We start from the raw sequence: 43,299 nt of genomic DNA, 5'->3' as shown, positions 1-43,299 counted from the left end.
TAAAATAACTTCCAATTTTAATTGTGATTGTGGGATGGGCGTCCCGCCCGTCCTTTTGGGACGGGCGGGACGCCCATCCCACAATCTTGTGGAAGTTATTTAATTCTCATTCCTTACAAAAATTGTGCTGTCACATCCGAATTTACCAAAGTATTCGCGCACAAAATACCCGATGCTGCGACGGCGGGCACGCCAATTCCCGGCATGGTGCTGTCTCCCACCCGATACAAGCCTTTGACTGGTGTTTGCGGCCCGGGAAATGTGCCTTTTCCGGCGGCGATTGCAGGCCCGTAAGTTCCTTGATATCGGCGTAAAAATCGGGCGTGGGTTAGCGGTGTGCCGATCGACTCTACGACTATTCGCGATCGCAAATCCGGTATAATTCTTTCTAAAGCTTGAAACAGAGAGTGCGATCGCTCTTGCTTTTTCTTCTGATACAATTCGCCATATTCCCAACCTTCGTAAGGTTCCAAGGTATAAGCGTGAACGGTGTGATGCCCGGGCGGCGCCAGAGTTGCATCCCACACTGTAGGAATCGAAATCATGCAAGTATTTCCGGGTACTGTAATGTCAATCTTGCTGTCGTGAACGACGACGTGGTGGCCGGTCAAACCTTCGAGTCCTTCGGCTTTAATTCCTAAATGGAGGTGCATGAAACTGTCTACTGCAGGCATCGACAAAGCGCTTTTTCGGTAGCTTTCCGGCAAATCTTCAGGGCGCAGCAACTTTGTATAAGTATCCCAGACGGTGGCATTGGAAATAACAATTGGGGCGCGGATAATTTCGCCATTTTGCAAGCGAACGCCGGTGGTGAGGCCGGATTCAACTAAAATTTGCTCCACGGGAGTTCCCAGGCGCAACTTTCCTCCCCAGCGCTGCAAACCTCTGACTAAAGCATCGACGATCGCACCGCTGCCGCCGACAGGATATTCGATCGCACAGCGCGCACGTTCGCCAATCATAAAAGCTATTTCCGGCGCGACAGTTCCGTGCGCTTTCAAACCAGACAGTAAAAAGCACTCCAAATCGATCAAACGCCGCACCCAAGGATCGCGCACATCGCGATCCATCAAGGAACCTGCCGAACCCGCGATCGCACCTACTAGCGGTAACAGCTTCAGCAAAGCAGGCGAGTACCGAGACAGCAAAACAGGTATCAACTGCCAGTCGGACCTCAGCGCCAAAGCCGGGATGCCGCGCAAAGCTTCATACAAAACTAATAAATTTTGTTGAAATTGCTGCAATTCTACAGCACCTTGCGGTGCGAATTTAGCTACAGCATCTAAATAACTTCTGGCATCAGCATAAATCGGCAAACTTCCCTCGGGAAAATGGTAATGCCCCAGCGGATCGTAGGAAATTGCTGCGATCGATTCCTCCAAAACATCAAAAACTTGCCGCAAAGGATTGAACGACCGGGGGTCAGTCAAACCGCAATAAAAAGAAGGCCCCGAATCAAAGTGAAATCCCCGGCGCCAAAAGCTGTGAGCTGCCCCGCCCGCTATTGTGTGGCTCTCGCAGACGAGAACCCGCTTGCCGTAGCGAGCTAGCATCGAGCCGGCGACTAAGCCGCCAATACCGCTGCCAATTACGATCGCATCAAAGTCTTGCATTTATCCAATGTGGTATAATCTTATTATTTCTTGCTGAGTGGTCACAGGGGATTTTTATGGGAGGAAAACTATGAAAGCTTTATCTATTTTAGATGAAGTTGTTCGCGAATTAGAACAAGACGTCAATCTCTCGCGCATTAAAAAAATAATATTTTTTGCTTGTAAAGACTTTTGGGAAAACGATCCGGCCCAACTCGCCAGCGCAGATCTAGGAATTTTAATCGAAGAACTGTGCGCCAAATACAGCAGGTTAGAAGATATTGAAGCAGTTTTAAATAGTATAGTTTCTAAGGTCAATAAAAAAACCGACTATGCTTTAGTAGCCGACCTCATAGTCTGTCAACTTAGCAGGCTGTATGAATATGAAGATTTCACCAAATTAGAAACAAACATATCTAGTTTTGGCGGTCAGGAAGCTCCCGCATTTGACGATCACTTTAGTTTGGAAGTATCAAGCGACGAAGAAAGGGCAAGAGACCCCGGGAATTTATTTGATGTCAGACAAAATATTTTGCAGCAAACAAATCCGCTGAGGGCTAAAATCCTAATTTTTTCTAGTCTTTATCACGAGTTTAGTTTTAGCGAGCGCGACTGGCTGCTGCTGAAAACTCAAGAACTTGACAATCTGCTGCGACAACTGTTTAATGTCTGCGGCAGCCTAGCCCAACTCGAATCTCAGTTGTACACAACTGCTAGCAATCTCGACAACAGAGAGGAAAACGACCAAGCTGCGAGCGTAATCATCCAAGCGATGAATCCTTGTTACGCAAAAATGCAACAGGAAGAACGCCATGAGCCCGAATATTCGGCTACCGAAGATTGCGATCAGACACATTTAAACAACATTGTTTATCAAGAGAGCGAGCTGGTTGACAGGCGCAGCGATTATTTTGATGGAGGCGATATTACTCACCTCATTCAAGCGGCTCCAGCTCACTATCATTATGACCCCCATAATAGTTACTTAGTGCCGGGCACTGCCGAAAATGTACAGTTTAAAGAACCCGAAACCAGCATCAATAATTCTGCTGTCGATTTCAGACAAGAACTGGTAGAAACATTCCCAGTTGCAGAAATGCAGACAAGTATCGACATTTTCGAGCCGGCCGATCCTGTTATTGTAAATATTAGCGATTCCATCAAACGCAAGTTGGGATTGGAAGAAGAAATGACAGGATTAGTCAGTCAAAGTGCTAACTCCGCAACGGCGCAAATAGAAAATATATTCACCGAGTTAGAAGCTGCTTTGAACGAAAAAATTTCTCCGGGAACTGCTGAGGAGCGTTTGTACTGGAAATATAAAAATCTCAGAGAGTATGTAGGAAAAGTTCAGAATTTTACAGATAAATTAATGGAAATTTTGAGCGAATTGGAGTCAAAAGAAAGCGGCAAATATTCTTCTGAAACCCCGGCGGAAAACCAGGCAAAAAATATTTCAGAAACACCGCAGGAAAACTCTAGCCAGAAAGTAACTCAGTATCAGCTTCTGGAAATGGCAAGACAAGGCAAACCAAAGGCGATCGCCCAATTGATCAATCAATTGCTACAGCCTAAGGGAATTGCTGCTACAGTGGGATTTAAAGACGGTTGGTTCCACGTCATTCTGGAGTCTGCTGAAGTACCAAACCAACAGGCTACAGCTACATACATTCACAAAAAACTGGGTACTTTAAAATCAAAATATCTTACTCAGGTGAAAATTCACGGGCGACAGTTAGGCAGCAAAACAGTCTCTTGGACTCAAGAATTTGTCAATTAAACTCATTAAATCCCCAGACTCAAGTCTGGGGCTACACAAACTAAGTCCGCCTGCGTAAACTGAAATTTAAGAAGTCTATAAATAGCAGATTGTACTTAATTAGCCACAAAAAAAATATGAATTCCAGCGAAATTTTAAGGCGATATACATCAGGAGAACTAGATTTTCAAGGTATGAATCTGAGAGGCGTATACCTGAGCGGTGCGGATTTAATTGGCGTCAATTTAAGCAGTGCTGACCTCTGGGGTGCAAACTTAGCGCTGTCTTACCTGAGCAGAATTAACCTTCAGCGCGCAAATTTAACTAATGCAAAGTTGTGCGGTGCTAACTTAAATCAGGCAAACTTGAGCGGAGCAAATTTGTCCGATGCAGACTTCCACGGAGCGACTTTGCAAGGTGCAGACTTTCGCAGAGCCAATATCTCTTTGGCAGTTTTTATCGATGCGAATTTGACCGGTGCAGATATGCGAGGTGCCAATTTGCAAGGTGCAGATTTGCGCGGTGCGTGCTTGCGGGGTGCCAATTTGCGCAAGGAGCAGCGGATTTTTGAGGGTGCAAATTTGCGGGGTACAAATTTGCAAGGTGCAGATTTGCGGGGCGTCAATTTGCAAGGTGCAGATTTGACTAAAGCTAATCTCAGTCACGCGAATTTGACAGAAGCATCTCTGGTGGAAGCAAATCTGACTCAGGCGAATTTGAGCGAAGCTATTTTACATGGCATATTTTTGACAGAAGCAACTTTGGTAGAAACAAATTTTTCCTGGGCTGTAATGACAAATGCTAAGTTGGAAAGAGCTGTGTTAATTGATGCTGAATTTGCTGGCGCTAACTTGCGGGGTGCATTTCTTCCTGATGTTAAGTTGAGCAATGCTAATTTAGTTATGGCTGACTTGAGTCGAGCTAATTTGGTGAGGGCTGATTTGAGTCGAGCTAATTTTAATCAGGCAAATTTGAGTGAAGCGGATCTGACTGATGCCTACCTGGCTAGAACAGATTTGCGCGAGGCAATTTTGCACCGCACAATTTTGATTAGGGCAGATTTGAGCACTGCTAATTTAGGGGGAGCTCAATTGCGCGGTACAATCATGCCAAATGGAGAAATGCACGGGTAATTACTTCTATAGCCTTTCTCAGTAACATGAGGTGCTCTCGCGGGCTGACGGGCTGACGGGCATCGGGCATCGGGCATCGGGCATCGGGCATGGGCATAGGACTTGCCCCCATACCTCACCACGCTTGAGAACCGCTATAGTAGCAATTTAAATATCTCAGCAAAATAGTTAATTTAATAGTTAAGGCAATTTCGTATATAAAAAAAAAGAGGGCTATGCTGTGTTAGAGCCAGGAAAAATTTTACAAGAACGTTATCAATTGCAACAGCGTTTAGGACGCACAGCGGCCGGTCATCAAACTTGGCTAGCAGTAGATTTAGAGTCTCAAGAACAGGTGACGCTGAAAATGTTAGCTTTTAGCCCGGAAATGCAGTGGGAAGAACTCAAGCTTTTTGAAAGAGAAGCACAAGTTTTGCAGGCGCTAAATCATCCCCGCATTCCTTGCTATCGAGATTATTTTTCCCTGGAGCGGGAAGCCGGAGCAGGATTGCCTTGGTTTGGGTTAGTGCAAGATTATATTCCGGGATTTTCACTTCAGGAATTATTAGAAAAGGGTCAGGATTTTTCAGAAAAAAAAGTACGAAAAATTGCCACTGAAGTGCTGGAAATTTTAATTTATTTGCATGAATTAAGCCCCCCAGTTTTGCACCGAGATATTAAGCCGAGTAATTTAATTTGGGGGGAAGATCAGCAGGTTTATCTAGTAGATTTTGGTGCGGTACAAGCTCAAGCGGCGGTGACAGGCGTAACGTTTACAGTGGTAGGAACGAGTGGTTATGCACCCTTAGAACAGTTTTGGGGCCGGGCGGTTACGGCTTCGGATTTGTATGCTTTGGGAGCTACTTTAATTCATTTGTTAACGGGGGTAACTCCTGCGGATTTGCCACAGAAAGATTCTCGGATTCAGTTTAGCGATCGCGTGAGTGTGAGTCCTAGTTTGGTAAGCTGGATTGAGAAGATGACGGAAATTGGGTTAGAAAAGCGTTTCAGCGAGGCTAGAGAGGCTTTAGCAGCTTTGAAATCGGGAAACATACAAGGGGCTAATCTTCAAATTGGGGCTGTTCGGAAAATTGCTAAACCGCGTCACAGTCGCATTCAAGTTAGCAAATCAGCTACGGAGTTAAACATTAAAATTCCGTCTACTTTAGTCAGAAGGCCTTTTTTAGGTGCTTTTATAGGAATATTAATTCTACTATTATTTGGGTCAATAATTTTATTATTTTGGGAAGCAAATTTCCGTATTGCATTAGGATTGTTTACGATTATAGCAAGTATCTTAGTTAAGATGTTTGGCAATGGTAATAAAATTACATTTAACCGGAATTACTTTAAACTGGAACATCAGATATTTGGTTGGAGTTATTTACGACAAAGGGGGGAAATTTCTGAGATTTTGGGTGCTTTTCTATACAATACTGTTGGGGGAAGAAATCAAATTAGGATTCGTTCGGGTAACGCTACGGGAACTTACTTTTATATTTTAGCAAAAAGTTTGAAAGAGGTTGAGGCGGCTTGGTTAGCGCAAGAAATTCAAGATTGGTTAAATTTAAGATAAGTAAATTTAGTAAAAAACTGCGATCGCTCAATGATGAGAATACCTGAGGCACTCAAATTAGATTATGGCAAATTATAGGGTTGTTTTTTGGCTCAATACTTTAGCTGTCCTGCTGGTAGGGGTGGTAAGTTTGGCCCTAAATGGGTTTGGTTCTTCGGTAAAAGGGTTATTTTTTCCGCCTTGTCTTGCGACATATCCGGGGGCGGGTTTCTTTTTTCTGATGTTCCAAATGTTGTTTTATTTTTCGGTTATGGTGTGTGTTTTTAGCTTTGGTTTGCTAAGAACTACTCAACCGAACCGTCCTGAAAATCAGTTTATTTTAGGTTCAGCGATAGTTACGGGATTTTTCCTATTTAATGAAGTTTTTCGCACTCATGTTCACCTCGGACGCGCTGGATTCCCTAAAGTTACAATAGTTATTATCTACGCTGTTGCTGCGGCAGTTTATGGATTAACTTTTAGGAGGCAAATAAAATCAACGCCATACTTTTTGTTAGTAAGTGGCGTTGGTTTATTATTTTTGGCATTTTTTGCGGAAGCATTGCCCTGGAAACATGAGGCAATTTCCAGCTTGTTTGAGGGTATCCCCAAGTTGTTAAGTGCGGTGAATATTGCGCTTTATTTTTGGTTTGTTTGTAAGGGTTCAATACTGCGATCGCTCAATTTTTCTAACAACAAATCCCATCCCGAATTAAGTAAGTTTAATTAGATCGGGGCGGGTTTATGAGTTCGTTAGTTTTAGAAATAGACAGTTGCTAAAAACCCCCCTTACATGATTGTACAATCGGTTAAAACAAAAAGTACCGCTGCGCCATTGGCAAAACAGTTGCGGGTTCGCAAGTTAACAATTCCCCATCCGCCCTCACTTCATAAGTTTCTGGATCGACTTCCATGTGTGGCAAATAATCGTTGAGTTTCATATCTCTTTTACTAATTTGCCGCGTCCCGGAAACTGCTACAGTTGGCTTTTGCAAACCTAGCTGTGCGGCAATACCTCGATCGCGCGCAGCTTGGGAAACGAACGTCAGACAAGTCGCCGCAATCGCACCGCCAAAACTGCCAAACATCGGCCTCATATGCATCGGTTGCGGCGTGGGAATGCTGGCGTTAGCATCTCCCATCTGCCCGTAGGCGATCGCCCCTCCTTTAATTACCATTTCCGGCTTCACCCCAAAAAAAGCCGATCGCCACAAACACAAATCCGCCAATTTCCCCTCTTCCACCGAACCAACATACTGACTAATTCCGTGAGTAATAGCCGGATTAATTGTATATTTCGCAATGTACCGCTTTACCCGAAAATTGTCATTTCCCCCCCCTGTGGAACGGGCATCTTGCCCGTCAAAACCCCCTGTAGAACGGGCATCTTGCCCGTCAAAACCCCCTGTGGAACGGGCATCTTGCCCGTCAAAACCCCCTGTGGAACGGGCATCTTGCCCGTTCAAAATCCCCCTTTGAACCTTCATTTTATGAGCCGTTTGCCAAGTCCGAATAATCACCTCTCCAACTCTTCCCATCGCCTGCGAGTCAGAAGAAATCATACTAAACGCACCTAAATCGTGCAAAATATCCTCAGCAGCAATAGTTTCCCTTCTAATTCTAGACTCAGCAAAAGCCACATCTTCAGGAATACTTCGATCCAAATGGTGACACACCATCAACATATCTAAATGTTCTTCCAAAGTATTGACAGTGTAAGGGCGAGTCGGGTTAGTTGACGAAGGCAAAACATTAGCTTGGCCACAGACTTTAATAATATCCGGCGCGTGTCCGCCCCCTGCACCTTCGGTGTGGTAAGTGTGAATAGCGCGATTTTTAAATGCGGCAATTGTAGATTCCACAAATCCCGCTTCGTTGAGAGTATCAGTGTGAATTGCAACTTGCACGTCGTACTCGTCAGCGACACTCAAACAAGTGTCAATTGTTGCTGGCGTAGTTCCCCAATCTTCGTGGAGTTTCAAACCCATTGCACCGGCAAAAATTTGTTCGACTAATCCTTGAGGTTGACTGCTATTCCCTTTACCTAAAAATCCTAGATTTACCGGGAAAGCGTCGGCTGCTTGCAGCATTCTGTACATATGCCAAGGCCCGGGAGTGCAGGTGGTGGCGTTTGTACCCGTTGCAGGGCCTGTGCCGCCGCCGATCATAGTAGTGATGCCGGAGGCGATCGCCACTTCTATTTGTTGCGGGCAAATAAAGTGAATGTGAGAGTCAATTCCCCCCGCAGTGAGAATCATTCCTTCACCAGCAATTACTTCTGTACCGGGTCCGATAATAATATCTACCCTATCTTGAATGTAAGGATTTCCGGCTTTACCAATTTTGTCAATTTTCCCGTCTTTAATCCCAACATCTGCTTTAACAATTCCCCACCAATCCAATATTAAAGCATTAGTAATTACGGTGTCAACTGCACCGTCTGCATTAGAAATAGGCGACTGTCCCATGCCGTCGCGAATGACTTTGCCGCCGCCAAATTTAACCTCATCCCCGTAGGTTGTGAAGTCTTTTTCAACTTCTATGAATAATTCTGTATCGGCTAAACGCACGCGATCGCCCGTTGTCGGCCCGAAAGTTTCCGCGTAAGCGCGGCGATCCATTCTGTAACTCATTTTAATGCACTCCTCATCAGATTTTCTAGAATTTTTGTCATTGCCCCAATGCTTGAGTATACATTAATTTATGCTAAAAATTTTCCGTTTGTATACCTTCTATAAACTCAACAAATGGTTTGAAACATTGAGGACATTTATCAGTAATTTCTTGATACGAAGTATCCCGTAGTATCAATTGTGGATCCACCCTTTTATCGTATTTTTTGCCAGAATCTCGGAAAAGTTGCTCTACAATTTTCGAGGGGGGGCGATCGTGATTTTGGTCTTCTACTGGTATTGTCCAGGTGACATCTAGATCAGTAACTCCTAGTTTACCTCGTAATCCAGATTCAGCCGCCAAAATCAAAGCTTCCATTTCATATTTAAAACAAAAAACTTTGAAACGTTCTTTGAGACGTTCATCCTGAATACCTTTCCTTTGTAATGCTTGAGAAAAATTATTCATAATTCCCGCTTCTAGCTGTTGAAAAGTCTCATGGGGAAACTCTTTATTCCTAGGATATAAGTCTGGTAAAAGAATTACAATTGAATTCGGATCATTAAGAGTATCAACAGCTTTTATTGGAGCCTTCAGCAGCAAATCTCTTTTAGCGTCACCTCCCCTATCATTATTAGGTCCTTTGATTGCAAAAAACTTTATACTGACACCTTCTTCAGATTTTTGGTCAATCAAATTTACTAACAATGCTTCCATTGCATTTTTATCTGATGGCCCTTCTACATAGATAATTACCCTCATGGTAGAAGCTCCAATTCATCACTGCGGTGGAGTTTTTCAATTTCCTCTGTCCCAAAGTCATCAAGCATATCTGTTAAAACTTTGGAATTACCAGGTTTAATAAACTTTGATTCTCCATTCTCCTTTCGCATCACAGCAATTTGGGAAATATCAAATTGGGTTAAAAAATAAGAAGAATGAGTAGCCAAAAGAACCTGAGTGCGTTCAGCAGCTTTTTCAAACAATCCTGCTAAAAGAGGGAGTGTCCGAGGATGAACACCTTGATCCGGTTCATCAATACAAATTAGAGAGGGTGGTTTCGGGTGCAAACAAAGACAAATCCAACAAATTAATCTTAGAATACCATCGGATAAATCCGCAAGACTTAAATCCTGGTTAATCCCCTTTTCCTGCCAAAATGCGATAACTTCCCCAGGCCCGCCGCGAGCTTTTACAGTCAATTTTTTGAATCCTGGAATAACTGATTGTAAATGTTGTTGCAGGTCATCAAAAACGGCGCTATGTTCAGTCATTAAATAGTGTAATACTGAACTCAAATTGCCTGCATCTTCATCCAACACTGGTTCTTGTTCAATGAGAACAGATTTGCGAATTTTGTAATTAGCAATGTTAAATGAACTGTAAAATTTCCAACCCCCGATATACTCTCGTAGTTTATAGAGAGTTGCTAAAATTGGATTTGTTATTGTCCTGAGTGCGAGTTGATTGCGTTTGGGAAATACGCGATTTGTATGTGCCACTCCTGGTTCGCGATAAAAACCTTCAGTACCTTTAATATCCATGAACAAATGTTGAGATGACTCAACTCGCTCGAAAGAAATTTGCGGATTGCTTCTCGGCCCCATGAGTTCTCCTTGATAGGAGATATTAGACTCACCTGTATCAATTTTAAGATCCCATTCAAACTTTTCTGAGCCGGGAAGATGGAAAATCTGTTGACCGATAGAACCCTTAATAATTTCGTTAGGAATCTCGCTTTCCATACTGTCGGTCAAAAATTTTAGAAACTCAAACAGGCTTGATTTCCCAGAACCATTAGCTCCGACAATAATTTCTAGTGGTTCCAATGGAGCAGTAAAATCTCGGAAGGGTCTATAACCCTGAATTTTGATTGAGGTTATTCGGGGGTACGGTGTCATTTCGCTACCTGTCGTTTTAGTAATATTGTTGATAATACAGGACTTACGCACGGCTGCCAAAAACCAGGTTTCTCTGTCCATATCTCTCGCATAGATGCACGATTTGTCTCAGAAACCGGGTTTTTCGCGTCAGACCTATAATAGTCTAATTGTCTCTCATCCATCTAACTCACCATTCACTTTTCCATTAAATCCGTAGACTTGACGAGTACCAACAAACGGTACTAATTGCACTTCCCTTTCATCTCCCGGTTCAAATCTAACTGCTGTTCCCGCCGGAATATCCAATCGCATTCCTTTTGCTTGTTCTCGATTAAATTCTAAGGCTTCGTTGGCCTCATAAAAGTGATAGTGGGAACCGATTTGAATTGGTCTATCGCCCGTATTGCCTACCAGCAGCCGCACCGTTGGGCGATCGGCATTTAATTCTATTTCACCTGCTGAAACAATCATTTCTCCCGGAATCATGTCTATCTCCTGCGAGTCTCTGCGGTTAAATATTTAACGAATCGGGTCGTGCACTGTCACCAACTTAGTTCCGTCGGGAAAAGTCGCCTCAACTTGCACTTCATGCACCATTTCCGGTATCCCTTCCATCACATCTTCCCGCCTCAGGATAGTTGTTCCGTAGCTCATTAAATCTGCGACGGTGAGGCCATCTCTTGCTCCTTCTAAAATCGCGGCGGAAATATAGGCTAGTGCTTCTGGATAGTTTAATTTTAAACCTCTTTGTTTGCGGCGCTCTGCTAACAGGGCGGCGGTGAAAATCAGCAGCTTGTCTTTTTCTTGGGGGGTGAGTTGCATTTTTATTCTGGTAAGGGCGATCGCATTATTTGTGAGAGTTCAATTATCAGTGGCGGTAGCTTTTCAAGGCGAGTTTTTTATACTATCATACATTTGAAACTCAAAGATAATCCTATTTTATCCAAACTCTAGGCAAACAGCAAGGGCGTTCTGAAAAAGACAAGCGCAGCAAGTGCCAAATGCCGACAAACCACTCTCTAGCTGCAGCGGTGGATGAACCGCGATATCGGCACAGCAAACCGTTAGGGAGGCGAGTAACGCCGGTGGTTGAATTAACAGGATAAATTGTTGCCTCGCATTGCAAAGCACGCACTTTTTCCACGAGTTCTGCTGTGACGGGTTCGCCTACCCAAGCGAGGGTAGCAACTACGGGTTTTCCTGCTAAGCCGTGAGGACTTTCGAGCATTTTTTCGCCGCCTTTGAGCCATTGTCTGTCAATCCACAGAGGGCTGTTTTGCTGCCAAATTTCGGTGTGCGATCGCCATTCTCCAGACAAGAACTTTTCGCCTCTAGCAGTGCGTCCAAAGCGCGTAATTTCCCACAGCAAAATACTGGATTCCGGTGCTAATTCTACCCGCAAATCTTGCCGATACATGGCGCCATCGAAAACGATTGTTTCCTGCGGAAGCCATTCTAAATGGACGCCGGAATCTACTTGCATGTCAATATTTTGTTGTGCTAACTGTCCGCTGCTGCGATAAATTTTACTAGCGGCGGCGGTGGTGATTAAAGCTTTGGCGTTTGCTTGGAGGTGGAAATTGAGCGAAAGTCGATCGCCCCCGACAACTCCCCCAGCCGTGTGTAAAATGACGCTGTGGCAAACCTCTTTCCCTTCAGGATAAAACGGACGCTGCACCTTGAGGGGCGCTTGCATTTGATTGTGAATGATTTGAGTTGCGCCGCTGCGGTTGGCGTAGACTAAATTGAGGTGGCCGTGCCATCCATTTTGAACCTTATCTGTATGTTGTGCGATCGAACTTTCAGCCACTAATTTTTTAATTTAAAAACATTCACTATCAAAAACATACCACGGCTGCGGCGCTGCCCAGCAATTAGTTAAATAATGATAATCGTTATCTAATATATTTTTGGGTTCTGCACTTATTAGTATAATAATTTACATTTATCAACTATCAGATCGGCGAAGATGCGCGTACCATGTAAAAATTAGTAACTAGAGGAGTGCAGAATATGCCTCAAGTTCTCTTCAAAGTTGATTTGACCAAACCGATGTCAGAACAGGAATTAGTCGGTCACAACCGCTGGCATCCAGATATTCCAGCAGTAGTTTCCGTCAATCCCGGAGATGTATTTCGCATCGAGTGCAAAGACTGGACAGACGGACAAATTAAAAATGACGACAGTCCCGACGACATTCGCGATGTAGACTTAACAGTAGTTCACGTTTTGAGCGGGCCAATTTACGTTAACGGCGCGCAGCCAGGAGATATTCTAGTAGTCGATATCCTCGACATCGGGGCTTTGCAAGGGGACGAATGGGGTTTTACGGGAATTTTTGCTAAAGAAAACGGCGGCGGTTTCTTGACAGAACATTTTCCGACTGCTGCTAAAGCAATTTGGGATTTTCAGGGAATTTATACCGCTTCCCGACATATACCAAAGGTCAGGTTTGCTGGGATTACTCATCCGGGTTTAATCGGCTGCGCTCCTTCTGTTGAATTGTTGAATAAATGGAACAAACGGGAAGCGGAATTGGTAGCAACAAATCCCGATCGAGTGCCGCCTTTAGCAGCACTGCCCAACCCCAAAAATGCTGTTTTGGGGTCGCTGCAAGGGGCAGAATTCGAGCGAGTGGCGGCGGAAGCGGCGCGCACTGTCCCTCCCCGCGAACACGGTGGCAATTGCGATATTAAAAACCTGTCGCGCGGTTCGAGAATTTACTTCCCGGTTTATGTCGAAGGCGCGAAACTTTCGATGGGAGATATTCACTTTTCTCAAGGAGACGGGGAGATTTCATTCTGCGGGGCAATTGAAATGTCGGGGTACATCGACCTCCACGTTGATATTATCAAAGGCGGCATGGATAAATACGCGATGGTCAACCCGATTTTCAAACCCGGGCCGGTGGAGCCCCGTTATTCTGAGTACCTGGTTTTTGAAGGGATTTCTGTTGATGAATTTACTGGTCAGCAGTATTATATGGATGCTCACGTTGCTTATCGCCGAGCTTGTTTGAATGCGATCGAATATTTGAAAAAGTTTGGTTTTACCGGAGAACAAGCGTATTTGCTGTTAAGCTGTGCTCCGGTTGAAGGTCGCATCAGCGGCATTGTGGATATTCCCAATGCTTGCTGCACTATTGCTATACCGACAGAAATTTTTGAGATGGATATTCTGCCGTCTTAATTACAGGATTTACGCACCGACTCTAGTTGTAGGGTCAGCAATGCCCACCTTACCCCCACAAATAGTGTAAGAATTGCTTTCTTGCGTAAGTCCTAAATTAGTAGGGCGGGCGCTGGCCTGGGCCTACTCCTTGCATCCAAATCTACCATCAAAAATTGATATGCCTCTTTACGATTTTAAGTGTGAAACTTGCGGCATTTTTGATAAGTGGCGCCCTCTTGCAGAATCAGATACACCGGTGCTTTGCCCGAGTTGCGAAACTGTTGCTAAACGCATCTTTTCGCCGCCGATGATTCTAACTGGAAAGCTGCGGTTGAAAGGTCAAGAAAATCGGGAACCGCAGGTAATTAAGCGTTCTGAGGAACCATTACCGCAGCGGAATCGGGAACACCGAGGGGGACGACCTTGGATGATCGGTCACTGATGCAATCCGACCGTCCGGCAGGGCTTTCAACCCCTGCCTCGCAGCTCGCATTCGTCTAAAAAATCAGCAAAAAAGGTTCAAAGCTATCTCACAAAATTTTAACTATTTTGTACTTATTTTTTTCCTAATATCACATAATCATCAAGTGTATAATTTAAGTCATAGGGGAACTTAAAGTGCTGGCGGAAAAGTGGACTGATAAATTTCTGAACAGGTAAGTTTTCTCTAGCAAACTTTCCAAAGTTAGGATGGGATGTCCTGCTATTAGTTGAATGTAAATATTTATACCAAACCAAGCTTAAACCCAGCTCATCAACAAATTGTTGTACGACACTTAGCTCCTGTTGGCAATCATCAACTCGACGAATATTGTATGGTATCAGCAACTTCTTTTCTTGAATAATTAGCAAAGCGTAACCCGAATCATTCAGGCTGTTTGTAAATATATCCTTGTAAATCTGAAGGGATTTTTCTCTTCTCTCCTCATCGTTAAAAAAACAGTGAGAAATCACAATAAAATCAAAGAACTGTTTGGGCAGTCTTTGAGATTGGTTGTCGCTATCAAAGATACTAGAAGTGTCAAACCGAAAGTAAGCATTCATCGCCTGGGGTTCCATATATTGCCGCCAAAACTGGAGTCCGCGATATTGAAAAGCTTTTTGGTGTTCCAGAGAGTAGTAGGATATGTGCATTGGCGGCATTGAAAAAAAGTCGCGACTGCTTTGCAGCAACAAAGCTAGTCCGTAAGCAACTGTACCCGGCCCAGCCGCAATGTCAAGGATATTGACTTTAGTTGGTAATAACCCTGCCTTGTAAATGAAAAACCAAGCTAGATATGTACAATAGACGTTTTCTAGGAAATACCTCATTAAATAGATGTGGGGACTGAGTTCAAAACTGTATTGCGGATCTTGCCCTTCTTTCAGTTTTTGTATATCGTCAATAGCTTGCTCAAGTAAAGAATCAACATTAGTTTTTTGACGGCTCAAGTTATTAAGCTCGTTTTTGATGAAGCCAGCCAAATGTTTTTCAAACTCATTAAATACCTTCTCATCAATACCAGTGCATTGAATCATACTTGCATCGCATTCTGTCATTTTGAAAGAATTTTTAATATATTCAATAAACTGGGTGTCGGGAAACAAGGTTAATTGATCGATCCGCGCCAGCGAATCGTCAAGTTGTCCGAAGCCCAGTTGCAGTTCTAATTCTTCTAAACGCCGATCGCCTTCTTTGATGCGGTCATTTTTTTGCTGCAATAATTTTTCAAGCTGTAGGCGCTCTTTAAATAGCTTCTGCTGCCATGAGAGTTTTGCCCCGGAATTTTGTATTTCTTTTAACAGTTGTTTGGCAAGTCGATTATTTTGACTCTTAACGGCTTCGTTAAACTTTTGGGAACGCCACCAGTTAGCTAGCGGGTTATTCATAGCCAAATCCCTCTTTACCTTCCCTAATTTCAACCCCCGGGAGCATCGCTTTTAGTTTATTTTTAAACTTTCGATAACTCTGCTGTTCGCTATTGTACCACCAAGCGTACTTTTGTTTAAGAGGTAATGCTTCTGAGCGCGTTGATGCTACTAGCGATCGTGCGTTGCTGGCATGAAAATCCTGAATCACCACCCGATCGGCAACTTCCAGCTTGTTAATAAAATCAGCTTCATCTTCCGGTAAGGTAGGGAGTAGTGGCGTTACAGTTATCGAAAATCTGACTTCGCAATTTTCTCGGTAAGGAAAGCTGTATCTCAGTTTGGCAATAGCTTTGAGTCTCGCAGGAATACTCGGCGATTTTGGTTCAAAATCTTTCCTCACTTTTTCGCTACCAGTGGGAATGCTCATGTTAATTCGCAACCGCTGAAATTCCTGTAAAATATCAACATCTCTAGTTATCATAGGACTGCGAGTTTGGATAACCAGCGTCGGTTGATAGGAAACCATCACTTCTAACAAGTGCCTAGTTAGTTGTTCTTTAGATTCAATTGGCTGATACGGATCGGTGACACTACTCATGTAAATGCTAGGCGGTCGATCTGGGTTTTTCTTATGCCAACTTTCCAACTCTCTCTTTAAGATTTCCGCTGCATTTTGCTTGATAATTACCCAATTTCCCCAATCCTGCCGCATCTGTGCATTCGGGCTAAAAGCAGCAGCATAACAATAGCTGCATCCGTACTGACAGCCGCGATAAGGATTCAGCGTGAAATCGTAAGCACTGATAAATCCAGTAGCTTTGTTAAGCACTGACTGTGCATTTTGTGCATACACTTTGGCACTTCCAAAGTTTTCTTGGAGTAAAACGGTGTGTTTTCCGGCGGAATATCCCTCATACTGAGACTTTACCATGATTGAACCTGCTACCCTATTAAAATGGCAAACGTTTAGGAATGAGAAAGGCGAGGCCGCTTCGATCTTACTACTTCACTGTACTGCACTTAACAAATGTTAACAAAACAGATGGAAATTACTCAACTTTACAATAAGTTTTTTGAAGAACCAACAAGTTAGCTCTTTAAACTCCACGCTCAACTCGATCGACAAGTAATGCAAGCTTACGGATTTATTGACAGCGACGATATTTTAGCAAAAGTGCTAGAATTAAACCGAGAACTGGCAGAAAAAGAAAAGCGGGGAGAACCATTAATTGGACCTTGTGTCCCAACTTACTACAAATACTAATCGCTGTATCATAATTTTTGTAAATCTGCGTATAATCACATAGATTGTTGATATAGATCACAAACCCTCTAGTCTAAAAACAGAGATACTAGGGGAAGTGTTGAGTTGTGAGTTGTGAGCTGTGAGTTGTGAGTTAAAGATTTCAAAAGTCAAAATTAAACACTCAAAACAGCTTTCTGCCTTCATCATAAGTGCATTCTGCTTTTCTTCGCTCAATTACTTCTAGTTCGTTTGGGAGGAACTTCTAATGTTATTATTTAACAACACTCAGCCCCAAGATAGCAAAGTAGAGCAATAGCACTCTGCTAAAAAAACCTTGTTACAACATTCAACCATTAATCTAAGCGGGCTAAAAGGACGATTCAACCATTTGCGGATCGGCCAAAAAATTAGCTACGGTTATGCTTTAGCTATCGGCATAGCGATTTTTGGAACTGCTGCGGGACAGAGATTGGGAGACTACTTTCGCAAGCAAGCTTTAGTTCAGGTAAATGTTGCCCAACAGCAGCAGCAACTGCTGCAAAACTTGCAAAATACCGTATTTGAAGCCCGATCGCACGCGGCGAGATTGCCGACCGTTTTGGGAAACACTGTGTGGCTGCAATACGAGCACGATCGGTTTTTATGGCAAATCAATCAGGCGAAAATCCTGATTTCAGAAATTGAATCTTTCGCACGACAAAATCCCGATAAATTAGCAACAGAAGAGGCAGAATTTCAGGCTAGATTGCAGAAATCTGCCAGCGTCATTGATTACTACGGTCAGCTAATTAAATTGCAGTTAAAAGAAGCGGAAGTTTGGAATTTGCAGCCCAACAGCATCGAGTCCGCACAGCTACAAATGTTGAGGAATAGCAGCGGCCAAGAGGCGATCGTACTAGATCACTTTGCTCAGAGTTTAACCGAGCTAATTTCTGCCGTAGAAATTCATAAGCAGCAAGGGGCCGAAGCATTAGAAGAAGCAGAAGGTTTGCGTAACCGAATTATTATCGGGAGTATGCTAATTTCAGCACTAATCGCCGTCGTACTGGCGGACAAAACCAGCCGCGCGATCGCCCAACCCCTCGAAACCGTCACTAATGTCGCTCAGCAAGTCGCTCGCGAATCGAATTTTAACCTGCAAGTACCAGTCACAACCCAAGACGAAATCGGAGTTTTAGCGGTCTCTTTCAATCAATTGATTCAGCGAGTTAGGGAGTATACACAAGAACTCAAACAAACTCAATCCCAATTAATTCAGACCGAAAAAATGTCGTCTCTCGGTCAAATGGTTGCAGGGATAGCCCACGAAATCAACAATCCCGTCAACTTCATCGGCGGCAACATTGACTATGCCAACCAATATATCCAAGATTTGACAGATCTGGTAACTCTCTATCAAGAATACTATCCAAACCCACCAGATGCCATTCTAGAACGCATCGAAGACATTGAACTCGAATTTCTCAGAGAAGATTTGCCAAAAACCCTCTCTTCGATGAAAATGGGAGCCGATCGCATTCATGAAATTGTCGTATCCATGCGCAATTTTTCGCGATCGGACGACGGAAATATGAAATCAGCCGACATTCACGAAGGAATAGACAGCACCCTCGTAATTCTCAATCACCGGCTCAAACAAGGTATTCAAGTTATTAAACAATACGGCAAGTTGCCTGAGGTTGAGTGCTCTCCAGCGCAACTAAATCAAGTATTTATGAACGTGATAGGCAATGCAATAGATGCGTTGGAGGAGGTGAAAAAGGGAGACAAAGGGTATTCGCCAACCATTTGGATTAGCACGGAAGCTACGGCAGACAATACTGTCACCGTCAAGATTCGGGATAACGGGCCGGGAATTGCCGCAGCCTGTGCCCAACAGATATTTGACCCATTTTTTACTACAAAGTCGATCGGCAAAGGCACTGGATTAGGATTAGCTATTTCCTATCAAATCGTTGCCAAGCATCACGGCAAAATTGAGGTGAATTCTCAAATAGGACAGGGCACGGAATTTGTGATTACTTTGCCAGTTGCTGCGTAATATCACGCCGGGCGACTTCGTTTTTGTTTGTCTGGAGTCAAGGTCGTGAAGTCTCGATTGGGGCGGGTTTACAGGATCTATAACTTATATTACAGATATTGTTGAACCCGCCCCTACAAACATCGCGGTTTTTTTTACCGGACATGAGATGGCGATTAGACAAGGGAAAACAGCATTCTCACCTGAATTTTGATGGGGGCGGAGGGACTTGAACCCACACGACCGTTTCGGGTCAACGGATTTTAAGTCCGTAGCGTCTACCATTCCGCCACGCCCCCCTAGTGAAGCTGCTGTGGATTTGAGCCACTAACAACAACAGCCTTTTATTCTACAGCCAAAACCCCAATTTACGCAACCCCCAATCACAAAATTCCCAAAAGTCGCGCTGTATCTCCCCAAGCGGTACAATAGTTAACCAGCTAGCGGAGGGTCTCAACCGACTTACCCGTGTTATTATTCCCATAAAGCAAATCAATGTATATTACCTTACTGCTTTACGCCGTCTTGGCAGGAGCCTACCTCCTGGTAGTACCCGCGGCCACCTACGCTTACCTGAACAGCCGCTGGTACGTGGCCACCTCTTTTGAGCGCGGCTTCATGTACTTCTTGATGTTCTTCTTCTTCCCAGGTATGTTTCTCCTAGCTCCGTTTTTGAATTTTCGGCCCAAACGGCGGCAGATAGAAGCCTAAATGCGACGTATTGACGTAATTGGAATCAGTATCGGCTTTTTTGTAGCAGGTGGGTTTGTCTACTTGCTACTGCAATTCGCCGGACTCGACAGTATGAATGCAGGGATTTGGAGTCAGTTGTTTTTGGTCGCCGGCTTGATTGGCTGGCTGGTGACTTATTTATTTCGAGCACTTACTCAAAATATGACCTACAGTCAGCAACTGCAAGATTATAAAGAAGCTGTCTTGCAGAAGCGGCTGGATGAGCTCACTCCTGAAGAATTAGCGAAACTTCAAGCCGAAGTTGAGCAGGAAAAAGATAATTAGTTATTAGTCATTAGTCATTAGTCATTAGTTATTAGTTATTAGCAATAAACGGTGAAATAATGACTGCGGACTAAAAGCTAAGGAACATGAATATAGACCGCCAAGTAATGACTAATGACTAATGACTAATGACTAATGACTAATGACTAATGACTAATGACTAATGACTAATGACTAATGACCAATGACTAATGACTGATGACCAATGACTAATGACTGATGACCAATGACTGATGACTAATAACTAATGACTATTTCTAATTGTTTTGAAACGTTGCGCAAGAGCCACCAATGTGCATTGATTCCTTTTATTACTGCTGGCGACCCAGACTTGGAGACAACGGCTAAAGCACTGCAAATTTTGGATGATAACGGTGCAGATGCGATCGAGCTTGGCGTTCCCTATTCTGACCCGCTAGCTGACGGACCGGTGATTCAAGCCGCCGCTTCTCGTGCTCTGCAGCGGGGAACGCGGTTAGATTCGGTGCTGGAAATGGTAGAGAAAGTTAGTCCGAATTTGCGATCGCCCATCATTCTCTTCGCATACTACAACCCGATTTTGTACCGAGGTATAGAAACCTTTTTGCAGCAAATCAAAAGTGCCGGAGTTCAGGGATTGGTTGTACCAGACTTGCCCTTAGAAGAAGCCGACAGTCTCATCCAACCTGCCAACAAGTTAGGGATTGAACTAACATTATTAGTTGCTCCGACAAGTCCCAAAAGTCGCATAGAAGCGATCGCTCGGGAGTCTCAAGGATTTATTTACTTGGTCAGCGTGACGGGGGTTACGGGAGTGCGCGAAGGCTTAGAAATACGAGCAAAAGAGTTGCTGCAAGAACTCCGCAGCATCACTGACAAACCCATTGGCGTCGGGTTTGGTATATCGAAACCCGAACACGCTCGCCAAGTGAAAGAATGGGGTGCAGACGCTGCGATTGTTGGCAGTGCTTTTGTGAAACGCTTGGCCCAAGGAACTCCAGAACAGGGTTTAGAGGCGATAGGCGAATTCTGCAAGAGTCTAAAAACAGCGATTCAAAATGTTTAGCAACTGTGCAGATACTTTCAGCCATTAGACAGATGTGTGCGATCGGGATATGTCGCCACAATTGCGATTAAAGACCTTGTTGTACTTGAGATCATACATCCACTGCCTTCTGGTTCCTGACCGGAAGGTTTTTTTTGAGCTTAAAATGCAAAACATCTCAAGGTAGTGCGCGCACAGAGAACCAAACGCGCAGCAAAGTAGGGCAACGGCATTGCCTTTCATCGTGTCAACTTAAGGTTAAATGTAGGAGCAGTATACTGTTTAATGATTATGCCCGCCCCTCCCCCCTGATTCTTGCCCCTACTCCCCCTTCTGAAGGGGAGTAGGGGGTGGGACATGAGTGTTGTTTCGTCCGCCTTCTTAAGGGGGATTTAGCGGGCTCTAGACTCGGTTATAAACGATAGATACAAAGGTTTTTAGGCGATTGTGGACACGATGAAAGGCATTGCCGTGTCCGGCGCGGGGTGTGGGGACTTTTAATAATTGCTACAAGATGGAGGATTGTCGATTCCTTCTTCCTTTTTCCTTCTTCCTTTTTCCTTCTTCCTTCTTCCTTATTCCTTATTCCTTCTTCCTTCTTCCTTCCACTATAACTTGAGGAATGTAACTTGGGATAGATGAAAAGCTCCTGTTTCTATTCCTATACTTAAAAAAGTGTTTAAGTGCCTAATTTTGTAAGGGTAGCCATCTACAGTACCACCAGGCATTTGAGCATATCACAATAGAAAGGAGCATTTTTATGAAGAGACTAACTGCATTTCTGAAAAAAATTCGAGCTGTACAAATTTTAACAGTGTTTCTGGCTGGCATTTTAGTATTAGTGAGTACGGCCTGCAGCCGCCCTGATGTGACGGCAGGAAAAACTGATGTGACGGTAGAAAAAACTGATGTGATGGCCGCAAAAACTGCCGACCAAATTAGAGAAGAAGTGCCTTCAGGGGCTGTAACTTCCGAATACAAAGGCGGCATGAACGACTACAGCGATGTAGATCCCAGAAACCAAAAGGTTACAGCAGCAGAAGCAAAAGCTCAGCTTCTCAAAGAGCAAGCGCAGCACCGCATCGATACCAAATCTAGCAACAATGTAGGCGAAAACGTGCGGCGGGTAGGGGACGACGCGCCTGACAAACTCAACCAAGTTGGTGAAAAGGTGAAGGACGATGCTCGCACGGCTCAGAGCAAAGCTGAGGACTTTGGCGACAAAACCAAACAAGGCTTTGCTAATCTTAAAGAAAACACTCGCGAAGGCTTGAAGGGAGCAAAAAATATTGTTAAAGAAGCCACCGAGGGAGCAAAAGAAAGAGTATCAGAGGGTACTGAGTCTCTGAGATATAATACGAGCGGCGGCCAAGAAAATATCAATGATGCAGCGCGAGATGCAAGATAGAACGCTGAAGATGCCTCGGACAATATTTGCTAGAAAGTGAATCGAGATCTTGACACCACTCAACGAGCGCCAGAAAGAGCGACAGACGCGATTGACTAACCTCAAATAACGCTGTTTCCTTCTCTGGAAGCTACATTCCGACAGGGGTTAAAACCCCTGTCGGAATGTAGCTAAAGTCCTCTAAAGACGACTGCATATTACTGCATATTACTATTTGATTCGGTTTTAACCCGGCGAGGGCTATTAGCCCGGAAGTCTAGTCCACGGCGGGTTTCAGCAGAAGGAGACGACCCTGTGCTTTTATAGGGGGGACGGGAGAGCTACTCATTTCAGGACAGAATCTTTATTATTTATAAAGATTCTATTTTGAGTTTTTAAGGTAAAAATTTTTCCATATAGTAGCGTCCATTGGGGCGATCGACCTATATTAAATTTAATTTATTACACATTGTATTTTTCGAGACAGAATACTGTCGTGTTCCTACTGTATTTCGCCTTTATTTAACCGCATTGGAGATTAACCGCAGAAACTTATACGTAAGTAAAAGGCTTTAATCCCGATCGCCAAAGTATAAAATGTTGTTCATTAACAGATAATAGAAGTTAGCGATCGAGAAATTGAAAATTATGCTGTTTATGCCCTAAGATAGATACACTAAGTTTTGTCAAGTTAATGTCGGAGTTGAGGTCAGCCGATATGGACGCAACAGTAGATGTAGTAGATTTGAGTGCGCTAATGCCTGAATCTCGCCCGATCGCGCAATTGTACACGGATTCTGGAACGGCTGTCGATCGGGGCGCGGGCCATCTTGAGCGGCAACCCGGCTGTAGCAAAATCTTGCAGTTTCGCAACAGGGGCGCGACGGTCAGAAATCTCGATATTCCGGGCACAATTGCTGCGCGCAGTATAAAACCCTAGGCCCGCCGTTACCTCATTGTCGCGGAAATTTTCTGCAACGCGGTACTCCGAGAATACGATCGAGTAAAGCAGCCGTCGTTAATTGCATCGCTCCAAATAGTCCTCAAGCCAACAGACATTCTCGACGAACTCGAACAAAGCCCAGTTATTTACAAATATATGAAGCGTCCTAATATTTGAATTAATCTCGGCTGTTATCGACCAGATTTAGGGGGGGTAAAATCGAGCAAAAATAGGCGACGGATTCGGGATATATTCGATCCGTAATCCCAAGCCAATCGACAGGGTAAATGTATGTAAACCTTATCTGGGGAATTGTAGATCGATGCTAGTAACGATGATGCACGACTTTTACGATGCGCTGGCATATTTGGCAATTTATGCAAGTGCGGCACCGACGGAGCGCCAACAAATCCTTAAGCGCGTTGGGGCTAGTCAGAAAAAACTCAAAGCATTGGCGCACCATACCCCGCTCAATTACCAACACAAGTTCGATCTGGTTGAGGCAGAATGGCTCCGCGTTTTGGGGCAAACAGCAGAAGCCATGGAAATGTACGATCGAGCTATTACCGGAGCTAAAGCTAACGAATATTGGAATGAAGAAGCTCTTGCTTGCGAACTCGCTGCTAAGTTTTACGTCTCCTTGGGAAGAGAAAAAATTGCGCGAGTCTACATGATAGATGCCTATGATTGCTATGTGCGCTGGGGAGATAGAGCCAAAATTGACGACTTAGAAAAACGCTACCCTCAATTGTTGAAACCGATTGTGGAGCCAGCAAAACTCGCTGCAAATCCATTAGCAACTTTCGCAACACCTGCCAAGCACAATCAATCGCTCAATCCATCCATTCATCCGTCTGTGTCGGCGAGCGTCTCAGATTTCGGGAATTTTTCAACTCTGCTAAAAGCTTGTCAAGCACTCTCTAGTGAAAGAGAGCTCGATCGACTGATTGCCAAACTGATACAACTGGCGATGAAAAATACAGCAGCTGACAAAGCAGCGCTGATTTTGCCAAACGGCAATCAATGGGAAATCGCTGCTACAAGCGCTCTTGACAATTCAGGAGTCGAGCGGGCGATCGACTTATCATCCGCAACACTGGATGAAAACAGCGAGATTTTGCCCCTCAAAATTGTTGACTGCGTTAAAAACTTGTTGAAACCTGTAATTGTTCGGGACATCGCTCAAAAAGATGATTGGCATTCCGACTCCTACATCCTCAAATACGAACCGCAGAGCGTGTTGTGTTGGCCGATTCTTGATGGAGGCAACTTAGTCGGCATTTTGTATCTGGAAAATCGCTTAACCGCAAGAGTTTTTACCCGCGAGCGCCTACAACTTCTCAATCTCCTGTGTTCCCAGGCAGCCATCTGTTTGCAAAATGCTCTGCTCTATAAAAAATATCAGGATTACAACCAACAATTAGAACGATCGCTAGTAAAAATTAGCCGAACCGAAGCTCAGCTTGCCGATCAGAAACAAATGCTGCAAGCGATTCTTGATGTCGCTCCGATTTGGATTTGGATGGTTAATCCCAGTGGTAAAGTACAGTTTGTGAACAAAACCTTTTGTCAAGATGTGGGCGCGCCTCTGAGCGCTTTCCTAGCTGTCGATCATTACAAAGATCTACTGGGAGAGGATGCAGCGGGCTGTCTGGTTTCAGATGCCGCCTGCCTTGCCCAAGATTTGCCGCATTACTCCAGCGAAATTCTCAGATTTGTTGACGGCAAACAACACTGTTTAGAAGTCACGAAAGTGCAGTTAAAAAATTCCCAGGGCGAGACGATCGGGATTATTGGTTTGGGTGTTGATGCCACCGATCGCAAGCAAGCAGCGGAACTTTTGCAAGAGCAAAATCAACAGCTCGAACAAACTTTAAAAAATTTACAGCAAGCGCAACTGCAAATCGTGCAAAGCGAGAAAATGTCGGCTTTGGGTAATTTAGTCGCCGGAGTCGCCCACGAAATCAACAATCCGATTGGGTTTATTTCTGGCAATTTAAGCGAAGCTAAAAGGAGTTTGGAAGATGTTATAGAACACTTAGAATTCTATCGCTCGGATGCACCGAAATCGGAAATTGCCGACCACGCCCAAGAAATAGACCTCGATTATCTCTTGGAAGATTTACCCAAGATGATTGATTCAATGGAAGTCGGGTGCGATCGCATTTGCAGCATCAGCACGAGTTTGCGTACCTTCTCCCGAGGCGACAAAGACTACAAAGTTCCTTTTAATATTCACGAAGGTATTGATAGCGCTATTTTAATTTTGAAACACCGCCTCAAAGCAAACGACCACCGTCCGCAGATCGAAGTGATGGCTAAATACGGCGATCTACCTAAAATCGAGTGTTTTCCCGGTCAATTAAATCAAGTTTTCATGAATTTGTTTGCCAATGCGATCGATGCCTTAGAAGAGTCAAATGTAGGACGCACTTTTAGCGAAATTGCCGCCAATCCCAACCGCATCACGATTTGCACTGAGGTACTCGAAGGGCATATTAAAATTAAAATTGCTGATAACGGTACCGGGATGAAAGACGAAGTGAAACAGCACATATTCGACCATTTGTTCACGACGAAAGGTGTCGGAAAAGGAACAGGATTGGGGTTGGCAATTGTCCATCAGATTGCGGTAGAAAAACATGGGGGAAGCATTGAGGTGAATGCTGAGCCAGGTATTGGCACTGAGTTTGCGATTGTTTTGCCTGTGAAGGGATAAATTTTAATTAAAATTAAATTGTTTTTGGGCGATCGCGTGATAAAATCTAGTTTTACAAGTCTTTTTTATTAGAGAGTTTTTAAAATGCCCTACAGCCAATTTAGGCTCGAACAAATCAAGTCAGAATTTGGAGTAACTCTCTTGGAACAATTCGGACTTTTTGCAGAGATTCCCGAGGCTACCTACAGCCAGTTTTTATCAGAAACCCTAGAGTACAATATTCCGTTAGCTCTGGCAATTAACTCGGAAAAATCAAGATCGGAAATGATCGTAGCGCCAATTTTGATTGAACTCAGAAAACAATTCAACAATCGAATAGGTTTATTTTCAGGTAAAGATTTTACGGTAGATAGCCTGAGAGGTTTAAATGGATTTTGCGATTTCCTGATTAGCAAATCCCCTGAACAGCTAATTATCGAAGCGCCGGTTATTGCTTTAGTCGAAGCCAAAAATGATAATATAGAATCGGGTTTGGCTCAATGTATGGCTGAAACGATCGCAGCTCAGTTGTTTAACCAACAAAAAGGCAATGAAATTAAGAAAGTTTACGGAGTGGTGACGACTGGCAGCCTCTGGAAATTTATGCAGCTAGAAGACCAGACTATCTCGCTCGATCTAAATGAGTATTTTGTCGGTAATCTGGGAAAAATAATCGGTATTTTGAGAAGCTTCATAGAATAAGTCGCTGGGGCGGGTTTATAAATATTGTAGATGTGAATGAAAGATTGTTCGTAAAACCCGCCCCTACAAATATTGCGGTTAATTTACCCCACACCATCTAATTTAATCACTCGGTAAACTCAATTTTAATACCTGTCCAACAGATACCTCGTGCTTGTGCGTCGCTACTACCACCGCACCTTCTAATCGCGGATCGTAACATCCAACCCAAGCCGCAGGATGACATTCGTGCACTAAATACCCGTACAACCAAATTGCTCCTCTACCTTCAATGACAACTCCTTGACTGAATTGAACATCTTGAGGAAGTTTCAAACCTTGTAAATCATCGGGTGTGATGATACCGTCTTGAGTTTTAATTCGCAAGCGCAAATGTTGGTAAGCTAAACCGTCTTGAGTTTGATTGGGGATTATTTTTAATTCAATAGGGTTCATGGGATGCACAAATGTTGAATGCTGCGATAAAATCATATACCTTTTAGGGTAAATTGGGAATCCGATCGCCAACTTTGAGTCCCAATTGGGCCGCCCTTCCGCCTCTGAGTTCAATAACTCCGTCAACGGGAACATCCGGGCCGTAGTTGGGGCAGGTTTCGCTCAAACACGGCGGTACGTTAGGAATTATCGCCTGCACTACGCCTTCCCGCAGAAAAACCATATCGAGCTCAATCAACACGTTTTTCATCCAAAAACGCACGTTTCGCGCGGGTTCGATCGGGAAAAACATTCCCCTGTCATCGGGTAATTCTGTCCGAAACATTAAACCTGTGGCTTGTTCTTGAGGAGTTTTCGCCACTTCCAGTCCGATCGCGCGCTCGGCTACGATCGTGTTAACAGAAATTGGCAAAAGCTGACCCATATCTATTCCGCCCAACAGCGACATAAAGTTGGATTCAGTCAGATTAGAGTTTCTCAAAACAACTCCTAAATATTTGCCCGAATTTTTATCTTTCATAACAGTTTGGTTGTCGGCAACAGAAAGCTCTAAATCGCTAAACTTCATGCCTTCTGTCAATACAATTTTATCATTGCCGTTGCCAAAATCTGTAATTAGATCGGCTTCAGTAATAGTAGATGCGCTCGAGGTTCTTTCAATTATAAATAAATCCTCCCCCGCGCCTCCTGTCAAGATATCCCTGCCTTCGCCGCCTATTAGCAAATCGTGACCCCGATCGCCAAAAATCCCATCTTCACCTTGTCCTCCATAGATTGTATCGCTTCCTTGCCCGCCAGACACCGTATCAGCGCCTTCATCTCCAGCGAGCAAGTCATTTTCCCGATCGCCAAAAATACGGTCATTTCCCCCCAAACCTTGAATAGTGTCATTACCCGCAAACCCTCTCATCGTATCGTTGCTGAGAGTTCCCAGGAGAAAATCCAAGCCGAAAGTACCGTCGATGTTAACCATTTTGCTTTTAATAAGAGGAAACTTTGGCGATCGGCATCCGCCAACCGGTACCAAAAGCTCGATCGCTAATTTTCAAACCCGGGGCTGCTTGCCGCCGTTTAAACTCCGCTTGCGTCACTAATTTTACTACACGTTTAACCACCGCTGCATCGTGTCCCGCAGCGATAATTTGTTGGGCAGATTCATGATGTTCTATAAACCGCTGCAATATGTCATCCAAAACATCGTAAGCCGGCAAAGAATCTTGGTCTGTTTGCCCCGGTTTCAGTTCAGCACTCGGGGCTTTATTAATAATATTAACCGGAATAATTTCTTTTCCCAACAGAGCATCATCTTTCCCCTGCTCAAACTCAGAATTAAGCCACCGACAAAGCGAATAAACGCGAGTTTTCGGCACATCAGAAATCACCGCCAATCCCCCATTCATATCGCCGTAGAGAGTGCAGTAACCAACCGACATTTCCGACTTATTGCCAGTTGAAAGCAGCAAATGTCCGAACTTATTAGAAATTGCCATCAACAAATTGCCTCGAATCCGCGATTGAATATTTTCCTCAGCAATCCCGAAAGTTGTATTGACAAACAAATCGGCGAGAGTGCGATCGTAAGTTTTCATCAAATCGCCGATCGGCAATAGTTCGATCGCGATACCCAGATTTCGGGCTAATTCCAAAGCATCATTAACCGAATGATCCGAACTGTAAGGAGAAGGCATCAACACCCCTAGAACATTTTCCGGCCCGATCGCGCAACTGGCGATCGCAGCCACCAAAGCCGAATCTATCCCGCCGCTCAAACCGAGTACAACCTTGGAAAAACCGCACTTGCGGACATAATCTCGCACTCCCAAAACCAAAGCCGCCCAAATTTCTGCATCTCCAACCGCCGGATAAAAACTCAACGGCGCCGCCTCAACTCCTGCTGCACTTTGCTGATTGCTGCCCACTAAATCTTGTTTAGCTGCGTCATATTCCACCACCGCCAAATCAGTTTCAAAAGAAGCTAATACCTCAATCAAATCACCCTTTCGATTCACAGCAAAACTGCTGCCGTCAAAAATGATATCGTCATTTCCCCCTATCTGATTAGCGTAAATAATCGGTATCCCGCAGCCGATGACGCTGTGCTGCAACATAGCCGATCGCACTCCCCGCTTTCCCGCAGAATAAGGCGATGCCGACAAATTCACCACTAAATCTACGCCCAATTTTGCCAAATCGGAAACTGGATCGCCTGCGTAACTGCGTTTACCCCAAAACTCCTCATTGTTCCACAAATCTTCACAAATTGTCACGCCAATTTTGAGTTCGCCAATAGTAAAATAATTGCTGTTTTCTCCCGGTTCAAAATATCTGTCTTCATCAAATACATCATAAGTAGGCAACAAGCGTTTATGAAAAACTTTTTTGACGGCGCCATTTTGCAACAAAGCAGCGCTGTTAAACAATGATTTTCCGCCGAGTTGAACAGCATTAACATTAGGTACGACAGTGCCGGCTATGACTGCCAACTTCGGCGGCAAAGCTTGCGCCAGTTGCTGCAACTGTGCACCTGCAGCTGCAATGAAACTGGGGTTCATCAACAAATCGCGCGGCGGATAACCGATCAGAGAAAGTTCCGGTGTTAGCAATAAATTTGCGCCCTCAACCTCCGCTTTTTTCGCAGCCTCCAGAATTAGGTGGGAGTTGCCAAAGATGTCACCAATAGTAGGGTTGAGTTGTGCGATCGCAATTTTCATATAACCGAATCACCTAATAAATATTCCTAACAGTCCGCCCGCACGGACTGAATTTCCTATAATCCTAGATTTGAATGTAGGGAAACATTACTCAGATTTGTAATGTTTCAACTCTTCCTCAATATAATAATTTACCAAATCCCGGTAAATATTTTCAACCACATCAGGATTCAAACCCGATTCCCCGGCCCACTCCCGCCGCTGCTGTAACATAGCCTGAAAGCGCTCCGGCGATCGAACGCTAGCTTCACTCGTTTTGAACCTTGCAGCCGCGATGACGTATTGAAATCTCTTGCTCAAAGCCTCTATCACTTCTCGATCGATGATATCAATTTCGTCCCTAACTTCCTGAATATTAGCGCATTCATCAGGGTTTTTCATCACCTACACTCCTTAATAGCTTCTATTCTAATGTTACTAAATTGTTCCCCGAATGTCATCCAAGAAACAGCTAGATAAACACCAACGGCTTATTTTTGAAAGGAGCAAAAGCGGCCGCATCAAAGCGGTACAAACTAGCAGGGCGACCAGCCCCCCGGGAAACCTTAACACCGGTATCGCACAAAAAACCCAATTTTAACAATCGAGATCTAAAATTAGAATAATCCGAAAAACTTTCCCCCAAAATAGTTGTATAAAGCTGATATAAATCGCTCAAAGTAAAAAGATCCGGCAAAACTTCAAAAGCTACCGGACTGTATTCAAGTTTGTTGCGCAGTCGCCGATATCCGTATTCGAGAATTTGATTGTGATCGAAGGCCAGCTTAGGAACTTGTTGCACGGGATACCAAGCAATGCCGCCGACGCGGTGGCTCACACCCGCCACTACACTCCCAGCAATTAACTCAGCTTCCTCAAAGCGAACCAAAGCAAAATAACTCACCGAAAGATAGCGATCGCCCCTGGTAAATTCCCGAGGATCGCGCCCCGGTTCCCCAAAAGTATACAGTTGCTCCAGATACAAATTTTCCACCCGAATTTTCTCCGACAAAATCCGGTAAGCGGCATTTTCTAGAGACTCTCCGTGTCGCACCAAAGTACCGGGAAGACTCCAAGAATCGATAAACGGTTCGTCTTGCCGCATTACCAACAGCACCAACAAGCGGTTCTGCACGCTATCGACGGAGAAAATCACATTATCTACTCCTACTTTAAAGTCAGCTAATGAGCAACCTTCACCCTTTTTTGTGCCTCGTGCCATGCGTACAAATGCTCCCTATTGATGTAATCTTCGATGGTCGGAGTCAAAGCTTGGGTGTCTCCTGTTTCCCGATAGACGGTAGAAGAAACATTGGGAGCATTCAAAGATGCGATCGCCACCTCTGCACCTATCCGCCTCAACTGCCACAAATCTAATTCTTCTGACGGATAACCGGGTCGCGGTACTATCAGCAACTCCACTTGTTTTAACAATTCTTCAAATTTGTACCAGCGAGACAGTTGCCCCACCAAGTCGGAACCTATTACCAGTGTCAACTCTGCATCCGGCCACAGGAATCTTGCTTGTTCCACAGTTTTTAGCGTTTTCGGACTGCTGAGTTCTGGATGCAAGCAAAGATTGTGTCTCGGGGAATTAATTTCTTGAATCATTAACAGCAGCATTGCCGATCGGTGTTCTAGAGAAGTTTGGTGCGACTTAAAAGGATTGTCCGACGCCCAAACTGCTACCCAATCAAAATGTTGGGAAAGCCAACTCAGAATTGTTTTGTGTCCTGCTGTGGGCGGATCGGCACTGGTTCCAAAAAGAGCAATCTTCTGCATAGGGAATCGGTAATGGGTAATGGGTAATGGGGAATAGTTGACTGTTGACTGTTGACTGTTGACTGTTGACTGTTGATTGTTGATTGTTGACTGTTGACTGTTGACTGTTGACTGTTGACTGTTGACTACTGACTAATGACTAATGACTAATGACTAATGACTAATGACTACTGACTAATGACTACTGACTAATGACTCTTTTTGGTTTTTTGGGTGAGACTCCGCAAATCTGTAGAAATTTCCACCGGCGGCGAAATCGGGTTGTCAAGTTGACGAGTTTCGGGTCGAAGACTGGCGACAGAAGCAGCAGTTCGTTTGGCGATATCATCCAAACTTTCCTGGTTCTGCACTCGTTTGCCTTCCTTGACAACCAAGTTCATTAATGGTATGTAAGAATTGCAATTTTTAATAGTTTCTCCTGACAATCCCAAACAATCTCCGAGAATTTCCCCATTTTCAAGATGTCTAAAAATTTGCTTTCTTCCTGGATATGTTACCTTGTCGCTTGCCTCTTTCATCACCGGAATCCCGTCAATTTCCACCAACTTATAAACACCGTTGACAGGGGAACCGCTGACCAACTTTGTTCCCAAACCGTAACCGTCAATGCAAGCACCGCTATTTTTTAATTTAGCAATTTCTCGATCGTCCAAATCGCCGCTAGCAAAAATTGGAACGCCCGGAAGGATCGATCGAACTTCCCGAGACAGCACCGCCAAATCGCCGGAATCCAGCCGCACGCCTTCCAACTGCATTTCACCACTGTTTACTCGATCGGCCAACATCCGCGCCGCCGCCACAGTATCGTAAGTATCGATCAGCAGCGGCGCCCCCGGAAAATAGCGGTGAAAAGCTGCAAACGCGTGATTTTCGCTGCCTTCGAGGGCGGCAACAGCCATCACCAAAGCATGGGCGATCGTACCGACAGGTTTGCGGCCCAACTTCAAAGCAGCCAAAACATTAGAAGTTCCGTCGAACCCCGCAGCCAGAGCCGCCCTAGCCGCCCACACAGCAGCTTGAGGCCCAAAAGCCCTGCGCGTCCCGAATTCCAGCAACTTAGCCTCCGGGCCCGCCGCATCCCGCAGTCTGGCCGCCCGCGTCGCAATCAAAGTTTGATAATTTATCGCATTTAACAAATAAGTTTCCACCAACTGAGCCTGCCACAGAGGAGCCTCAATTCGCAGCAGTGGCTCATTGGCAAACACCGCCGTCCCCTCCGGCACCGCCCAAACATCCCCAGTAAAGCGGGCTGTGGCGAGTAGAGTCCAAAATCGCTCCGGGGCGCCAGCAAAAATCCCAGTGGACTGCAAAGCCTGAATTTGCGACTGAGAAAACCGAAATTTCTCCAGATAGTCGAGCACTTGAGCCAAGCCCATCGCGATCGCGTAGCCAAAACCCTCTGGCAGCCTGCGCGCGAACAGCTCAAAACTCGCGGCCCGCCCGTCGAGCCCTTCCCCAACGTAACAAGCGGCCATCGTGAGCTGGTAGAGATCGGTTAAAAGGCTGCAATCTGCTGAGGAAACCGTCAGTTCCCGGTCTTCTAAGATTTCCTCAAAACCTGTGACGTGCAGGCTTTCTGTGGTAGTTTTCATAAGAAAAACCCCGGACAAACTTCTTTGTTTTAATTATAGTGACTAACACCATATATATTTGTAAATATTTTATAAAGATTGCAGATATTTGTCCGAATAACTCGTTGATTGCGCCCTTGACTAGCCGATTTCAGGGGGATTTAGGCATGAATTTTATGGTAAAACCCATAAAAATACCTAATTTAACAATCTTAGGAATTAACCACAAACAGTCAAGCGTTCCAGCTTTTTTAGGAAAATATTTGGTTGCAGCCCTTGAACAGAGTTAGAAAACCCGGTTTCTGAGCGTCGTCCGTGCGATCGCCCAGGCTTGAGTTGAACAATAAAAAATCTAGCAGGAAAAGGTCGATCGCCCAAAAATGCGTAATTCCTAAAACCTTCAGCTTGCTTCGATGTTGCAGACTAATAAGTAATTCAAATAAATATTGCTAAACCGATCCCCAGGCAAAAACTCAGAGTAATATAAAACTATGAGAACCCAGATAAGAGAGGCAGATTCTATGAATCTTTCTAAATCTTTGGCAAACGCGATGCGTTACGTTTCGGAAGCAGCGGTGCGGATTTTTAGCCCCAGCGATGACAACTATCCAAATAGTGGAGTTCAACCTTTTGAAGGTACGCTCTCCAAAAGCTCTAGATCGAGACAATGAGCCGCCATTCAGGCAGTTTCTAGCGAGTTCCGCACAGGCATTCAGTTGAACAGTCAACAGTTAATTGTTAACTGTTGACTGTTGACTGTTAACTGTTAACTGTTAATAGTAATTGATAGGTTGAGTTTCATTTCTTTCTACCCAACCTATCAATTACCAATTACCATTTACCCAAAATTGATTTAGGAAAAAGGCGCTCGCAGCACTGCCGATCGGCACAGTGAGATTGTCAATTCCCAGCTTGGAAACCGACTCCAAAGTAGTAGCAACCAAAGCTACAACAGCCGACACAGCCCAAGTTTGCCAAACTGCGCCTTGAACTGCCAGCAAAATCAAACTGCTAACAGCAAAACTCACCAAATACATAGTTGCAGAACCTTCCCAACTCTTCTGCATTCCCCAAACTCGATAAATATGTTTGCCGTATTTCTGGCCGATGACAGCAGCCAATCCGTCGCCCCAAGTCATCACTAAAATGCCCAAAGTACCGTATTCCGGATGTTGCAGCGGCCAAAACCAAGCCACGAGAACGCTGATACTAACAGCATAGAAAAAAGTCCCGAAACTCTTGCGGTTGATACTGTTAAGACTCGGCAAAATCGGAACTTGGTAAGAAATTAGGGCGATCGCGCCTGCTATAATTCCCGCCCAAATCGCCACCCAACCAGGTATTTCCAGCCACCACGCCAGCAAAATCACATTTCCACTACCCATGTGCATCACCTTCCGCGATACTTCAGGACCGGCAGAAGTAAAGCGATTTAACCCTTCAGCTACCAGTAAAATCAAACCCAACCAGATACCCACGAGGGAAATTTGCAACCACACAGTCGGAATTTCAGAAAATATAGACACGATATTTAGGAAAAACTTAGATGGGGAACTGTTTACTACTTTACAGGACTTACGCATAACCTAATTATGTAGGGTGCGGTGTGCATGGAGTCTTACCGCTATAATTCGCGCGTTCAACCACTTTTTACCAAAAAGCTGGGTTTAAAGCCTCGCCCATAAGCGGGCGACTTTTCTTCCTGTAGTCTATCAATCCAGTCCTCAATCAACTGAGTCATCGTCTTGCGCTTCTGTTTAGCAATTCTTCTTAATTTTTCAAGCCTTTGAGGGTCAACCCGTATACTCAACCTCTCTTTCATTTTGCTATGCAATGGCTACCCATTTATGGTATCATGGGTAATATGAAAACACTGAAGTTTAAGCTATATCAGCACAAAAGAAATAGACATCTCAAGCGCACAATTAACGCTGCTGGGGTGATTTATAACCATTGTATTGCTCTCCATAAACGGTACTACCGAAGGTGGAGCAAGCATTTAAGCTGTGCAAAACTTCAGTCTCATATCGCTAAGTTGCGGAAAAAAAACCGTTTTGGCAATCAGTAGGTTCTCAAGCAGTGCAAGATATTTGTCAACGCATTGACAAAGCCTACCAATTATTTTTTAACCAGAACAATAAAGGAGTTAAGCCACCAGGATTCAAGAAGGTCAAGAAATACAAGTCGTTCACCCTAAAACAAGCAGGCTATAAGTTTTTGGGTGGCAATAGAGTAAAGATTGGTAGTCGAGTTTATCAATTTTGGCAGTCTAGAGAGATTGAGGCAACAGTCAAGACCTTAACTATAAAACGCACTCCGTTGGGTGAATTGTTTATGGTTGTGGTTGTTGATGATGGTAGTAATCCAAAAGTTGAAGTTAAGACGGGTAAAATCGCTGGATTTGATTTTGGGTTGAAAACATTCCTCACTTGCTCAGATGGTATTAAGATTGAGTCACCCCAATTTTTCAAGCAATCTCTAAATTCCCTCACAAAAGCTAGTAGACAGCATTCCAAAAAACTAAAAGGATCATCTAACAGAGAACGAGCAAGGAAGAATCTAGTACGCAAATATGAGGAGATTTCTCATCGTAGGCGTGATTGGTTTTGGAAGTTAGCCCATGAACTAACTGATAAATTCGACCTTCTTTGTTTTGAGACTTTAAACCTCAAAGGAATGCAACGACTTTGGGGTAGGAAGATATCAGACTTAGCTTTTGGTGAATTCCTGCAAATCCTAGAATGGGTGGCCAAAAATAAGAAGAAACTGGTTATTTTCATCGACCAGTGGTATCCCAGTAGTAAGACTTGTTCTAGTTGTGGACACGTTTTAGAAAGTCTTGATTTGTCTGCTAGAGAATGGCGTTGTCCGTCCTGTCAATCACTGAATGAGAGGGATGAAAACGCCAGTAAGAATAACTTGCTGGTTTTTCTTGGCATCGACTGTTGGGTTAGGCGATGTCAGACAGGCTGTGCCTGCAATTGCTGTTTGAGCCTAGAATCCCCATGCCTTTAGGCTGGGGATTATGTCAAGTAACTCCTGATACATAAGTATGTGATTGCGATCGAAGGGAAGCCATCGCTTCCATTGATGACAGCTTGGCATTTTGGACGTGGTGCGATCGCAATTTAGGCAAAAAAATGTGCGATCGCCTGTTATAATTTGCAGCATCACCAACTTAAAGTTCCAATAAACTTTATTGCTATGCAGTATGTCTTAATTATTCATGAAGTAGAAAATTATGAAGCTTGGAAACAGGTATTCGATCTGGCTGAAAGCATCCGAAAAGAAGCTGGAGAGCGCTCCTATCAGGTCTTGAAGTATGACAATGAACCCAACAAAATCGTTCATTTCTCCGCGTGGACATCAACAACAGATGCAAGAGCGTTCTTTGAGTCGCCTGCACTGGTTAAAATTAGAGAGGAAGCGGGAGTTAAAGCTCCTGAATTTATTTATCTAGACCAATTAGACTCAGGAGTATTATGAAAGACGTATTTGTATAATGTAAGTTGTTAACACTATGTGGTTAAGTTTTGAGTATGTACGACGGTAGCTACTATGAGCTAATGGCAGAGTACAATTGCTGGATGAATCAAAATATATATTCTGTCTGCTCGGCAATTCCTGATGAACAGCGCAAACAGGATATGGGTGCTTTTTTCAAGTCGATTCATGGCACTTTGAATCACTTACTGTATGGTGACAAAGCATGGATGGGTCGTTTCACTTTTCACCCATTTTCTGTTACCGTTATCGGTCAAGAACTGTATGCTGAATTTGAGGTTTTGAGAGCAGAACGGGAGAGAACGGATAGGCAAATTATAGAATGGTCTAGACATCTTAACCCTGACTGGTTGAGTCAACCGTTTGAGTACACAAGCAATGTAGATGGTAAATGCCGCGTGCTACCGACTTGGGTTCTGGTGGCACATATGTTCAATCATCAAACTCACCATAGAGGGCAAATTACCACACTGCTCAAACAACTTGGCTACGACCCAGGCGTTACAGATATTCCGTGGCTACCCGCTATATCATTGGGATAATATCAAATCCGTTAGCATCGTCCTGTATTCATCTCTGTGTTCTCGAACTCTGCGTTAAGAGCGTTCTCTGCGGTTTAATCATTCCAATGCAACCGGAATTGATATAATTTCTGCACGCACGAAGGACACGCCAGAAGACTCGGCGGTTAAAACCTCGTCTACACTTGCCTCTCGTCCTAGCAGAGGGGACTGAAGAAAATCAAGAATTCAAACCCGTGTTGGTGAGTTTTGTCTCTATGAACGTAATGTTAACCGCCGACTCTTCAACCCTTGCCTTGCGGGTTTTGTGTGTAGAGACGCAGTTTCAACCGCCGCGTATTCTGTAGAAATCCTACGCCTTCAGAACTGGCGTTTCAACAACTCCCGCACAGCCGCAAAAGCCCTCCCCCGCCACTCCACCGGCAGCAGCGACAATCCCAAACCCGCCCACATTTTCGCCGCAGAAACAGACTTTCCTGCCCGCACCATCAGGCGCCCTTTTGCAGTTTCACCCACCTCAATCAGTCGCAAACCTAGCGCTAATTGAGTTTCTGCAATCCTTTTGAGCCTGACTGTTTCCAACTTCTCGGAATCAAATTCGTAGCCGAGCAAATAGCGCAATTTATCGCTTAAATACGGAATTGCCCGATCGACTCCTTGCTGTCCTGCATGAACTCGATACTCCATCAACAGCTCCGGCAAGTAATAGCACTTTTTGCCCGCAATCGCAAGTCTCACAAACAAATCGTTATCTTCGCAATTTTGCAAATTCGGCCGCAGAAATCCGACTTCTTCCAGAGCGCGGCGCCGAAACAAAGTCGCCCCTATTTGCAAACTCTGCCTCAGAAACACTGCAGAGAGCAAATCTTCAATAATTCCCGGCGATAACTCGGTGCGCCCCCACCGCTGCGAATTCAGTTTCGTCTGGTTTTCGTCAATATAATTGTGAATGTCGATCACCCAGTGATCGGTACTGACAAAATCGATGCTGGGGTCTTTATCTAAAATAGCCGATGTCCGCTCTAAAAATTGCGCGCTCAGGCGATCGTCATCGTCAAACTTGATAAAATATTCGCCCCTTGCCGCCGCAAAGCCCGATCGCATATTATTACTCTTGCCGATATTCTGCGCGTGGCGAATGTAGCGAATCCCGCGATCGACAAATTCCGACATCAACAGAGGAGTGCTGTCAGTAGAACCGTCATCGCAGACAATTAATTCAAAATCGGTATAACTTTGAGCTAGCACGCTGGCGATCGCACAAGCCAGCAGATCCACTCGATTGCAAGTAGGAATGCAAACGCTAATTTTGGGTACTTTAGACAATTTTAGATTTGAGATTTGAGTTTGCGAAAAAATTCTGAAACCATTGATTTTCTTCCTTCTTCCTTCTTCCTTCTTCCTTCTTCCTTCTTCCTCCTTCCTTCTTCCTTCTTCTTTCCCTCCACAGTTGATTTCAACTCAAACGAGCTGTACATTCGAGAATTAACTTTTGATTCACCAAAGCAAAAGGTTGAATTTCCAAAGCGCGGCGAAAAGCTTGAATAGCATTTATGTATTCTCCCAAGGCAGCGTAGCACAAACCCAGACCGTGCAGCGCCCCAAAATGAACCGGGTTCAGTTTGAGGACGGTTTGGCAGTCGTGGAGCGACTTTTTATAATTTCCTTGGGTATAGTGAAGTACGGCGCGCCGGTTCCAAGCTTCCGCAAAATCCGGCGCTTCGGAGATCAGTTTCGTCAGCAAATCCAAAGCGTGGCGAACATCGCCTGCATCCAGCGAAACTTGCGATCGCCTGAGAATTTGCATCCCATACTCACCCTTCTGGTTAAACCAAGTGCGCCAGAGTTCTGTAGTTGCCCGATCGCGCACGCTTTCGTCGGGCTTTTTCAAGTCTTCGAGCAGCGCCTTAACAGATAATTCGTCCATAGGTGCGAGGATTGTTAAAAACCTTTTATTAATCAATTTTATCGCGCAAGCGGCAACTTTATTTATCCCACATCCCATGAAGATTTTGATGCTTTCCTCGACTTTTCCCTATCCGCCAAGCCGCGGAGGAACTCAGGTAAGGACGTTTAATTTATTGCAATACTTGAGCCTGCGGCATAATGTAATTCTCGGTACAGTGCGATCGCCCGATGTCACCGACGCACAAATCGACGCATTGCGCCAGCAAGTTGCAGAATTGGCAGTTTTTCCCAACCCGCAAGTACCCCCCCAACCCCCCCTTGTCAAGGGGGGGCTAACTCTGCACCAGGGGCTTGAGGAGCGCTTCTTGGCTTCCCCGCAAGTACCCCCCCAACCCCCCCTTGGCAAGGGGGGGCAAACTCTGCACCAGGGGCTTGAGGAGAGCTTCTTGCCTCCCCCCCTTAACAAGGGGGGGACTGAGGGGGGGTTCTCTGAAATAATAGGAAAATTCCACAGATTCGGTCGATTTTTGTTGTCCGGGACGCCTCCGAACGTACTCTCAAGCTACTCCCAAGCAATGCAGAATTGGGCAGACGAATTGGTAACAGCAGGCAAATGCGATGCTGTCACCTGCGAACACAGCGTTAACGAGATTTACGTGCGTCCGGAATGGCGGCAAAAAGTGCTGACAGTGGCAAACATTCACAGTTCCGTTTGGGGAACTTGCAGGGAAATGTTAGCAACCGGCACCTCGGAAAAACCCCTGCGCGATCGACTAAATTTACCGCTACTCGCCCGCTACGAAAAACGCTACTGTTCCAAATTCTCCCGCATTGTCGCGACAACATCCACAGACAGAGAGCAACTCCTAGAATTGCTGTCGCCTCGGGTTCGGGTGCGAGGAAAACAAGATTTTTTTGTACCTCCCATTGAGGTAATTCCTAACGGCGTGGATTTGGTCCAATTTCCCTACAGGTCGATCGATCCGGGAGGACACACCTTAATTTTTGCAGGCGCCATGAACAATTTGCCCAATATTGACGCCGCGCGGTTTCTCAGTTTGCAAATACTGCCGGCTTTGCAGCAGCGGTATCCTGATGCCACCCTCACCCTAGTCGGGGCCTCGCCAGTCCCGTCCGTGCTCGCCTTGGGGAAACTCCCGGGAATTCAAGTAGTAGGTCGGGTGCAAAGGGTGGCAGAATATTTGCATCAAGCTGCTGTTTGTGTGGTGCCGATGCGGATTGGTTTTGGGATTAAAAATAAAACTTTGGAGGCGATGGCAGCGGGAACCCCCGTCGTTGCCAGCGATCGAGGTTTGGAGGGTTTAGTCGTCGATGGCGGCCCACAACCGAGAAGGGCCTTGCGGGCGAACAAAGTTCACGAGTATGTTGAGGCGATTACCAGTTTGTTTGAAAATCAGCAGCTAAGACAGGATCTCTCTGTCAGCGCCCGATCGCTCGTTGAAAGCCAATACACCTGGGATATCATAGGTCGGCAGTACGATCGGCTATTGCAAATTTAAACTCTAAATTCTAAAATCTAAATTCTAAAATGGGACGATGGAACACAAAATTAACCCCTCAAAAAATCGAGCCTTACCCCCAGAAAATCGAAAAGTTGCTCCTCCTCCGACAAGACGCCGTCGCCAAACCCGACGCCCCAAAAATCTTCAAGAGTCCCAGCTTCTAATACCTACTCCCCCAACTCGCGCCAGATATCCCTGGAAAAGACTGGTAGCAAATTTGACAGCCCTCAGCGTTTTGTGTGGCTGTGCAGCTTTGATGGGAGGCGGCGCTTGGCTGAGTTATCAGCTAATTGTCGATCCCAACGGCAACAAGTTGATCTCTCAGTTTGTGCCGGAATGGTCGCGCCTGCCTACAGGTAGCAGAGATTCCATCGAAACTCTCGATCAAATCAAAGCCAGCGTCCGCAAATTGGGATTCGTAACCGGAGAACCCCTCCCGCTTCCCGTCGATCGATCCGGCGATAATTCTATTGCCGATTTGCTATTGCCGGTGATGGTAGAAAGAACTGTTAAAGCTTCTACTGTTTGCAAAAATCCTTGCCGTCAAATTGTCGAACTTCGCGTGTACAAGCGGGTGCAGCTTCCAGATCGCAGTTCCGATAAAGAGCAGTATTTTCAGCTAGCAAGTTCTATGAACGTAGAAGGCCCTGCGGAATCTTTTGTCATGGCTTCTTTAGCTGACTCTACATCTAACAATCAAGCCTCGAATCAGTCGCTACCCCTAACAGAACTGCGCCGCTTTGACGGAAAGCCCCCCGCCTCCGGCATTTGGTTTAATGTCAGCGGTCAACTAAAGCGCGGCGACAAGAAAATTCCCTACGGACAAGTCGTTCGCTACAACCCCAGCCAAAATCATTTAATCTCCCTGTTGGAGTGGGCGAGTGCGGCCGGACAAGCGCCGAATTGGCAGCAAATTGTTAAGGGGGAAAACCCGCAGTTGGCGATCGACCAAACAGTTGGTTTAGAGCCGCAATTTACCCTTTATCAAATTGGCCCGCGCAAATTTTTGCCGAACCCAGTTCAGTTAACCGCCATTTCTTTAGAAGAATTTGCCTTCAATGACGAGACATACAAAAATGGGCTGCGACTCGCCAAAAGCGGGCTGTGGTCTCCAGCATTAAATGTTATGCGTGTGGCGAAAGGGAAAGCCGGCAAAAATTGGCCCGCAGTCGCGCAAGCTCAGCTAGAAACGATCGAATTTCACGCTAAAATTACCCGGGCTCAGGCGATCGCATCTTGGGCCAGTCCCGGTCAACAAGTTCTCGCAGAATTGATCGACGGCCGCTGGACTCAAGCTTTGCAAGTATTTGAAGCCGATGCGAGCAACAGTAACGAAATTGCCACAACCCTCAAAAATGACGGCGGACGGATCTGGAACCGCGTAGACGCCGCCTTGAGAGTGAATTCCGCCGACGCCGATGTCAAGGCTTGGGGCGCCCTGATTGTAGCCTCTCAAGACGGAACTCGCGAGGCGATGAATTGGCTCGACCAGCAATCAGATACTGACAGCGAAACAAGAAGTCGAATTCGGAATTTAGTCAACAAACTTCAGGAAGCCGTTTCTCAGGCTGAAAGTTTAGAATACCACAAGAGTCAAATTCAGGGTTCTGCTACTTTAATTAGCAGTATCAATCCCGCTGAGTGGCTGGAACCAGAACCGAAAAACGAGTTAAAATTGGCCGCACAACAAGTTTGGTATCAGGTGCAAGTAGCGAGTTTTTACGACGGTAGCCGCTGGGTTAATTCGCCCTTTTGGGATGTAGAAGTACGCTCTTTTCCTGCTACCCAAGTCAAGTGGCTGTGGGGGCGCCTGGGATTGCAGGCTGACCCCAAGATTAAGATTGAGGTAGCGATGGCTAACGGTCAACAAAGAGTTGCTGTGGGAACGGTCAAAGCAGTGCAGATTCAAGACGGAAGTCTGCGCTTGCTGGCGGCGGTTGACAAGCGATCGTGATCGAGCAGAAAGCATTCGGCCCAGAGTACAGTCCCCCACGCACTTTTGACCTGACCAAGATAATGGGATACAAGCCCCGTCCTTCTAGGACGGCTTTTTATTTACTAAACTGCGCCCAAACTCCTCTATCAACTCACTAATGCTAATCCCTCTAATGCGGGCTTCTACTTTCATGGTCTCCCAAGCCGTAGGGGTTAATACTACTGTTTTTTTTGTTTTCACCTCATCATGCAAAATTGGTATATTTTTTAATCGTTTTTTGGTTGCCATATTTAGATATGCCGTATATACTAGATATATGCTATCAAACAAAAGGAGGTGATTCAAGAGTGTTAGTGCTGGAGTACAAAGCAGTGGTTAAACCCAGTCAAGCCAAGTTCATAGACGAAGCTATTCGTACAAGTCAGTTTGTGCGTAACAAAGTATTGCGTTATTGGATGGATAATCGCGGTTGTGGCAAAAAAGAACTGTACCAGTACAACACTCAACTACGAGCAGAATTCGACTTTGTTAAGGACTTAAACAGCCATGCATGTCAAGCATCGGTTGAGAATGTAGAACGCGCAATTAACAGGTTTTTCGATAACTGCAAAAAGAAAAAACCTGGAAAGAAAGGTTATCCAAGGTTCAAAAAGAATTGTCGTTCTGTTGAGTACAAGCAATCGGGATGGAAGTTGAACCCATCAAAACGTCGTATTAACTTCATCGATAAAAAAGGTATTGGTGAGGTTAAATTGCTGGGAAAATGGGATATTCACACCTACCCAGTTGAGTTAATCAAACGGGTTCGTATCGTGCGTCGTGCTGATGGGTACTACGTGCAATTTTGCGTCAAGGT

43 protein-coding genes and 1 tRNA gene are annotated in these 43,299 nt (G+C 44.9%); 22 read left to right on the top strand and 22 right to left on the bottom strand.

The window, feature by feature from the left end:
• Positions 1-113: 113 nt before the first annotated feature.
• Positions 114-1,613: an NAD(P)/FAD-dependent oxidoreductase gene (locus QUB61_RS20480; RefSeq protein ID WP_333131656.1), complete on the bottom strand. Its 1,500-nt coding sequence runs from the start codon at positions 1,611-1,613 to the stop codon at positions 114-116.
• A 70-nt stretch (positions 1,614-1,683) separates the two neighbouring features.
• Between QUB61_RS20480 and QUB61_RS20475 the strand changes: the two genes are divergently transcribed.
• The 4 genes from QUB61_RS20475 to QUB61_RS20460 all read left to right on the top strand — a co-directional run bounded on the left by QUB61_RS20475 (position 1,684) and on the right by QUB61_RS20460 (position 6,748).
• The gene (locus QUB61_RS20475; RefSeq protein ID WP_333131654.1) at positions 1,684-3,372 is read left to right on the top strand and encodes a hypothetical protein; all 1,689 of its coding nucleotides are present in this window, start codon (positions 1,684-1,686) and stop codon (positions 3,370-3,372) included.
• 116 nt (positions 3,373-3,488) lie between these two features.
• On the top strand, positions 3,489-4,484 hold the full coding sequence (locus QUB61_RS20470) for a pentapeptide repeat-containing protein (protein WP_333131652.1): 996 nt from the start codon (positions 3,489-3,491) through the stop codon (positions 4,482-4,484).
• Positions 4,485-4,704: 220 nt separating this feature from the next.
• Positions 4,705-6,039 (top strand): serine/threonine-protein kinase, encoded by a 1,335-nt coding sequence (locus QUB61_RS20465; RefSeq protein WP_333131650.1) that lies wholly within the window; start codon positions 4,705-4,707, stop codon positions 6,037-6,039.
• Positions 6,040-6,103: 64 nt separating this feature from the next.
• The gene (locus QUB61_RS20460) at positions 6,104-6,748 is read left to right on the top strand and encodes a hypothetical protein (RefSeq protein WP_333131648.1); all 645 of its coding nucleotides are present in this window, start codon (positions 6,104-6,106) and stop codon (positions 6,746-6,748) included.
• Positions 6,749-6,827: 79 nt separating this feature from the next.
• Here QUB61_RS20460 and ureC read toward each other — a convergent pair whose 3' ends face one another.
• From ureC to QUB61_RS20430, 6 genes are all read right to left on the bottom strand, one after another.
• Positions 6,828-8,651: an urease subunit alpha gene (gene ureC / locus QUB61_RS20455; protein WP_333131646.1), complete on the bottom strand. Its 1,824-nt coding sequence runs from the start codon at positions 8,649-8,651 to the stop codon at positions 6,828-6,830.
• Between the two features lie 73 nt (positions 8,652-8,724).
• Complete coding sequence (locus tag QUB61_RS20450; RefSeq protein WP_333131644.1) at positions 8,725-9,393, bottom strand: DUF4276 family protein; 669 nt, start codon at positions 9,391-9,393, stop codon at positions 8,725-8,727.
• A complete protein-coding gene (locus QUB61_RS20445) occupies positions 9,390-10,532 on the bottom strand; it encodes an AAA family ATPase (protein WP_333131659.1) in 1,143 nt (380 codons plus the stop codon). Before QUB61_RS20445 ends, QUB61_RS20450 begins: the two co-directional genes overlap by 4 nt.
• 156 nt (positions 10,533-10,688) lie before the next feature.
• The gene (locus tag QUB61_RS20440; RefSeq protein WP_333131642.1) at positions 10,689-11,000 is read right to left on the bottom strand and encodes an urease subunit beta; all 312 of its coding nucleotides are present in this window, start codon (positions 10,998-11,000) and stop codon (positions 10,689-10,691) included.
• Between the two features lie 33 nt (positions 11,001-11,033).
• Positions 11,034-11,336 (bottom strand): urease subunit gamma, encoded by a 303-nt coding sequence (ureA, locus tag QUB61_RS20435; RefSeq protein ID WP_333131640.1) that lies wholly within the window; start codon positions 11,334-11,336, stop codon positions 11,034-11,036.
• Between the two features lie 112 nt (positions 11,337-11,448).
• Positions 11,449-12,324 carry an urease accessory protein UreD gene (locus tag QUB61_RS20430; RefSeq protein WP_333131638.1) on the bottom strand — a complete coding sequence of 292 codons (876 nt, stop codon included), beginning with the start codon at positions 12,322-12,324 and terminating at the stop codon, positions 11,449-11,451.
• A 203-nt stretch (positions 12,325-12,527) separates the two neighbouring features.
• Here QUB61_RS20430 and fmdA point away from each other — a divergent pair, with 203 nt between their 5' ends.
• Both fmdA and QUB61_RS20420 read left to right on the top strand, forming a co-directional pair.
• Positions 12,528-13,703, top strand: coding sequence for a formamidase (fmdA, locus tag QUB61_RS20425; RefSeq protein ID WP_333131636.1), 1,176 nt, complete (start codon positions 12,528-12,530; stop codon positions 13,701-13,703).
• Positions 13,704-13,863: 160 nt separating this feature from the next.
• Positions 13,864-14,127, top strand: a complete 264-nt coding sequence (locus QUB61_RS20420; RefSeq protein WP_333131634.1) for a zinc ribbon domain-containing protein — start codon at positions 13,864-13,866, stop codon at positions 14,125-14,127.
• Positions 14,128-14,240: 113 nt separating this feature from the next.
• Here QUB61_RS20420 and QUB61_RS20415 read toward each other — a convergent pair whose 3' ends face one another.
• Positions 14,241-15,554, bottom strand: a complete 1,314-nt coding sequence (locus QUB61_RS20415) for a photosystem II assembly protein (RefSeq protein WP_333131632.1) — start codon at positions 15,552-15,554, stop codon at positions 14,241-14,243.
• On the bottom strand, positions 15,547-16,467 hold the full coding sequence (locus QUB61_RS20410) for a radical SAM protein (protein WP_333131630.1): 921 nt from the start codon (positions 16,465-16,467) through the stop codon (positions 15,547-15,549). Before QUB61_RS20410 ends, QUB61_RS20415 begins: the two co-directional genes overlap by 8 nt.
• Positions 16,468-16,665: 198 nt before the next feature.
• Here QUB61_RS20410 and QUB61_RS20405 point away from each other — a divergent pair, with 198 nt between their 5' ends.
• A complete protein-coding gene (locus tag QUB61_RS20405; RefSeq protein WP_333131628.1) occupies positions 16,666-16,800 on the top strand; it encodes a hypothetical protein in 135 nt (44 codons plus the stop codon).
• Positions 16,801-17,116: 316 nt separating this feature from the next.
• Positions 17,117-18,823 carry an ATP-binding protein gene (locus QUB61_RS20400; protein WP_333131626.1) on the top strand — a complete coding sequence of 569 codons (1,707 nt, stop codon included), beginning with the start codon at positions 17,117-17,119 and terminating at the stop codon, positions 18,821-18,823.
• Positions 18,824-19,016: 193 nt separating this feature from the next.
• Here QUB61_RS20400 and QUB61_RS20395 read toward each other — a convergent pair.
• Positions 19,017-19,101, bottom strand: a tRNA-Leu gene (locus QUB61_RS20395).
• 196 nt (positions 19,102-19,297) lie between these two features.
• Here QUB61_RS20395 and ndhL point away from each other — a divergent pair.
• The 7 genes from ndhL (at position 19,298) to QUB61_RS20360 (ending at position 26,573) form a co-directional block, all read left to right on the top strand.
• Complete coding sequence (gene ndhL, locus QUB61_RS20390) at positions 19,298-19,513, top strand: NAD(P)H-quinone oxidoreductase subunit L (RefSeq protein WP_193972727.1); 216 nt, start codon at positions 19,298-19,300, stop codon at positions 19,511-19,513.
• On the top strand, positions 19,514-19,819 hold the full coding sequence (locus QUB61_RS20385) for a DUF3007 family protein (protein ID WP_333131624.1): 306 nt from the start codon (positions 19,514-19,516) through the stop codon (positions 19,817-19,819).
• Between the two features lie 247 nt (positions 19,820-20,066).
• Complete coding sequence (gene trpA / locus QUB61_RS20380; protein WP_333131622.1) at positions 20,067-20,864, top strand: tryptophan synthase subunit alpha; 798 nt, start codon at positions 20,067-20,069, stop codon at positions 20,862-20,864.
• A 739-nt stretch (positions 20,865-21,603) separates the two neighbouring features.
• On the top strand, positions 21,604-22,251 hold the full coding sequence (locus QUB61_RS20375) for a DUF6658 family protein (protein ID WP_333131620.1): 648 nt from the start codon (positions 21,604-21,606) through the stop codon (positions 22,249-22,251).
• A gap of 697 nt (positions 22,252-22,948) precedes the next feature.
• Entirely contained in the window at positions 22,949-23,170 is a 222-nt protein-coding gene (locus QUB61_RS20370; protein ID WP_333131618.1) for a hypothetical protein, read from the top strand.
• Positions 23,171-23,495: 325 nt separating this feature from the next.
• Positions 23,496-25,892: an ATP-binding protein gene (locus QUB61_RS20365; protein WP_333131616.1), complete on the top strand. Its 2,397-nt coding sequence runs from the start codon at positions 23,496-23,498 to the stop codon at positions 25,890-25,892.
• 84 nt (positions 25,893-25,976) lie between these two features.
• Complete coding sequence (locus tag QUB61_RS20360; RefSeq protein WP_333131614.1) at positions 25,977-26,573, top strand: hypothetical protein; 597 nt, start codon at positions 25,977-25,979, stop codon at positions 26,571-26,573.
• A 102-nt stretch (positions 26,574-26,675) separates the two neighbouring features.
• On the opposite strand, the gene crn3 is transcribed toward QUB61_RS20360, so the two are convergent.
• The 7 genes from crn3 to QUB61_RS20325 form a co-directional block, all read right to left on the bottom strand.
• Entirely contained in the window at positions 26,676-27,008 is a 333-nt protein-coding gene (gene crn3 / locus QUB61_RS20355; RefSeq protein WP_333131610.1) for a CRISPR-associated ring nuclease Crn3/Csx3, read from the bottom strand.
• Positions 27,009-27,051: 43 nt separating this feature from the next.
• The gene (locus QUB61_RS20350; protein ID WP_333131608.1) at positions 27,052-27,981 is read right to left on the bottom strand and encodes a DUF192 domain-containing protein; all 930 of its coding nucleotides are present in this window, start codon (positions 27,979-27,981) and stop codon (positions 27,052-27,054) included.
• 7 nt (positions 27,982-27,988) lie between these two features.
• Positions 27,989-29,719 carry an NAD+ synthase gene (locus QUB61_RS20345; protein ID WP_333131606.1) on the bottom strand — a complete coding sequence of 577 codons (1,731 nt, stop codon included), beginning with the start codon at positions 29,717-29,719 and terminating at the stop codon, positions 27,989-27,991.
• An 87-nt stretch (positions 29,720-29,806) separates the two neighbouring features.
• Positions 29,807-30,100 carry an isochorismate lyase gene (locus QUB61_RS20340; RefSeq protein ID WP_333131604.1) on the bottom strand — a complete coding sequence of 98 codons (294 nt, stop codon included), beginning with the start codon at positions 30,098-30,100 and terminating at the stop codon, positions 29,807-29,809.
• A gap of 70 nt (positions 30,101-30,170) precedes the next feature.
• Positions 30,171-30,920: an NrtR DNA-binding winged helix domain-containing protein gene (locus QUB61_RS20335; RefSeq protein WP_333131602.1), complete on the bottom strand. Its 750-nt coding sequence runs from the start codon at positions 30,918-30,920 to the stop codon at positions 30,171-30,173.
• Positions 30,881-31,480, bottom strand: a complete 600-nt coding sequence (locus QUB61_RS20330; RefSeq protein ID WP_333131600.1) for a nicotinate-nucleotide adenylyltransferase — start codon at positions 31,478-31,480, stop codon at positions 30,881-30,883. The genes QUB61_RS20335 and QUB61_RS20330 overlap by 40 nt, the downstream gene beginning before the upstream one ends.
• Before the next feature lie 188 nt (positions 31,481-31,668).
• A complete protein-coding gene (locus QUB61_RS20325) occupies positions 31,669-33,072 on the bottom strand; it encodes a nicotinate phosphoribosyltransferase (RefSeq protein ID WP_333131598.1) in 1,404 nt (467 codons plus the stop codon).
• Between the two features lie 500 nt (positions 33,073-33,572).
• Here QUB61_RS20325 and QUB61_RS20320 point away from each other — a divergent pair, with 500 nt between their 5' ends.
• Positions 33,573-33,722: an isochorismate synthase gene (locus tag QUB61_RS20320; RefSeq protein ID WP_333131596.1), complete on the top strand. Its 150-nt coding sequence runs from the start codon at positions 33,573-33,575 to the stop codon at positions 33,720-33,722.
• Between the two features lie 153 nt (positions 33,723-33,875).
• Here the strand turns inward: QUB61_RS20320 and QUB61_RS20315 are convergent, their stop codons facing one another.
• Positions 33,876-34,577 (bottom strand): diacylglycerol/polyprenol kinase family protein, encoded by a 702-nt coding sequence (locus QUB61_RS20315; protein WP_333131594.1) that lies wholly within the window; start codon positions 34,575-34,577, stop codon positions 33,876-33,878.
• Between the two features lie 553 nt (positions 34,578-35,130).
• Here QUB61_RS20315 and QUB61_RS20310 point away from each other — a divergent pair.
• The 3 genes from QUB61_RS20310 to QUB61_RS20300 all read left to right on the top strand — a co-directional run bounded on the left by QUB61_RS20310 (position 35,131) and on the right by QUB61_RS20300 (position 37,097).
• Positions 35,131-36,066 carry a transposase gene (locus tag QUB61_RS20310; RefSeq protein WP_333131592.1) on the top strand — a complete coding sequence of 312 codons (936 nt, stop codon included), beginning with the start codon at positions 35,131-35,133 and terminating at the stop codon, positions 36,064-36,066.
• 189 nt (positions 36,067-36,255) lie between these two features.
• Positions 36,256-36,537, top strand: coding sequence for an antibiotic biosynthesis monooxygenase (locus tag QUB61_RS20305; protein ID WP_333131590.1), 282 nt, complete (start codon positions 36,256-36,258; stop codon positions 36,535-36,537).
• A 53-nt stretch (positions 36,538-36,590) separates the two neighbouring features.
• Entirely contained in the window at positions 36,591-37,097 is a 507-nt protein-coding gene (locus tag QUB61_RS20300; protein WP_333131588.1) for a DinB family protein, read from the top strand.
• A gap of 339 nt (positions 37,098-37,436) precedes the next feature.
• Here the strand turns inward: QUB61_RS20300 and QUB61_RS20295 are convergent, their stop codons facing one another.
• The 3 genes from QUB61_RS20295 to QUB61_RS20285 are packed head-to-tail and all read right to left on the bottom strand — an operon-like array spanning position 37,437 to position 39,003.
• Positions 37,437-38,402 carry a glycosyltransferase gene (locus QUB61_RS20295; protein WP_333131586.1) on the bottom strand — a complete coding sequence of 322 codons (966 nt, stop codon included), beginning with the start codon at positions 38,400-38,402 and terminating at the stop codon, positions 37,437-37,439.
• A 2-nt stretch (positions 38,403-38,404) separates the two neighbouring features.
• A complete protein-coding gene (locus tag QUB61_RS20290) occupies positions 38,405-38,536 on the bottom strand; it encodes a hypothetical protein (RefSeq protein ID WP_333131585.1) in 132 nt (43 codons plus the stop codon).
• Positions 38,533-39,003, bottom strand: a complete 471-nt coding sequence (locus QUB61_RS20285; protein ID WP_333131583.1) for a tetratricopeptide repeat protein — start codon at positions 39,001-39,003, stop codon at positions 38,533-38,535. Before QUB61_RS20285 ends, QUB61_RS20290 begins: the two co-directional genes overlap by 4 nt.
• A gap of 76 nt (positions 39,004-39,079) precedes the next feature.
• Here QUB61_RS20285 and QUB61_RS20280 point away from each other — a divergent pair, with 76 nt between their 5' ends.
• Complete coding sequence (locus QUB61_RS20280) at positions 39,080-40,504, top strand: glycosyltransferase family 4 protein (RefSeq protein ID WP_333190090.1); 1,425 nt, start codon at positions 39,080-39,082, stop codon at positions 40,502-40,504.
• 37 nt (positions 40,505-40,541) lie between these two features.
• Positions 40,542-42,461 (top strand): hypothetical protein, encoded by a 1,920-nt coding sequence (locus QUB61_RS20275; RefSeq protein ID WP_333131579.1) that lies wholly within the window; start codon positions 40,542-40,544, stop codon positions 42,459-42,461.
• 84 nt (positions 42,462-42,545) lie between these two features.
• Here QUB61_RS20275 and QUB61_RS20270 read toward each other — a convergent pair whose 3' ends face one another.
• A complete protein-coding gene (locus QUB61_RS20270) occupies positions 42,546-42,731 on the bottom strand; it encodes a hypothetical protein (RefSeq protein ID WP_333190088.1) in 186 nt (61 codons plus the stop codon).
• A 59-nt stretch (positions 42,732-42,790) separates the two neighbouring features.
• Here QUB61_RS20270 and QUB61_RS20265 point away from each other — a divergent pair.
• Positions 42,791-43,299, top strand: a 509-nt coding sequence (locus QUB61_RS20265; RefSeq protein WP_445300621.1) for an RNA-guided endonuclease InsQ/TnpB family protein, incomplete at its 3' end; no start/stop codon positions are given.

It is taken from the genome of Microcoleus sp. C2D2 (genome assembly GCF_036702495.1).
In the GTDB taxonomy this organism is placed as follows: Bacteria; Cyanobacteriota; Cyanobacteriia; order Cyanobacteriales; family Microcoleaceae; genus Microcoleus.
The sequence above is the reverse complement of the archived record's forward strand: the minus strand, read 5'-3'. Positions and strand labels throughout refer to the sequence as shown.

What these genes read in the sequence shown, in the direction of transcription:
- QUB61_RS20480 (WP_333131656.1), bottom strand. Translation starts at nt 1,613, where the DNA reads ATGCAAGACTTTGATGCGATCGTAATTGGCAGCGGTATTGGCGGCTTA.
- QUB61_RS20475 (WP_333131654.1), top strand. Translation starts at nt 1,684, where the DNA reads ATGAAAGCTTTATCTATTTTAGATGAAGTTGTTCGCGAATTAGAACAA.
- QUB61_RS20470 (WP_333131652.1), top strand. Translation starts at nt 3,489, where the DNA reads ATGAATTCCAGCGAAATTTTAAGGCGATATACATCAGGAGAACTAGAT.
- QUB61_RS20460 (WP_333131648.1), top strand. Translation starts at nt 6,104, where the DNA reads ATGGCAAATTATAGGGTTGTTTTTTGGCTCAATACTTTAGCTGTCCTG.
- ureC (WP_333131646.1), bottom strand. Translation starts at nt 8,651, where the DNA reads ATGAGTTACAGAATGGATCGCCGCGCTTACGCGGAAACTTTCGGGCCG.
- QUB61_RS20450 (WP_333131644.1), bottom strand. Translation starts at nt 9,393, where the DNA reads ATGAGGGTAATTATCTATGTAGAAGGGCCATCAGATAAAAATGCAATG.
- QUB61_RS20445 (WP_333131659.1), bottom strand. Translation starts at nt 10,532, where the DNA reads ATGACACCGTACCCCCGAATAACCTCAATCAAAATTCAGGGTTATAGA.
- QUB61_RS20440 (WP_333131642.1), bottom strand. Translation starts at nt 11,000, where the DNA reads ATGATTCCGGGAGAAATGATTGTTTCAGCAGGTGAAATAGAATTAAAT.
- ureA (WP_333131640.1), bottom strand. Translation starts at nt 11,336, where the DNA reads ATGCAACTCACCCCCCAAGAAAAAGACAAGCTGCTGATTTTCACCGCC.
- fmdA (WP_333131636.1), top strand. Translation starts at nt 12,528, where the DNA reads ATGCCTCAAGTTCTCTTCAAAGTTGATTTGACCAAACCGATGTCAGAA.
- QUB61_RS20420 (WP_333131634.1), top strand. Translation starts at nt 13,864, where the DNA reads ATGCCTCTTTACGATTTTAAGTGTGAAACTTGCGGCATTTTTGATAAG.
- QUB61_RS20415 (WP_333131632.1), bottom strand. Translation starts at nt 15,554, where the DNA reads ATGAATAACCCGCTAGCTAACTGGTGGCGTTCCCAAAAGTTTAACGAA.
- QUB61_RS20410 (WP_333131630.1), bottom strand. Translation starts at nt 16,467, where the DNA reads ATGGTAAAGTCTCAGTATGAGGGATATTCCGCCGGAAAACACACCGTT.
- QUB61_RS20405 (WP_333131628.1), top strand. Translation starts at nt 16,666, where the DNA reads ATGCAAGCTTACGGATTTATTGACAGCGACGATATTTTAGCAAAAGTG.
- ndhL (WP_193972727.1), top strand. Translation starts at nt 19,298, where the DNA reads ATGTATATTACCTTACTGCTTTACGCCGTCTTGGCAGGAGCCTACCTC.
- QUB61_RS20385 (WP_333131624.1), top strand. Translation starts at nt 19,514, where the DNA reads ATGCGACGTATTGACGTAATTGGAATCAGTATCGGCTTTTTTGTAGCA.
- trpA (WP_333131622.1), top strand. Translation starts at nt 20,067, where the DNA reads ATGACTATTTCTAATTGTTTTGAAACGTTGCGCAAGAGCCACCAATGT.
- QUB61_RS20375 (WP_333131620.1), top strand. Translation starts at nt 21,604, where the DNA reads ATGAAGAGACTAACTGCATTTCTGAAAAAAATTCGAGCTGTACAAATT.
- QUB61_RS20370 (WP_333131618.1), top strand. Translation starts at nt 22,949, where the DNA reads ATGGACGCAACAGTAGATGTAGTAGATTTGAGTGCGCTAATGCCTGAA.
- QUB61_RS20365 (WP_333131616.1), top strand. Translation starts at nt 23,496, where the DNA reads ATGCTAGTAACGATGATGCACGACTTTTACGATGCGCTGGCATATTTG.
- QUB61_RS20360 (WP_333131614.1), top strand. Translation starts at nt 25,977, where the DNA reads ATGCCCTACAGCCAATTTAGGCTCGAACAAATCAAGTCAGAATTTGGA.
- crn3 (WP_333131610.1), bottom strand. Translation starts at nt 27,008, where the DNA reads ATGAACCCTATTGAATTAAAAATAATCCCCAATCAAACTCAAGACGGT.
- QUB61_RS20350 (WP_333131608.1), bottom strand. Translation starts at nt 27,981, where the DNA reads ATGGTTAACATCGACGGTACTTTCGGCTTGGATTTTCTCCTGGGAACT.
- QUB61_RS20345 (WP_333131606.1), bottom strand. Translation starts at nt 29,719, where the DNA reads ATGAAAATTGCGATCGCACAACTCAACCCTACTATTGGTGACATCTTT.
- QUB61_RS20340 (WP_333131604.1), bottom strand. Translation starts at nt 30,100, where the DNA reads ATGAAAAACCCTGATGAATGCGCTAATATTCAGGAAGTTAGGGACGAA.
- QUB61_RS20335 (WP_333131602.1), bottom strand. Translation starts at nt 30,920, where the DNA reads ATGGCACGAGGCACAAAAAAGGGTGAAGGTTGCTCATTAGCTGACTTT.
- QUB61_RS20330 (WP_333131600.1), bottom strand. Translation starts at nt 31,480, where the DNA reads ATGCAGAAGATTGCTCTTTTTGGAACCAGTGCCGATCCGCCCACAGCA.
- QUB61_RS20325 (WP_333131598.1), bottom strand. Translation starts at nt 33,072, where the DNA reads ATGAAAACTACCACAGAAAGCCTGCACGTCACAGGTTTTGAGGAAATC.
- QUB61_RS20320 (WP_333131596.1), top strand. Translation starts at nt 33,573, where the DNA reads ATGAATCTTTCTAAATCTTTGGCAAACGCGATGCGTTACGTTTCGGAA.
- QUB61_RS20305 (WP_333131590.1), top strand. Translation starts at nt 36,256, where the DNA reads ATGCAGTATGTCTTAATTATTCATGAAGTAGAAAATTATGAAGCTTGG.
- QUB61_RS20300 (WP_333131588.1), top strand. Translation starts at nt 36,591, where the DNA reads ATGTACGACGGTAGCTACTATGAGCTAATGGCAGAGTACAATTGCTGG.
- QUB61_RS20285 (WP_333131583.1), bottom strand. Translation starts at nt 39,003, where the DNA reads ATGGACGAATTATCTGTTAAGGCGCTGCTCGAAGACTTGAAAAAGCCC.
- QUB61_RS20280 (WP_333190090.1), top strand. Translation starts at nt 39,080, where the DNA reads ATGAAGATTTTGATGCTTTCCTCGACTTTTCCCTATCCGCCAAGCCGC.
- QUB61_RS20275 (WP_333131579.1), top strand. Translation starts at nt 40,542, where the DNA reads ATGGAACACAAAATTAACCCCTCAAAAAATCGAGCCTTACCCCCAGAA.
- QUB61_RS20270 (WP_333190088.1), bottom strand. Translation starts at nt 42,731, where the DNA reads ATGGCAACCAAAAAACGATTAAAAAATATACCAATTTTGCATGATGAG.